Here is a 57,671-nt window from a genome sequence, read left to right on the forward strand (position 1 = left end):
TGCGCATAATGTATATTATGTTAAATGCAATATCACAGACCGCACGTATTAGTGCCTGCTCCAGTCCCTTGTCTTGTCTCTCCCGGAACAACTTATTTTTGGGCAAGTCAGATAAACTCTGGATCAGTAATATTCAGTCTGATGGTTCGTAAACATCACCGTGGCCCCGTCTCTATAGTCATCATCATATGCGGTGATGATTGAACAAAGCCGGGCATTTCCATCGGGCTGGTAGCTACAACTCTGTTTTAACCAGACGGTTGTTCCCCTAACCTTCAACGATGATTCAAAATCGAGAAACTGCGGATTTCCTGCTGGATAAGAGATAATTTTGTCGGTGTGCTTTTGATAATCGCGAATGCGTACCGGAAACTGACCATAACGGTATTCGAACCTTTTACTCACATCGCTGGTTTCCCGGTTAGTCATTGTCTCCAGTAATCCACGTGAATTGTAACTCAGCAAGAATTTGCCACGGTCATTCTCTAGCTCGGTGATCTGACAATCCTGGTTGACCTTGCCAGTGATTTGCTGACCATTGCGTGAGGTCAGGTTGCCATTATTGTTTTCGATATGAAACTCATTTCCACTTATCTTATCGACCATATTTACGCGAGTGAAACAACCATTACGGTCATACCAGACATCGGTCATGGCCTGTAACTCCCCTGCACTGTTTCTGATCCATTGCAGGCTGTGCTTGACCTTCCCGCTGCTCGGATCGTGACTGAATAACAGTGCGGCATTAAGCACTGCGGGATTGAATAACACCGGCGATGCCGCATATGCATTTATCGTCAGACAAAAGAACGTAGGGAATAGAAATTTTAATTTCATTGTTATCTGCTATGGAGGCTTAAGAAAGTGTGTTCACTCGTGCGTTTGTGATGGTTTAAAACCATGATGAATGTAGAAGTTTTCAACTTCATTAACAAGGGGTATGTATAACAAATGTTATACATACCCAGCCCGAGATCATTACCTCACTTGCGACAAAAAACAGATGGTGAGCGGCTGGTATAAAAATGCCATGTGCTGTTATTGAGTCTTAATATGCTGAAATAAAAGGGTTCTTTTGGCTTGAGATAAAAATTAGGTAGCGTTCTTTCCAGCAATGGATGAATCGTTGTGCTGCCTGTGCTTGATGCTACGTTTTCAGACTCAAGGAAATAATCGTCCTCTCTGCGGATGAAGTTGAACCAGACATTCTGATTCACTGCCAATATCTCCCCGTTATTATCGGTGATTTTTCCGCGCAAAATAGCAACGCCACGGGCGCCATTAAAAACGTATCTCACAGAAATATCACCACGAATATCGGGATACTCCATCATTAATTCCCCGGAACAATCGAAATTTGAGCGCTGCCAGTTCTGGAGTATTAACGTAGCGACGATCGTCATTACCATCGCCAAGATGATGCAAAGACTCCATTTTAAATTATGCTCCCACATTTCGGGACTCCGTGAAATAATAATATGTAATACAGTCATTATCCCGCCAATGACTATATTGTTGTCGACAGGTTAATGCAGAGACCCGCGGAAAATGAGGATACATAGTTAGATAAATCCAGGGATGACTCTGACAGTCCAGCGCACTGGTGTGTATAAATTGATGATGCTGGTCAAATTTTAGTACATCCGGATTCGCGTACCAGTGACATCCCTTCCCTATACTCAGCGGTATATAACGGCTAAGCCGGGAATCAAATTGTGTTTGCCAGGTTGCGAATGAGGCTAAAAAGCAAATGAGCACACCTGCCAGAACCCACCAGAGCGTATGTTTGCGTGGCGATTTTGGTGTTGCTTCTGGCGTCGAGACTGGCGAGATTATTGGGCCGCAGAGAAGATCGTCCATCTCCTGCTCAAGCACCTGCAACTGTGGCTCAAGACGGATCCCTACTCTCGGTACGGTGACGATCAGTTCTTCATTCAGACCAAGCTCTTTAAAAGCGCGACGTAGCAATGAGATGTTCTGATAAAATGTATTATTAGTGACCTGAGCACCATTAATAAACCAGACATGTTCAAAGAAATAATCGCGTTCAATAACCTGGCCCTGCCGTTGTATTAATAATGATAAACAACGAGCTGCCGGGGTATTTAGCGTTAAACGTTTCGTCTCATCTGATTTTGCGTGTAATAGATTGCGCTCTGGCCAGAATACGACGGTACCGTTGAGCAAAAAAACTTTTGCCATCATGATCCCTGAATGTTATTTATTTGAAATTAGTTTATCCTGTGTTAATTCACGACACCTGAAAATCCCCAACGATTTCCTTCATCGTTAATCACCGTAAAGTTTATCTTATTATTCTTCATTTCCGCAGTGGCTAAATTAAAAATCGTGCGCCGGGAATGCGGTGAAACCACTATTCCACTTGTGGAATAGTCTCCTAATAATACATTTGCCAGAGTAATGTTCCATGAACTGTCATTTACAGCGTAAATCTCCCCAGCTTCATAATGAAAGCTCAGAAGATTGATGGTTTTTTCAGTCAACACGCCTGTATTTTTCGGTCTCCATAGGACTTTAAGCTGATTTCTAAGCGCTAATCGCACTTTTTCACCAGCCTGAGCGACCTTCATCTCAGGCGGAATTTGATAAACATTAAGCCAGAATAATGATTCGCGATCGCCTGCGAGCCCGCTACCTGTCGTCATGATCCGCAGTTCTCGCTGTTCCCCTGGCTGAATTTTCAATACCGGCGGAAGCACAACAAAAGGCGCGTTCGTTTGGGATGGTCCATTTTCGGGCGATCCGTCATCCACCCAACTTTGCACTACCACCGGATAATCACCATCGTTTACCAGCATCACCGTGCGCTGCGTTTCACCCTGGTTAAAAATCACGCGTGTCGTGCCGATATTAACCGCGGCCTGCGCGCTAAGGACAAACAGCCAGATGCTACTGAATACGCAATAAAACTTGTACATGTGACTGATAGCTCCCCGCCGTTAACGTATCCGCACCAAAACTCGCAAGACGTGCTTCGAAGGTTTCGCTGTAGTAATTCACACCATCCTGACTTCCATTTTGCTGTGTATTACTGCCAATAACCGGCATCCACCCACCTTCGGTGCCACTGCCTGCAGTTGTCACTGCCATAAAATTCACCGGATTACCTGCCCGGTAAACGCGTACACCAACACCTCTGGCACGTCCGGCGGCACCGTATTGCGTATCAAGCAACCAGGTTACCGTTTTGCCTGTGATCAAATTAAAGTTCCAGGCGCTATTGACGCTGCTTTCCGGCGCGAGCAGTCCCATCGCCACATTACTCTTTCCCTTTGCTATGCCCGAAACCACCGTTGATTCACAGGCAAAATCAATCTGGAATGGCGCAGAGGAATATTCCCCTCGTTTGAGCTGGGCCACGGAAATAACCGGCAGATGTACCACCGGAGTAAAGTCCGTCACCTGGCACATTGCCGCACGTTTAATTGTTATGCCGTTATTGTAAAGGCTTATAACCGATGGCCAGTCATAGGCCCAGCCCGCCCAGTTGCTGTTACGGTGAGGCTGCCCTATTTTAATACCCCAGGACGCTGTTCCTGGCCCCCGAAACACCACGTAAGCGTTGGGATTCACATAGCTGTCATAAGTCGCGGATTGCTGCTGATTATAGAAGTAACGAATATCCAGAGTTTTAATTAGCTCCGCGCTTATCGTCGAGAAGTTTTTAGCTTTAATCAGGAAATTACCATTGGTGTCGAGATCCAAATTTTCCAGTGGGCGTTGTTGCCAGCTGTCGGTAAAGATGCTGCCGGTTGCGTCATGGGTCAGGCGCAGAGCCACATTTTTCATCAATGTTAAATAAGCACCCGGTACATCCGTCGCTTCATGCCACCCGCCGTAGTAATCATCGCCGTTAGTTGACCAGGCTTCATACAGCTGTCCGCCGGTATCCGGGGTACAGCGGAAAAAGACCTGTTCCGGATCGTACCCTCCCCCCTTGTGCGCATAGGTCGTAAACGGGATACCACCGCTTGATGTCAGGATCGTACCTGCAGGCTGAAAACCTGAATTGCTGGTGATATCAACAGACTTACTCAGGCCCGGTAGCAGGCCGTTCCAGGCATCGTTTCCGCCGCCAGATCGCCAGTCATTGGCGATACCATCCGTCGGGGCACTCAGGCGGTGAGAGCCCAGAGCACTGTTACTTCCTGATTTGTATGGGTGAATGATGTATTCGCATGCGGCCTGCACTCCAGAGGAAAGCAGAGCTAACAGCAGGATAAATAGTTTCATAACTGTCCTTTTTCCTTGCAGGCCTGAGTTAATGCAATCAGCGGTTCGGTGCGCTGTTGCTCGTTAAGTATCCATGGCAGCGAGCAATCACTGCCTTCGATTGTCAGTAGTCCCTGTTTACCTTCCACACGGGCATACACCTGATTTCCCTGAGCCACCATACCCACGATGCGTCCCCGATCATCGGTCACGGATGCTCCCACCGGGAGTGTCTCTTTGCCGTTCACAGTAATGAGTAGTGGGTAACCAGAAAGCGTCGCAAAACGCAGTTTTACTGCCGCTCCGGCCATTGGAGCGATACGACGCTGGCTCTCCTGTAGCTCAACATGGTTATCCATTTCGCTACTGTCTATGGTCACACTGTTATAGCGGTAAGGTGTTAACGATGGCACCAGTGCATAACCGCCACGATTGACTATCGCTCCCTGTCCTCCACCGACTCTGGCACCTGCCGCTCCCGGCGCTTCCACCAAAGCAAAGGTGTCGCCCACCCACGGCCCTGCGACGACGCCATGGCGATGCACGACTACCGCACCACGTACGCCAGCAGTCCACTGCTGATAGTTCTGTGCCTGTGAAACACTGCCATTCAGCGTGCCGAATGCGGTATTTTTTTGTAGCGATCCGCTCCAGTCGGTCACAGCGCTGGACTCATCTTTAGCCTGCTGCCAGCCCGTGGACAGCGCGTAATTGACCGTCTCCGCGCTATCGAGTGCACCGGACAGTGACACCTGCGCATTGCGCCCGGCCTGCTGACCCTGACTTGCGGACAATGCCACCATGTGCTCGCGCTCTCCAAAGCTGAGTGGCATCGAGAATGTGAACGTTGCGACATTCTCTTTTTGCGCCTGTGTGCTGTCCCCGTTACGCCACCAGGTGTTTTGCCGACTGAAGGAGACGCCAAGCGCCACGCGCCCGAGGGTGGTGTTATACCCGGCCTGCAACTGAGTGCTGTTCCCTCGGTCGTCGTAGTAGTCCATCATCGATCCGGAACACCACAGATTTCCGTAACCACCCAGCGTCTGGTTTATGGTGGCGGTAAACTGGTTACGCTGGCGTAGTGTGTCCGAACGCCATGCTGTATCGCCTTCGGTAACGCTTCGTTCGCCCAGTACATCCCCGTAATCACGATAGCCTTCCGTGGAATAGCGATAACCTGCCAGCGCTACGTGCGTGCCCGTCGGACTAAATGTTTTGCTCCAGTTGGTTTGCAGACGCCAGCCGCTCAGGGACTGAGATGCCATGTGCGCCCGCGATCCAGTAATATCGACGCCAAAAGCGCCCATAGTGGTCGCCAGCACGCCGCCCATCAGCAACGCCTGATAATCATCACCGATACGCAAGGCAGCGTTCGCAGTCAGTAAATTGCTCATTCCACGTTCCAGCGTAAAATCAGCAAACGGAGCGTTGGCTGTGCCGTAATCTCGGGTTTTGCCTGCTACCAGACCGTAGCGCCAGACTCCGGGCCGCAGCGACAAAGGCACACTGGCGTACGGTACGGTGTAGCCACTTTTTTTGCCATCTGCGCCGGTGATTTCAACTTCTAAATCTCCATCCCAGGCCGTATTTGGCAAGTCGTCGAGCACAAATGGTCCCTGCGGCACGCTGGTTTCATAAAGCGTGCGACCATTTTGTTTGACTGCTACACGTGAAGGCGTCGATGCCGTACCGCGGATTTCTGGCGCGTAGCCGCGCCGCGACTGAGGCCACATCCGTTGATCGGTTTCCAGTTTGATTCCGGTAAACGCCATGCTGCCAAGTAAATTGCCTGACGTGTAGCTTTCACCTGCGGTAAGTACGCTTTCCAGTTTTGCGATCGGGTGCTGTAACCAGGTTTGCAGCGCATCCCAGCGTTGAGTTTCTCGATAGTCATCGCGCCGCCAGTTAGCGGAGGACTGCTGACGAAACTGCCAGCTGCCAATATTGAAGCCACTGCTCAGTCCCAGCCAGCCGTAATCACTTTGCTGCCCGCCGCTTTTGTTGTGATAGACGTGCAGGTTATAGTTGCTGAACAACGCACTTTCGCCACTCTGCCACTGTGAAGGAGGTACATAATCCTGCGGTGTCCGTTTAAGGGCTGCCTGTGGAACGCTGAGATTCAAACGCAGCAGGCCCTGGTCGAAATTCCACTGCCCGCCGCTAATACGCGTTTCCGGCTCAAGACAAGCATCTGGCAATGCTTCCATCGACGCCGTAACGCCCTGCTCATCCCAGAATTTAACGGGTAAACAAGGCGCAATACGTCCTTCGGTGTTCGGGCGAAACAGCACATCATCCCGGCCTATGTACTTTCCGTTCAGCCAGATATCCACACTGTAACGCCCGGCGGCAACGGCATCCTGATCGTTGAACTGTGCCAGTCCTTTCTCGTAACCACTTCCGAGCAGTAGTGCCTCGTCGAAAGTGTAAACGTTCGCCAGAACGGGCGTGACGCCGGAAAGTAGCAGCCAACACCAATGTGGATTAATAGCGGACATTATCCGGATTCTCCACCGTCACACGTCCACTTAACGTTGCGCCCTGATCGTTAATCCAGCGCATCTGCGCCTCACTCAAAAGCGACACTTTCGCAGGCCATGATACGGTCGTCCACGGGGCTACCGTTTCGCTCTGAATACGCTGCTTTTTACCCGCCCCGTTGACGTCAAGCGAGGAAAGCGCAAGGTAATAACCACTGTTATTACGCAAAAACAGTTTGCCGTCCTGTAGCCAGACACGGCTAGTCATTGCCATCTCCAGCGGTGAGCCCACCAGCCCTTTTGGTCTCATCAGCACTTTTACGCGGCTGCGTACCAGTACCATCAGTTGATTGTCTGCTTGAGCGCCCTTTTCCGTCGGCGGGATCTGAATGAAGTTAAACCACCACAACGTCTCTCTGTCCTGTACCACCGGTTTTCCAACATATCGCAGTCGCACGGTTTGCCCAGCCTGAGCCGCCAGTCGGAAGACTGGCGGCGTGGTGACAAAAGGAGCATTGGCGGTTTGTGGGACTGATTGAGGGTTACCATCATCCAGCCAGACCTGTACCACGCTGGGGAAATCATCGCGGTTGGTCAGCTGTACGCTGGCTTCCCGGCTGTCAACCGGATAGATAATCCGACTGCCTGTCATGACGACGCTTGCCTGTGTGCTGGCGCACATCAGTATTCCGGCCAAAACTATAGCCAATCCTTTCATCACCCAGAGCTCTCTTACAGGTAAGAGACTGCGTACTGTACGGTACCGATGACCGTACCAGCGTTCGCATTGCCATTTGGGCTGTAATACTGCACGGCATAGTCGTGTTCACCGGTAGTATTACCTGCTGCAACGGTGATCCCGTCAACGGGTGTTGAATTTCGCAGATCAATGACCGCTGTACCCAAACTGTCGGTCATCAATTGCAGCTCAACACCTTGCGCTGTACCGGTATTGGCGAGGTTACCGTGCTGGGTCATATTATTGGCAACGAATACCGTCTTGATATTCAGTGCGTTGGTATCAGCGGTACACCCGGTCACTCCCAGAGTGAATGCTGTCAGACCCGCTACAGAGTCTAGGCTTGTCAGCTCGCTTTTAGCTACAGTAGGCAGTAACACCACCGGGCGTGCGTTCACACCGTTAACGGTGACTTCGCAAGTTTGCTCGGTCACTTCACCTTTAAAAGTGATGGTATTAGCTGAATCAGCATGAGCCGCCGTCTGAGCAAGTAACAATGCAAGGCTACCGGCAACAAATATATGGCTGGCATGGGAGGTATTGATTTTCATATTGTCTATCCTTAAATAAAAATACACTGACATCCTGACCATGCATGCAATATCCCCTGCAATTGAAAGCAGGATATTTATTTGCGGTAGTAAAGAGGTCAGTAAGGTCTTATGGCACCATAGGAGTAGCCCTACGATAATTGGTAGTTTAAGAATTATCTTGGCAAATAAAACCTTTATTTTCTCAAATAACATAAAGAACGATCTTAAATAAGATATGCAATCTTAAAATTCATTGTAACGTATTGATTTGGTTTATTTAATCATGAAACCCTATCTCAAATATAATTTTTCTTAAGGTTGTGATAAGTATATTAAATGCGTAATCGTCATAGATTTATAATGAAATGGATTATCGCGGATAGAGTGTGACTCTAAAAAAATGCCTGGCCCCACTTCACTACGAGCATATGAAGCAAATTGGAGTGGTGTATGATTTTATTGATATATTTAGAATGAGAACAATAAAAGTATTTATATTGGCTGGTAGAAAGCAAACGTCCCGCATTATGCGGGACGAAGGAAATATGCGTTATGAGCGCTTACGCGGCATCATCCGCAATAGCGTGTTATCCTTCCAGAAATAGTGATGCATCAGGGCTGCTGCTGCATGCAGGCCTATAACAAAATAGCCCAACTTTGCCAGCGTCACGTGCCAGGACTTCAGCATATCGACCATATCGAAGTTGGCTTCTGCCGCATGCGGCATGACAATGCCGAACGCTATCCACGGATTCCCCCGGTTGTACAACATCACCAGACCAATAACTGGCAATACGATAAACAGCAAATAGATAATCAAATGTCCAAGATGCGCCATTCCGGTCATCATCGGTTTAGGCTTTGGCACAATTGGCGGTGCCGGGTACTTAAGCCTGACCAACAAACGCGCCACCATCAGCACTAAAATCGTGATACCACAGGAAACATGCACCATGTTGAACCAGGGACGATAGCTGCGAGGCGCAAATCCACGCAGTTCCATCGCACAGTAGGTCGCAATCACCAACAAAAAGACCAGCCAGTGGATACCAATCTGTAGGCCAGAATACTTATTCCCCATAACACTTCCTGAGTAAAAACAATGATGCGTCAACATAACCAGCTTTTGTTAAAAATTCATTAACTTTTGTTCGCTCATTTTCAGTCAGTTACGCTTAACCGCAAAAACAGGCATTGCCCCTGGTGGCTGACTGGTCTATGCCTGGTAGGGAAAATATGTGGTACCGCTTCACCCTGACAGGAGAAAACCATGAGTAAAATTGGCATTAACGGTTTTGGTCGTATCGGTCGTCTGGTATTGCGTCGGCTACTGGAAGTCAAAAGCAGCGTTGACGTCGTTGCCATTAACGATCTGACCTCACCGAAAATTCTCGCCTACCTGCTAAAACACGACTCAAACTACGGTCCGTTCCCCTGGAGCGTCGACTTTACTGAAGATGCGCTTATTGTAGATGGCAAAAAAATCGCCGTTTACGCAGAAAAAGAGGCCAAAAATATTCCGTGGAAAACCACAGGTGCGGAAATTGTCATCGAGTGTACTGGTTTTTATACTTCAACGGAAAAAGCCAACGCCCACCTGGATGCAGGTGCCAGGAAAGTATTGATCTCCGCCCCTGCTGGTGACATGAAGACTATTGTCTTTAACGTCAATGACGACACTTTGGATGCTAACGATCAGATTATCTCGGTCGCATCCTGTACCACTAACTGTCTGGCGCCTATGGCGAAAGCATTGCACGATAACTTCGGTATTCAGCTTGGTACTATGACCACCATCCACGCGTATACGGGAACACAGTCGCTGGTTGACGGTCCGCGAGGCAAAGATTTACGCGCTTCACGGGCGGCGGCAGAGAACATCATTCCGCATACCACCGGTGCGGCGAAAGCGATTGGTCTGGTTATTCCAGCATTGAGCGGAAAATTGAAAGGACACGCCCAGCGCGTTCCGGTGAAGACCGGTTCTGTTACGGAGCTGGTTTCGGTGTTGGGCAAAAAAGTGACCACCGAAGATGTCAATAATGCGCTGAAGAAGGCGACGCTGAATAATGAGTCGTTCGGCTACACCGATGAAGAGATTGTCTCATCAGATGTCATTGGATCACATTTCGGTTCGGTATTTGATGCCACACAAACGGAGATTACTGAAGTTGGCGATCTGCAACTGGTCAAAACCGTCGCCTGGTACGACAACGAATACGGTTTTGTGACCCAACTGGTTCGCACGCTGGAAAAACTCATCAAGCTTTAATACGTTAGCAGATGCCGGGTGGCACCCCTGCTCACCCGGCATCGATATCAGGACTGCAGATAAACAACCTGAGTTTGCAGATATTCGTTCAGGCCGTGTTTGCCGTCTGCCCCGCCAATTCCGGATTTGCGCCAGCCGGCATGGAAGCCTTGCATCGCCTCGAAGTTTTCACGATTAATATACGTCTCACCAAATTTCAGGCCTTTAATTGCCTTCATTGCCGTATTCAGATTTTGCGTAAAAATCGATGAGGTCAGTCCGTAGTCGCTGTCGTTGGCCATCGTAAGCGCCTCTTCCAGCGAATTAAATGACACCACAGGCAATACCGGACCAAATGTCTCTTCGTGCATAATTGCCATCTCCTGGCGCACATCCAGCAGTAAGGTCGGCGGATAATAATATCCCTTTCCTGCCTCTGCTTTGCCACCAAGCACCACGCGAGCACCTTCTTGAACCGCGTGTGCAACTTTTTGTTCCACACGCGCCAGCGCCGCGGCGTTAATCAGCGGTCCCATGGCAATATCATTGCGCTCAGCAGGATTACCGTACTGAACCGCTTTCATCGCCTCACCCAGACGATTGACAAACTGGTCATAAACACCTTTTTGCACGTACACACGTTCAGCGCAGTTGCACACCTGTCCGGTGTTAATTACCCGTGAGTCAACAATGGCTTTCACCGCCAGTTCGAGATCGGCATCATCCATTACGATAGCCGGCGCCTTCCCGCCCAGCTCCAGACAAACTTTGGTAATGTTTTTCGCCGCCGCCGCCATGATTTTCTCACCAGCAACCACACTGCCGGTCATGCTCACCATTGCCACTTTCGGGTTTCCGGCAAGCTCCTGACCTACCGTTTCGCCACGTCCAAGTACCAGGTTAAATACCCCGCGTGGCAGGCCGATGTCATCCACGATTTTAGCGAATGCGATCGCATTATTTGGCGTAAACTCACTCGGTTTAATCACAATGGTATTACCCGTCAGCAATGCGGGTGCCAGCTTGCGAGCAATAAGGAAAAATGGGAAGTTCCACGGTAGGATGCCAGTCGTCACGCCGAGCGCACGCTTAAACAGCAGGATGTTTTCACCCGGGCGGTCACTTTGCAGGATCTCACCTTCATAACGGCGCGCCCACTCCGCCATGTAATCGATATAGTCTGCGGTGAAAGAGACCTCAACATCAGCCAGTTGTTGGATTTTTCCGCCTTCAGCCACAATCAAAGCACTGATTTCGCTGGCACGCTCCCGAATACCGGCAGAAATTTTGCGTAACCAGTTTGCGCGTTCAATGGCAGGTAGCGCTTCCCATTCCGGCTGAGCGCGATGTGCGGCATCAATCGCTTTACGTGCATCTTCGGCACGACCATCGGGAATTCGGGAGATAACCTCTTCGGTTGCCGGATTGATAACATCAATCCAGGCGTCGTCGTGCCAGGTCACAAACTGCCCATCGATATACATAGGATGTTGTACGGGTACTGACATGCGTTTCTCCTGTGATTGATTTGTTTTTAACAAGTAAAACTATTGTTAATTAATATCAATCATGCATGGCACATTGCCGCTGTAATATTGGTTCTGTGAACCGCTTCATAAAAGTGTCAGGGAAAGTGGTCACGAAGAGAAAATACGGGCGGGATTTATGCCCGTTTGCGTAAAAGTTCCCACAAACGGGCAGCGGATATCACAGAGATCGACTCTCCAGTAAGTCAATCATAGCGGCGTCGTTTTGTAGATGTTGCCACGCGTCCTCAATATTCTGCGGAATTTCAACATGCTCAATAAAATCACGACCACGGGGACCATAGCCGGTTTCATCATCGCGCAGACGAGGAAGTTCACCGATAATCAGTGAAAGATAGCGTTCGACCGACCAGAGACCATCAGTGGCCTGAGCAAATCCCACACCACTCTCCTGCTGAGTCAATTCAGGCACAAAACCTGGAAAACTTAACCAGCTTGGCGCATGTGGATCATCTCGCGTTACACGATGAAACGTTGCCATTGTGCGGCGTTGCATGGTTGGGTCCTGTACTACGATGACAGAACGAACGGTTTCTGTGGCCTGACGCAGTAACGCACAGCTAAATCTGGCGTTCTCACCACTGTTTGTGGACTGGTCTTCTACCCAGATTTTTTCCCCCGGAATTTGCCAGAACTGGTGGGCGATATCGGCAAGAATTGCCGCTTCCGCGCGTCCGGTAGTGCGAATGATGTTGTAGCGTGGGTGTTGAATAATAGCGTTATACAAAAAAGTCGTGGAGTGTCCGATACCACCGCTGATCAGCAAGGGAACCTGCTGTTCTTTCGCTATACGACAAGCCGCGTCGATGGTTGGGATCACCGCGTTTCCCGCCAGAATTACGCAATCCGACTGAACAGCGATTGTTTCACCGAAATCATTCTGCGCCAGCCACTGTCCAACGATGTTTATTGCCTTGAGGGTGGTAGCGGAAAGTGTCGGAAACTGTCTCATATTCATGGCTCCTGATCTTTGTTCCTGTAGGCCGGAGAAGACGCGTCAGCGTCGTCATCCGGCACTGCTTTAGCCTGTAATCTGATCCATGGCCTGCAGGATTCGTTTATCTGAAATTGGGTACGGCGTGCCAAGCTGCTGAGCAAAGTAGCTGACGCGCAACTCTTCAATCATCCAGCGGATCTCTTTGACATCATCATCTTCACGGCGCGCAGGTGGCAGTTTATTGAACCACTGCTGCCAGGCCTGCTGCACGCTGTCCACTTTCAGCATCTGCGCACGATCGCGGTGCGGATCGATGGCCAGTTTTTCCAGTCGTTTCTCTATTGCTTGTAAATAGCGCAGCGTATCGCCAAGACGTTTGAAGCCATTACCGGTGACAAATCCGCGATATACCAGTCCGCCCATTTGCGCTTTGATATCCGAAAGCCCCAACGCCATGGTCATATCCACGCGTCCTTTAAGACGTTTGTTGATATTGAAGACTGCCGTCAGGATCTGTTCGACCTGTTTGGCAATCTCCACTACGGTATCGTTCAGTTCAGCCCGCACTTTCTCATGCAGTGCTGTAAAGCCCTCTTCCGTCCACACCGGCCCGCCGTTGGCATCTATCAGTTTATCCACACCGCAGGAGATACAGTCATCTATCAAATCCAGTACTTTGCCGTACGGGTTAAAATACAGGCCCAGTTTGGCTTTGTTTGGTAGCTTCTCGTGCAGGTATTTGATTGGCGATGGAATATTCAGCAGCAACAGACGGCGTAAACCGCACCACATCGCCTGCTGTTGTTCCAGTGGATTATCAAACAGCTTAATAGCAACACTGTCCCGCTCGTCCACCAACGCCGGCCACGCTTTCACTTTGTAATTGCCGCGTTTTTGCTCGTAGCTTTCCGGGAGTTGACCGAAGCTCCAGATATGCAGCCCGCTCTGTTCGATACCATCATCTGCCACTGCGGACAGCGTTTCCTGAACTTTACCTTTCAGCGTATCTTTCAACGCCTGAAGCGAGCGCCCTTCCTGCAGTTTCTTGTTTTTATCATCCACCACGCGGAAGGTGATTTTCAGATGATCGGGTACCTGATCCCAGTGCCAGTCGTCACGGTCGACGGTGACGCCGGTCATCCGGCGCAGTTCACGTTCCAGTGAGTCCAGCAGTGGCAGTTCGAGCGGCGTGACGCGTCCTAAAAAAGCTTCAGCGTAATTTGGTGCAGGAACAAAATTACGGCGCACTGGTTTTGGCAACGATTTAATCAGTGCAATCACTAATTCACGGCGCAGCCCAGGGATTTGCCATTCAAAACCGCTTTCATCCACCTGGTTCAGCAACGGTAGCGGGATATGTACGGTCACACCGTCGGCGTCAGCTCCAGGTTCGAACTGATAGCTTAATCGCAGTTTGAGATTACCCTGATGCCAGAAATTCGGGTAATCCAGCTTGCTGATTTTTTCCGCCCCCTCTTTGATGAGCATGCTCTTTTCAAAGTTGAGCAGATCTGGCGTTTCACGGCTGACCTTTTTCCACCAGCTATCAAAATGACGGGCAGAAACCACATCATGGCTGATACGCTGGTCATAAAATTCAAACAGCGTTTCGTCATCGACCAGGATATCGCGGCGGCGCGATTTGTGTTCTAACTCTTCCACTTCCGCACGTAGTTTCAGGTTGTCCCTAAAAAACGCATGGCGTGTCTGCCAGTCACCTTCCACCAGCGCGTGACGGATAAACAATTCACGCGACAGCGCGGGATCGATCTGGCTGTAGTTCACCTTACGGGCAGCAACAATTGGTAGGCCGTAAACGGTGACTTTTTCTGTCGCCATGACCGCACCCTGCGCGCGCTCCCAGTGTGGTTCACTGTACGAACGTTTGATCAGATGTTGAGCAACGGGTTCCACCCATTCCGGATCGATACGTGCGGCAATGCGTCCCCACAATCTGCTGGTTTCCACCAGTTCCGCCACCATTGTCCACTTCGGCGGCTTTTTAAATAAACCGGATCCAGGGAAGATTGAAAAACGGGCGTTACGCGCGCCGGTAAACTCTTGTTTATCGGCATCTTTCATCCCGATATGCGACAGTAACCCAGTCAACAATGCAACGTGGATCTCACGGTATTCTGCTGGCTCACTATTGACAGGGATCCCCAGTTCTTTCACCACCTGACGCAATTGAGTGTAAATATCCTGCCACTCGCGCACTCGCAGATAGTTAAGGAAATCAACCTTACACTGGCGACGGAACTGATTTGATGACAGCGCTTTTTGCTGCTCACCGATATAATTCCACAGATTCACAAAAGCGAGGAAATCGGACTCTTTATCGTGAAAGCGACGGTGTTTTTCGTCAGATGCCTGCTGTTTGTCCATCGGACGCTCTCGCGGATCCTGAATGGACAGCGCCGAGGTAATGATCATTGCTTCTCGCACGCAACCATGCTTCTGCGCTTCCAGCACCATACGTGCCAGACGCGGATCTACCGGTAGTTGTGATAACTGACGGCCTAAAGGCGTTAACTTGTAAGCAGTTTGCTGTTCATCGGTAGTGATCGCCCCCAGTTCTTCCAGCAGACGCACGCCGTCCTGAATATTGCGTTTATCCGGCGCTTCGACAAACGGGAATGCTGCAATATCACCAAGCCCAAGCGCAGTCATTTGCAGAATAACGGACGCCAGGTTAGTACGCAGAATTTCCGGGTCGGTAAATTCCGGGCGCGACAGGAAATCGTCTTCGGAATAGAGACGAATACAGATCCCTTCTGATACGCGACCACAGCGCCCTTTACGCTGGTTAGCAGAGGCCTGCGACACGGGTTCAATCGGCAAACGCTGGACTTTAGTACGGTAGCTATAGCGACTGATACGTGCGGTACCGGGATCTATAACATATTTAATCCCCGGAACGGTCAGCGAGGTCTCTGCCACGTTGGTTGCCAGCACAATGCGACGTCCACTGTGCGACTGAAAAACACGGTTCTGTTCACTGTTAGACAAACGTGCATAAAGCGGTAGCACCTCAGTATGGCGTAAACCCAGCTTATTCAGCGCATCAGCGGTGTCGCGAATTTCGCGCTCTCCGCTCATGAAGATCAAAATGTCGCCCTGACTTTCGCGTCCCAGTTCATCCACGGCGTCAAAAATCGCCTGCAGTTGATCGCGTTCGGTGTCATCCGCATCTTCCACAATCGGGCGATAGCGTACTTCCACCGGATATGTACGACCCGAAACTTCAATAATGGGCGCATTGTTAAAATGGCGTGAGAAGCGTTCAGGATCGATAGTCGCAGAAGTGATGATAATTTTCAGATCCGGACGACGTGGCAGCAACTCTTTCAGATAACCGAGTAGAAAGTCGATATTCAGGCTGCGTTCATGAGCTTCATCGATAATGATGGTGTCGTACTGCATCAGCATGCGGTCCTGCTGGATTTCCGCCAGCAGAATACCGTCCGTCATCAGCTTGACCATGGTGTTATCACTGACATGATCGCTGAAACGAACTTTATAGCCGATACAACCACCGGGCTCCGTCTGCAGTTCTTCTGCAATACGGTTAGCCACGGTACGCGCCGCCAGACGACGCGGTTGGGTATGACCGATCAACCCTTTAATTCCGCGTCCCAGTTCCATACAGATTTTCGGCAACTGAGTGGTTTTACCGGAACCCGTCTCCCCAGCAACAATCACCACCTGATGGTCGCGAATGGCTTCCAGGATATCCTGTTTTTTCTGGCTGACAGGCAGGTTTTCCGGGTAAGTAATATCCGGCCGTGCCGCTTCACGCAGCACAACCTTACCTGCTGCCAGCTCAATCTCTTTCGCCATCTCCTGGTAAATGGCCTGTTGTGCATCAGGATTTTTAACCTTCTTCACACCATGCAGACGGCGGGAAAAACGCTGTTTGTCACGCAGCATCAGTGGATCCAGCTGTTGCTGCAACATGTTGAAGGTTAATTTCTGTTGTTCTGTCATAGCATTGGAGGGCAGTGCTCTGCCGGGTTAAATCTCTTTTAGATGATAGGTATAGAGTACCACATCGGTGCTTTTCGTGTGTTGTTCAATAATTTCGAACATAGGATTCGATATATTGCGCTATCACTACGGCAGGATTGTGAATAAAGTGTCAATAAGCAACGGGGCACATCCCCTTCAAACACATATAAGGAATCACCCATGAGCAAGGTATTAGTTCTTAAATCCAGTATTCTGGCAGGGTACTCTCAGTCTGGTCAGTTGTCTGATTATTTTGTTGAACAGTGGCGTGAAAAACACCCTGCTGACGAGATCACGGTTCGTGACCTGGCTGCAAATCCTGTTCCGGTACTGGATGGCGAACTGGTGGGTGCTCTGCGCCCGAGCGATGCGCCATTGACTCCACGTCAACAAGAAGCGCTGGCGCTGTCTGATGAGTTGATTGCTGAACTGAAAGCGCATGACGTCATTGTGATCGCCGCCCCAATGTATAACTTCAACATCCCGACGCAGTTGAAAAACTACTTCGACCTGATTGCCCGCGCCGGGGTAACTTTCCGTTATACCGAGAAAGGACCTGAAGGTCTGGTAACAGGTAAACGTGCTATCGTTCTGAGTAGCCGTGGCGGTATCCATAAAGATACACCAACCGATCTGATCACTCCGTACCTGAATGTTTTCCTGGGCTTTATCGGCATCACCGACGTGAACGTTGTCTTCGCTGAAGGTATTGCCTACGGTCCGGAAGTGGCATCGAAAGCACAATCTGATGCAAAAGCGGCGATTGATAGCGTGGTTGCTGCCTGATAATTTCCCCTCTCACCGTCCGGTGGGAGGGTTTTTAACCGGCACTCAGAGCCTGACGGGATAGACTCCTATCTCTTTGTCTGCTTTCCGTGAATACGATTGATGTCACGCCAGATGAGTGAGTAATCCCTGCACTTTGCCAGATTCTCTTCCCAGCAATGGAGTAAAAACTGCTCCGGCTCCGCAACATCCCTGCTTAAATGTTTGAATACCCAACGATTCCAGACATACCACTTGAAAAGCCACATAAGTTAACTCCAGGACGCAACCGGTGATGAAATATATCAGCATCAGTACAGTTCCGTTTGGCAACTATTGCGCTGTGGATGAATAGCTCAGGTGAAAACTAAATCAGTAGCATCAGCCAGAAAGCCCACAGAATGGCAACCATGTAAAACGTCTGGCGACACTGTTTTAGTGCGCCTGACTGACGTTCGGCCAGTGTGAGCGTCTTTAACCTTTCACGCCGCCATATAACGCCAAGAACCTCTCCGGCCAGCTCGTTGTTCTGCGCATTAATGAGCGAAAAATAGCGACCATCAAGCCACACTCTCCAGCAACCAAACCAGACGATAGCGCACAACAGCGCAACGATGGCGCGAGAGATACCTGATGGAGCCGTGAAGATGACCCACACCATCGGCGGGAGGGAAAAAAGCAGGATAAAACGCCAGCTTGCCAGAGTGTGCCCCAGCAAATCACGCTGAATACCGTCGCTTTGTGTTACGTTGTCACTTTCTGTTGCCATTGTTCCAGCATCTCCAGATGTTTATCTGTCAGTACCACCTGTGGACGACGCTGACGAATATGTGCTACCGCCTGCTCTACTGTCGCCTGATGACCATAATGCAAAAGCCACGCCGCGACGGTCATCGCACTGCGCGACAGTCCCAATGCACAGTGAACCAGTACAGTCCCCTGCTCCTGACGCAGTATCTCCAGTCGTTCCACAGCCTGTTGCAGTTCTGCTTTGTTGGGAATAACCAGATCCAACATCGGTACACAAGCATAGGCTCGTGACGCGGTGGCGCGTCCACGCGGAAACTCAAAGGTCATGTCCAGCACTGCGTTTTGCGCGGGGATCCGGCGTGGAAAGCTGCCGAGATAGACCCCCTCAGCAATACAGCTCACCGCTGGCAGGCGGCGGGTAAACCAGCGCATCGACAGCCACATCCCTACGCGCCAAGGAAGTAACAGCCAGTACACGGGGGGCGACAGCCGTCCCAGTTGATCTTTACCTGCGGCTGCTGTGCCAAATCCGCCATAGCCATACCCGACTATCAACAACGATAATGCTGGCCACAGTAAACAGGGCGTTATCAGCGCTCCGGCGATAAAACATATGGCTGCCCCCAACAAATAACGACGCATCAGCTTCAAACGTACCGTATCCGGTTTTTGCCAGTGCCAGCGACGTTGTTCCGGCACCATCCAGTCAATTAGCATTCCTGCCGCCAGTCCGGTAATGATATCGATAAAATGGTGCTGCCAGGTGGTCAGTACGGAAACGGCAATCAGCAAAAACCAGCCGTCGCACAGCCTGCGCCAACCACCAGAAAGGTAGCGACTGAAATGCCGCCACAGCAGCCAGCAGAGGATAATGTGCAACGATGGAGACTGGTTGTAGGGCAAGTCGAACTGCTCGAGCTGAGAAAATAACCACCCTGCTGCACCGCTAACCTCGGGGCGGGTAAAGCTAAACTGGAGCGGAAACAGCAAAAAACCGCCGCAGGCGATAACCGATGCCAGTACCAGACGCAGTACCAGCCTTCGTTGTTCGAAACGTGTAGTACAGACAAACAGCGATAACCCGTAGAACAGATCCAGGCTCCAGTAAGGAAGAATAGTCCACGGAATGAAGGGAATAGCGGACTCCCAGCTAAACACGAGACTTCCGACGTTATGGTACTGAGCATCCTGCCAGGCGGTAAACTGATTGACCTTACCGTAAGTGAGGAAGAAAAATGGAGCCAGTAGCAATAACCAGCCTATCGCCTGGACTATAACCTTACGACGTTCAGGTACCACGGCGCACCGCCATGGAAACGGTGAAAATGCCCCACTCATCAATCAACTGCGCGCACTTATCAAACCCCGCATCACGCACCAGCGCATCCATTTCACCCTGTGTGCGCACGCGCATCACCCACGCTTTGCCATCTTTATGGCTGGTGAGTGACCATGCGATGGTTTTTAGCTGTGGATGCCAGGGCTGTCCGGTGTAAATCAGTACACCACCCGGCGCTATTGCATCCGCCAGTCCGGCCAGAGAATTCTGTACCAGCGAATTTTCGGGGAAAAGCTCGTACAGGCCAGAGACGATCCCCAGTGTAGGACGGGGGTCGAGAGATGCCAGCTGTTGGCGATTGAAGGCATCGCCTTGCTCGAAACGGGCGATGTCAGCCATTCCTCTGCTGGCGATCATTTCCCTTCCTTTATTCACATTCAGATCGCTGTAATCACGCAATAAGATCGCGTTCACCGCCGTTTCACCTTCGAGCGCATCAAGTACATAGCGCCCGTGTCCGGCAGCGATATCGACCACATTAACGGGTGTGCCCTGCTCTGCGAGCCGCGCAACAGCCTGACGAATCAGCATCTGCAAATGGATCTTACGCTGGCGTATCCCTTTCCAGCCGACGCTATTCAGGTAGTTCTTATCAATTAAACGCCCCAGCGCACTGCTGCCCTGAGGCTGGTTACGATAGACATAATCAAGCGTACTGCCCGAGTCAAAACCGGTTTCAAATCCAAGGCGAACACCTGTCGATTGTGTTCCCAGTAGTTTCATCCCGTAGCGCAAACCACGATAGGCAATATCATCGAGAGAATAAGGAGCCGGTCCCCCGTTTAACATCCGCCAGCTATCGGCCCCAGGACTCCAGCGATCCTCATTGCTGTAATCAAAATGCTGGGGTTGTTTCGCGTATAACGTATCAATAAAATTACGCATTTTGTCGAACGCCAGATGTCGGTCTTTCTCCCCCAGCGTATCGTGATAAAACCCCGGCAACACGTGCAGTTCCTTAAGTGGGTTCCGCAGACGCTGGTAAAAATCGATCTGTGGCTGACGATGCACAACAAAATCGTCCCCTGAAACAAGCAACTGCACCGGTAACGTAATGGCGGCGGCATCGCTGACTATTCGCTCTGCCGTCCTGTAGAGATCCAGCAGAATGTTCACCGCGATTGCCCGGGTGATTTGCGTATCCTGATTGAAGCTTGCCACGCGTTCGGGATCGTGCGTCAGATACTTCCCTTTAACGTAGGAGTTAACAAAAAACAGGCCACGCAGGCGATGCATTAACGCCAGCCCTGGGCGGGCAAATGGCACATACAATTTGACTTTAAACGCCGGAGACGCCAATACCAGTCCACGAATGTCTGGCGCATAGTCATGAACCCAGGTTGCGGCTAATACCGCGCCAACGCTTTGTGCTACCACCACCACATCTTCCATTGCGGCCTGACTGTCCGCAGCGGCAAAACGCACGAACTCTTCGACATCCTGCACCGAACGTGCCAGCGACGGGCTATAGCCACGCTGTCCCGGAGAGTGTCCGTGACCTCGTGCGTCCCAGGCATAGAATGCGGTATCCGGCATCGCCAGCTCATCAACGATGTGCTGCAGACGCCCGGAATGTTCGTGTCCACGGTGAAACAGAACAATTACTTTTGAAACAGGGCCTGCCGATAATGCCGGCCAGTGGCGATAAAACAACCCGGTGTTGTCACTGGTCAAAAACCATCGTTCGTCTGGCGCTCGCATGTCAGTCATGAGGAGGCTTTCCTGTCGTTTGTTGCTGTAGCTGCAAAAGCTGCTGTTTGAGATCATCCATCAAGACGCGTTTGTCGCTCTGAAAGCGCAACGTCTCACCAATATTGACGTCAATAAATAGCGGCAGAGGAATGCGATTCCCCTTCGCCATGACGTGCTCCGTACCGCGCAGCCAGACGGGAATAATTGGGACTTCCGGCGCACGCTGACTCAGATGCCACAACCCTGATTTTAGCGGTGAAAGCTTTCCTGGTTCGCCACGCGTACCTTCTGGAAAAAGGATCAGGATCTTACCTTCACGTAATGCCTGTTCGCACTGTGCCAGTGGGTTAGCTTCACCGCCCTTACGTGAAATGGGAATAATGTTGAGAATATTGAGAGCGAACCAGGCCATCGCTTTATTACGCAAAAAATAATCAGCGGCGGCCACCGGATGAACAGATGCCTGGCGGCGGAGCGGAAATAGTGAAAGCAGCGCGAAAACATCCATATGACTGTTGTGATTTGCTACCACGATAGCCGGGCCACGAGTTGGCAAGCGCTCCCGGTGTCTGACGCGCAGCCCAAGCCATAGCCAAATAACCGGCCAGACGATGCACAATGTAAACAGCGTTCGCAGAAATGAGCTCATCATAAGTTAGTAGCAAAAATAGCGAATGAAATGGAAAAACACGGGGGCGGTGAAGATCAGGGAATCGAGCCTGTCGAGGATGCCGCCGTGACCGGGTAACAGCGTGCCGCTGTCTTTCACCCCGATATCCCGCTTAATAGCCGACATCACAACGTCCCCACAAAAACCAGTGACACCGATAATGCACCCCGCCAGCAGCGATAAAGGTACGCTTAGCGGCGTCATTAGTGGTCCCAGTAGTGCTGCTGCGAGCGTAGTGGTTGCTACACCACCGATCAGTCCCGCCAGGGTTTTATTAGGGCTGACTTTAGGCATCACTTTGATGCGGCCAATCGATTTTCCCCACAGGTACTGCGCAATGTCGTTGAATTCCGTTAAGCCCACGAGGAAAAGCACCAGCAGTGCTCCTGTTTGCATACCGTCAGCGGGCAGCACCAGCAGGAACGCAACGTGACTGAATGCAAACACGGTAGTCATCAGGCACCAGTGATGCTGTGAGGCAAAACGCAGAAATCCCTGTGTGTCGCCAGCAATCACCATCCGTACGGGTAAGAATAAAAAAGCATACACCGGGATAAACACCACAAACATGCCGTACCAGTTGATGCCTATCAGCCAGTAGTTAACAGGGATAGCAATAAACATCCACAACAGCGGCATGCGATCGGTATGGCGCGATGGTGCCAGTGTTAAAAATTCCTTTAACGCCATAAAGCTTACCAGCGCAAAAAAAGTCAACGCCAGCCAGTGGGGGCTTAAGATAGCCAGCGAAAACAGAATAATGATCACCCACCAGGTGCGAATACGCAGCGTCAGTTCCCGCCAGTCTTTACCTGGACGTAGCCATACAAGTAATCCGTTGATCAGTGTCGCAATAAGTAGCAGAGAAAAAATAACGGCAAGCGACTTTTCCAGCAGCATCATTCCACCACCTCATCGCGTAATGCACTCTTACAGCGGTTGATCGCCGTCCATAACAGCAACAGCGTTGCAACACCCCAGACGGCGTTATTCCACTGTACAAGTTGAGGCCATAGCGTCAACGCCAGTCCCCATGCGCCGAACACCAGCGCTCTGTCGCTTTTGCCCAGCGGCCCGGCATAGCTGCGCACTCCATTGATAGTTTGTGCCAGCACGCCGCAAAATTCCGTCATCACTGCGCAGAACAGCATCACTATCACCAACAGTACATTGCTGGCCGGGAGCAACATAAAGGGTAGATAAAGCGCAAGGTCTGAAAGAATATCCCCGGTCTCATTGAGAATGGCGCCCAGACGTGACTTTTGATTGCACTCACGTGCCAGCATCCCGTCCAGCGCATTGAGCGCCATCCGCACAAACAGCACGATCGGCAGGAGAACAAATAATTCAGGTTGAGGGAAAAGAAACAGTACCGCTCCTGTCACAAAAGAAAGCACCATCGCTGCAAGTGTGACGTGATTAGCAGTAACGTTTTTTTTGTATAGCCAGAACATTACCGGGCGTAAAAGCGCCTGAAAGGCAGGCTTTATCTGATAAAGCGTCATCATCACTCCTTGATAATTTGTCGGTTTGATTATAGTGGAGCAATGGATCATTGCCCGTCAAATACGCTTGTTGGTTAAAGTAAAACCGGATCCTCTGAACAGACGGGCGATTATTTTTTCAACCATTTACCGTTAATGCCCTGCACGTATTCGCCCGGTTTGGCACGAGCAACCAGTTTCTGTCCAGCCATCTTTGCCACTTCATCAACCGGGATGTTGTTACTTTCAGCAAGTTGCTGATAGCTGGCATTGCGAGCTTTATTCACTTCACTCACCAGCGTCTGGGTTTCAGCATCGGTTTTCAATGCCACGAGATAGCCGTTAAGCGTTTCGCCAACCCGCCCCTGAGTTCGGGCTTCACCCAGCGTTAATGCAAACGCGTTGGCACTCAGCAAACTCAAAATAAGAATGAATGCGTTAAGTGATCTTTTCATCTTCACCTCAGAACAAGTCACTGCGTGATTTCAGCAAACTCTCGACATCTTTATCGACTTTGATATGGATTTCATGCTCGATTTTGACGTTCATATTGATGGTGATGGGTTCTTTGGGGGCCGCCACTTCAATACGCGGAGTACACCCCGCCAGCAGAGATGACGCCAGAAGTCCCAGCATGGCAGCTATTGTTTTCATGGTTGTTCCTCACATTCCTTGCCTTCCGGGCAATGGGTTTCTGGCAGCGTTGCATTTTGCTCGAGCCATGCCTGTAAATTGTCGCCAAAACGCAAACTGCGCCATAACGTAAATACGTTTTCTTCGTGGTTGTAATTCAAATTCACCGTTCCCACTTTGCCATCCACCCGACTATTGCCAGTGACGGTTGCCTGCATCGTTAATACACCCAGGTTATCCAGATTTATTTTCGTCCAGGAATGGGTTATTTCCATATAGCGCAGCCAGTTAATCGCCGCTCCAGCCGCCATGTTGTCTTTAACGACGGCATCCGCAGTATCTTTGTCGATACGCAACGTCATTGGTCCAGGATTGGTAAGCCAGCCGTCTTTGATAATCCATTTTTCATTATTCAGCCACAGAGGCAACGCGCCGCTGACCGGTCCAGACATGGCAAACTGTTTGGGATTAACCGCGCTGATAAGTTCGCTGGAAGAGATATTTTGCACTCGGACTAAGGCCGGATCGTGCTGAGGCATACGCAATTGCTGCATGATGACTTTACCTCCTAACAACTCGGCGCTGACATTGCTGAGCAGTAAAGGATTATCTTCGCTCCAGGGATATCCTCCCTGCAGGTCGGCGGTAATATTTTTCGCTGTCACCTGATTCACGACTTCCGCAATACGTAGTGAAATCGGTCCGCGTGTGCCCAGTTGCCACGCTCCTTCACTAAAACGAAACGGCAGCACAAAATCGACACCATTGATCTGGTTATCGGGCATCCAGGCGCTACCGCCTTTTAATACCCCATGACCGCCCGCCTCAAAGCCCTGTTCCGGGGCGGCGGAGAAAGCAACCTGCGCATACAGTTCCCCTTCGCGCAGGTTAATTTTCCAGTCAGGAGGAACCAGCGGCTGGAAAACAGTGAGTGATTGTTTTGGCCACCAGGCCTGTCCACGCAGGCGGACACCATCCCAGCGCCCGTTTAACTGTACAGGACCAATTGCCCCTGCATGAAGCTGCCCTTTGAACTGGAATACCGTCGGATCGGTCCCATCAACACTGAATTTCAGGGTTGATGGTGGCAGAACGCTTCCGCCCGTAAAGGTGGTTTTTCCAGCATCCAGTGACAACGCGCCGCTGAATGTTGGTTTTGCCGGGTCCCGCACCCACACAATCGGTTGATCCATGATCAGACGTGGCGTTTCCACTTTCATCGTGCCGTATTGCAGTTGGTCGAACCCGGTAGAAAGGTCAAAAAGTTTGAGGGTGTTATCGTGCCATTCACCCTTACCCGCCACGTCCCAGCGGGCGTGCATCGGCGTAAATCCCCCTGTACCCCAGTAACGCCACTGCCAGCGGCCAGCGTCAGGGAGGAAATCATTGGCCAGACCATCAAGATGCAGTTCAAATCCCCCCATCTTGTTTTCATGGGCACGTAAAATGGCCTGCAATCGACCATCAACACCGCGCTGAGTGACCTTCACTCCCGCCAGTGGCCAGCGAATTTCGTCAATATCCAGAGAGTCAATAACGCGTCCGCGGGAACGCAGCAATGCCCCAGGTTCAAAAATCAGTTGCGGATCATTGAGGCTTCCACTGAGCTGTGCGGGTAGCACCGCATAAAAAATAAGATCGCCCTGTTTTGCTTCGCCGGTTAACTGTAATGGCATCTCGCTATTATCCATGGCGAGTTTGCCAGGGCCGATGGTCAGGACAGCGTTACCTTTACCTGCATCACCTTGTGTCAGAACATTTAATCGCCCGCTCACCACCGCGTTTTCCAGGCCAGCCTGCCAGTTTTCAACTTTCACACCCAGCCGACCGCTTAACGGAAATCCCTGATAAGGCCAGTTCCAGCGACCGTCGCTGATAGTCAGTTGCTGGCGGGTGATTTCCCACGGAAGATCGAGCAGAGGATCGGCATTGCCTCGTCCCACTACGATCAGTTGTCCACGATTTTCCTGCCATTCCAGCTCCGCATCCACCAGAGAGGGTTCCTGCGGCAGGCTGAGAGTGGCGACCACATGCCCGCTGATCGGCAGGCCGTCAGGAACCAGTGGCATCGTGAATTCACCCACCAGTTTCACCGGCGGCTGATCTTCAAATGCGGCAACATCAAGTTCATTGACCGTCAGATTTTGACCGTGGAGACGCCCCTGAAATTTGACTTTGTCACCCTGGTAGCGAAGCTGTTGGCTGGTGGGCGTCAACGACAGTGACAGCTTGCCCTGCCACTCCTGCCACGGAGAAAGGATGAGTTTGTCGATGTTAATCCAGGTATTGGGCAACATGGATTGCCACTCCGCCAGCGTTTTAGGTGCGGCGGGAGAAGGTTCCGTTTGCGGCAGTTTGGCCAGACAGGCTGAATCCAGTTCAATAGCCCCGACGTTCAGCAACCAGCGGCTGGGATGTGACAGATCCGCCTGCGTAATTTTCGCCAGCGGGCAGTCATCGACCAGATAACGGAGTTGTGGAATATGTAGCCCATGCCGGGTTAGCCGTGGGCTCTCATCCAGTGCGATGCGCGTACCGACGGGCAACCAAATGCCTGCCAGCGTCGGAACCCACAGGCCAAGCGTCATCAACAACGTCAGCGGCATGAGGATCAATAATAAGAGTAGTGCCAGAGCGGCTTTATATTTACCCTTCATGGGTAGTTAATGTCCTGATTTCGCGAAAATTTAAGCCGGTTTAGGCCAGTATTGTGGCATGTTTAGCTACATATGCCCACCTTAAGAATAGATGCTCCTTAAATATACGTAATATTTATAGAACTGGCATGAGTCAAAGAATTATTGACTAATCATATGCTTAATCATAAAAACCGCATGGCGAGTATGACCAAGTACCATCTGCGCCTGTCCCTTATTCCACTGCTCAATGTATCAATTGCTCATTGGTAAAAGTGTTGTGCTATCTATCTAACAGAAAACCAGGCAGCGGTGGACGAGCAAAGTAAACAGAGCGCAGATTGTCAGGCACTGGGAAGATAAAAATTAGTCAGTTGTTGAAATTGACTAACATGCCCACACTAACAAGAGATGCTCTGGAATTATTCACTATATCTATGACTATCAATTATTTTTTGGATTTTGTAAAATAATTTGAATTGGATTAATGTGATTTTAAAATCACTGGAGAAAGTCTTATGAAACTCGCCATCTATAGTACAAAACAGTACGACAAGAAGTACCTGCAGCAGGTTAACGAGGCTTTTGGTTTTGAACTTGAATTCTTTGACTTTCTGCTTACGGAAAAGACGGCCAAAACAGCCCATGGCTGCGAAGCCGTATGTATCTTCGTTAACGACGATGGCAGCCGCCCGGTTCTGGAAGAGTTGAAAAACCATGGTGTGAAGTACATCGCCCTGCGCTGCGCCGGATTTAACAACGTCGATCTGGATGCGGCCAAAGAGCTGGGTCTGCAGGTTGTTCGTGTGCCGGCGTATTCACCTGAAGCGGTCGCAGAACATGCGATCGGCATGATGATGACATTAAACCGCCGAATTCATCGTGCTTATCAGCGTACCCGTGATGCCAACTTTTCTCTTGAAGGGCTGACCGGCTTCACTATGTACGGCAAAACGGCTGGGGTGATCGGTACCGGTAAAATTGGTATTGCCGCACTGAGGATCCTGAAAGGCTTTGGTATGCGTCTGCTGGCCTTTGATCCATATCCAAGTGCCGCAGCCCTGGAATTAGGCGTTGAATATGTCGATCTCAAAACACTGTTTGCGGAGTCGGATGTCATTTCCCTGCACTGCCCGTTAACGCCGGAAAATTATCATCTGCTCAACCACGAAGCCTTTGAACAAATGAAGAATGGCGTGATGATTGTCAACACCAGTCGTGGTGCGCTGATCGACTCACAGGCGGCTATTGATGCCCTGAAAAACCAGAAAATTGGTTCTTTGGGTATGGATGTGTATGAAAATGAACGCGATCTCTTCTTTGAAGATAAATCTAACGATGTCATTCAGGATGATGTGTTCCGCCGCTTGTCTGCCTGCCACAACGTGCTGTTTACCGGGCATCAGGCGTTCCTGACGGCCGAAGCGTTGATCAGTATCTCTGAAACAACGTTGCAGAACCTGGCACAAATTTCCAAAGGCGAAACCTGCCCGAACGCCCTCTTCTGACCGCTTTGCTCCCCTGCTATCAGGGGAGCATTTTCAGATAACCCCTGATGATATATCCGGCGATATCATTATTATACTGATTGTATTCACATCACGAATGTAGAGAAATTCAATGAAGAAAGTTGTCACGTTGATTGCGCTCAGCATGCTTATGGCTGGCTGTGCGAGCAATGGAAAGGTTTCCGTCAATCGCGAACAGTTACAGCACCACCGTTTCGTTCTGGAAAGTGTGAATGGCAAACCGATAACCGTTGCAAAGAATCAGCCCGAATTAAGTTTTGGCGAAAACATGACGGTGTCAGGCAAAATGTGTAACCAATTTACCGGTCAGGGCAAACTGTCCGACGGCGAACTGAAGGTGAAAAACCTGGCAATGACCCGCATGATGTGCGCCGACCCACAGCTGAACGCGCTCGATGGCATTGTCAGCAAGATGTTTGAGCAAGGCGCACAGGTCGATTTGACGGCTAACCAGCTAACACTGGCGACAGCCGAACAAACTCTGACGTATAAACTGGCTGATTTAATGTAGTCAATACGGAAACTCAGTAGTTTCCACAGCTTCCTGCGGCAAGCGACTGCTCACTACAGCGTTTGCCGTTGGGTAATGCACACATCCCGATGGCTGAACCATCCAGTTGACGGGCAACAGAAAGTGAACCACCAATCATAGCGCAGTTAGCTTCTCCGGAACTGGACATTGCTGCTCTCATACCTGGTGCGACGTGTGCGGCCGTTGCCTGCTGAACGGGTTCACTGCTGCAAGCCGATAATAATAACGCGGCACACCCTACCCAAAACGCTGCGCGCATTTCACTCCCCTCTGAATATTAACCAAACGACACAGCCATAAATAATAGGCAGCAGAAACACTGACGTCGAGAGGCAAGATGCGCATTTATGCGTATCATTTACATTTCCTGCCAATTTTTTGGCTACTCCTTTGATCAAACCATTCATTCTCTTTATTCCAGGGACACAAAAGCGAAAATGTGTCCGGATGGCATTTGCTAAAATAGAAAGATAATTACAGGACTCGCAACTGTTTCGCGAGTCCCCTTTTTGCGCAATGTAAGGGTGTCAGTATGATCACAATTGACGGTAATGGTGCGGTTGCTTCGGTCGCATTTCGTACCAGCGAGGTTATCGCCATCTACCCGATTACGCCCAGTTCGACGATGGCAGAACAGGCTGATGCCTGGGCCGGGAACGGGCTTAAAAATGTCTGGGGGGATACCCCACGCGTAGTGGAAATGCAGTCTGAAGGCGGTGCTATTGCAACTGTTCACGGTGCATTGCAGACCGGTGCGCTCTCTACGTCGTTTACCTCATCGCAAGGTTTGTTGCTGATGATCCCGACGTTGTACAAACTGGCCGGTCAGCTGACGCCATTTGTGCTGCACGTTGCTGCCCGCACCATTGCCACTCATGCACTGTCTATCTTTGGCGACCATTCGGACGTAATGGCCGTTCGGCAGACGGGCTGCGCCATGCTGTGCGCCAGCAGCGTACAGGAAGCTCAGGATTTTGCGCTGATTTCGCAAATTGCTACGCTGAAAAGCCGAGTTCCTTTTATTCATTTCTTTGATGGTTTCCGCACATCGCATGAAATCAATAAGATTGTACCGCTGGCCGATGACACGATCCTCGGACTTATGCCGCAGGCGGAGATTGATGCCCATCGTTCCCGTGCACTTAATCCGGAACATCCGGTTATTCGCGGAACATCGGCTAACCCGGATACCTATTTCCAGTCTCGTGAAGCCACTAACCCGTGGTACAACGCGGTCTATGATCACGTCGAGCAGGCGATGAACGATTTCGCCGCCGCGACGGGCCGCCAATACCAGCCGTTTGAATACTTTGGTCATCCACAGGCAGAACGCGTCATTATTTTGATGGGCTCTGCGATTGGAACCTGCGAAGAAGTCGTGGAAGAGTTACTTACTCGCGGCGAAAAAGTCGGCGTGCTCAAAGTGCGTCTGTTCCGCCCATTCTCTGCCAGACATTTACTGCAGGCCCTCCCAGAAACGGCACGCAGTGTCGCTGTACTGGATCGCACAAAAGAGCCTGGCGCACAGGCTGAACCGTTGTATCTGGATGTCATGACAGCGCTTGCCGAAGCGTTTAACTGCGGTGAGCGGGAAACGTTGCCGCGCGTTATTGGTGGTCGCTATGGTCTTTCTTCGAAAGAGTTTGGCCCGGATTGTGTAATGGCGGTGTTTAATGAGTTGAACAACGCTAAACCGAAACCACGCTTTACGGTCGGCATCTATGATGATGTAACGAATCTGTCGCTCCCTCTGCCGGAAAACACCCTCCCCGGTACCGCTAAACTCGAAGCCCTGTTTTATGGACTGGGCAGCGACGGCAGTGTGTCTGCCACCAAAAATAACATCAAAATTATCGGCAACTCTACGCCGTGGTATGCACAGGGTTACTTCGTCTACGACTCGAAAAAAGCGGGTGGTCTGACAGTTTCCCATTTACGCGTCAGCGAGCAACCTATTCGTTCAGCCTATCTGGTTTCGCAGGCAGATTTCGTTGGCTGCCATCAACTGCAGTTTATTGATAAGTATCAAATGGCGGAGCGACTGAAGCCTGGCGGTATTTTCCTGCTCAATACGCCATACAGTGTCGATGAAGTCTGGGCGCGCCTGCCGCAGGAAGTTCAGGCAGTACTTAATCAGAAGAAAGCACGTTTTTACGTGATTAATGCGGCTAAAATCGCTCGCGAGTGTGGCCTGGCGGCGCGAATCAACACCGTCATGCAAATGGCATTCTTCCATTTGACGCAAATTTTACCTGGCGACAGCGCACTGGCGGAACTGCAGGGCGCGATCGCGAAAAGCTACAGCAGCAAAGGTCAGGACCTGGTTGAACGTAACTGGCAGGCGCTGGCGCTGGCACGTGAATCCGTCGCCGAAGTGGCGTTGCAGCCGGTAGACCCTCACAGCGCCAATCGCCCTCCGGTTGTTTCTGATGCGGCCCCTGACTTTGTTAAAACCGTGACCGCCGCTATGCTCGCCGGTCTGGGAGATGCCCTGCCCGTATCAGCACTTCCGCCGGACGGCACCTGGCCGATGGGTACCACGCGCTGGGAAAAACGCAATATCGCCGAAGAGATCCCTATCTGGAAAGAAGAGCTGTGCACCCAGTGCAACCACTGTGTTGCCGCCTGTCCGCACTCGGCAATCCGTGCCAAGGTGGTTTCGCCGGAAGCGCTGGAAAATGCCCCTGCCAGTCTGCATTCACTGGATGTAAAATCCCGCGATATGCGCGGTCAGAAGTATGTACTGCAAGTCGCGCCAGAAGACTGTACCGGCTGTAATCTTTGCGTTGAAGTTTGCCCGGCAAAAGATCGTCAGAATCCGGAGATCAAGGCCATCAATATGATGTCCCGCCTTGAGCATGTTGAAGAAGAAAAAGTGAACTATGACTTCTTCCTCAATCTTCCTGAGATTGACCGCAGCAAACTGGAACGTATCGATATTCGTACTTCTCAGTTGATTACCCCACTGTTTGAATATTCCGGAGCCTGTTCTGGCTGTGGTGAAACACCGTATATTAAATTGCTTACGCAGCTGTACGGCGATCGCATGCTGATCGCTAACGCGACCGGTTGTTCATCGATTTACGGCGGTAACCTGCCCTCAACGCCATATACCACCGATGCCAATGGTCGGGGACCGGCGTGGGCTAACTCACTGTTTGAAGATAATGCCGAATTTGGTCTGGGTTTCCGTTTAACGGTGGATCAGCATCGTGTGCGTGTAATGCGTTTACTGGAGCAGTTTGCTGATAAAATCCCGGCGGAGCTGAATGAGGCCCTGCACGCTGAAGCTACACCTGAGGTTCGTCGTGAACAGGTTGCAGCGTTGCGCCAGCATCTACAAGGTGTTGACGGTGCACAGCAATTGTTAACCGACGCCGACGCACTGGTTGAGAAATCCATCTGGCTGATTGGTGGTGATGGCTGGGCCTATGACATTGGCTTTGGCGGCCTGGATCACGTCTTAAGCCTGACCGAAAACGTTAATATCCTGGTGCTGGATACCCAGTGCTACTCCAATACAGGTGGGCAAGCGTCAAAAGCTACGCCTCTTGGTGCCGTCACCAAATTTGGCGAACATGGTAAGCGTAAAGCCCGTAAAGATCTCGGCGTAAGTATGATGATGTACGGTCATGTTTATGTCGCACAGATCTCTTTAGGCGCGCAGTTGAATCAAACGGTGAAAGCTATTCAGGAAGCTGAATCATACCCGGGCCCGTCGCTGATTATTGCGTATAGTCCTTGTGAGGAGCACGGTTACGATCTTGCGCTGAGCCACGATCAAATGCGTCAGCTCACAGCGACCGGATTCTGGCCACTGTACCGCTTTGATCCGCGTCGTGCTGATGAAGGGAAACTGCCGCTGGCTCTTGACTCTCGTCCTCCGTCAGACGCACTGGCTGAGACGCTGATGAATGAGCAGCGTTTCCGCCGTCTTAACGCTCAGCAGCCTGAAGTTGCTGAACAACTGTGGAAGGATGCTACGGCTGATTTACAAAAACGCTATGACTTCCTCGCGCAACTGGCAGGAAAAGCAGAAAAGAGCAGTACCGATTAAAACGTTTAGGTCAGTAGTAGCCTGAAGTCAAAAAAAAGCCCGAACAGTTGTTCGGGCTTGTCAATTTATTCGCTGGCTAATCAATATTTCTACTAATTCCCCAACGAAAAATAAAACGTGACAATAAAGGCATATAACCTGCGCAGAATATCCCAACAAAATTGACTTGTATAATTTTAATTTTATATATTTAACTTCAATACATTCACGATAATTATCATCATTTCTGTAGTATTATTTGCTTAAGGTTTTACTTAAGGCGTAACAATTCATATTTATCTCTTTACGGAACTTCTCCTTTAGCATGCTTTTACTCCCTATATGGGTAGTCACAGGTAAATAAAAAAACTAAAGGATTATTTCAATGAACAGAAAAGTATTGGCTCTCGTAATTCCTGCCCTGTTAGCTGCTGGCGCTGCTCACGCTGCTGAAGTTTATAATAAAGACGGCAATAAATTAGATCTCTACGGTAAAGTAGATGGTCTGCACTATTTCTCTGATGACGCTAACAATGATGGCGATCAGACTTATATGCGTCTGGGTTTCAAAGGTGAAACTCAGATCAACGACCAACTGGTTGGTTTCGGTCAGTGGGAATATCAGGTTAACGCTAACACGACTGAAAGCGACCATGGCAACAGCTTCACTCGTCTGGCATTTGCTGGTCTGAAATTTGGCGACTACGGTTCATTCGACTACGGTCGTAACTACGGCGTACTGTACGACGTAGAAGGCTGGACCGATATGCTGCCAGAATTCGGTGGCGACTCTTACACCAAAGCTGATAACTTCATGACCGGTCGTGCGAATGGCGTTGCAACCTACCGCAACACTGATTTCTTCGGTCTGGTAAACGGCTTGAACTTTGCACTGCAGTACCAGGGCGCTAACGAAAACCAGTCCCCGGAGCAGGAAGGTACGGGTAATGGCGGCGACCGTAACATGAAGAACTCCAACGGTGACGGCTTCGGTATCTCCTCAACCTACGATCTGGGTATGGGCGTAAGCTTCGGTGCGGCATACACCTCTTCTGACCGCACGAATGACCAGGTCAACCACTCTACTGCTGGCGGCGATAAAGCTGACGCATGGACTGCTGGTCTGAAATATGATGCCAACAACATCTACCTGGCAACCATGTACTCTGAAACCCGTAACATGACTCCGTACGGCGACAGTAACGGTGACGCTAGCAACACCATCGCTAATAAAACTCAGAACTTTGAAGTCACTGCACAGTACCAGTTCGACTTTGGTCTGCGTCCGGCAGTTTCTTTCCTGATGTCTAAAGGTCAGGATCTGAACGCAACTGACGGTGACAAAGATCTGGTTAAATACGCTGACATTGGCGCGACTTACTACTTCAATAAAAATATGTCCACCTACGTTGATTATAAAATCAACCTGCTGGACGAAGATGACAGCTTCTATGCAAACAACGGTATCACCACTGATGACGTTGTAGCACTGGGTCTGGTTTATCAGTTCTAAGTTTGTCAGCCCGCTGGAAACAGCGGGCCATTCTTTTTATGGTAATTCTGTTTTATCTGGATCAAAACATTATATCTGTTGCGTTAAAACGTTTCTTTGATAGATGATATATTGCATTAAGTGCTGTCGTAGAGGATGCCCGCAATGAATCATCACCCCGTCAAATCATCTCGTATTGCATCCGTCGGTTATGACGAATCCTCCTTCACGCTTGAAATTAGGTTTCACCAGATGGGTACGCTGCAATATCAGCATGTCCCAGTCCGTGTTTTTCGCGATTTCCTGAAAGTAGTGTCTAAAGGCCGGTTTTACGATGGAGTAATAAAAGGCAAATTTCCTGAAATCAAAATAAAGTGATGCCAAAATGTGACCTCTGTCATTGTACATAAAGTGCCATTACGCGGTAAGCTTTAGATGGATACTTAAACAGGAGGTTTTATGAACAGAACGATTCTTGTACCCATCGATATTTCAGACTCAGAATTAACTCAACGCGTTATTGCCCATGTTGAAGCTGAGGCAAAAATTGACGATGCGCAGGTTCATTTTTTGACCGTCATTCCGTCATTGCCCTATTATGCTTCTCTGGGACTGGCCTACTCGGCAGAGTTACCGGCCATGGACGATCTGAAAGCCGAAGCAAAATCTCAACTGGAAGAGATTATCAAGAAGTTCAATATCCCGACTGACAGAGTACAGGTGCATGTTGCTGAAGGTGCACCAAAAGACAAAATTCTGGAGATAGCAAAAAAATTACCGGCAGATATGGTGATTATTGCCTCTCACCGCCCGGACATCACCACTTACCTGCTGGGTTCTAACGCCGCTGCCGTAGTACGTCATGCGGAGTGTTCGGTTCTGGTTGTTCGCTAAGCTGTTTGGCCCGCACATCGCTGCGGGCTTTTCATTTCTCACCCTTTTACCCCACGATTCCTGACCTAAATGTGCTGACATTTTTCCCGCTTATCCGTACCATACACGCCACAGTTTTTATATCAGACTTCTTTTTGCCGGACTATCCGGCGTGATGCATACGCTTCTGATGCCACACTATGAATTGAGCCTCTACTAAATGTCGCAAAATCAAGATTTTAGCAAGAAAGAACAATACAACCTGAACAAATTACAAAAGCGTCTGCGCCGTAACGTGGGCGAAGCTATTGCCGACTTCAATATGATAGAAGATGGCGATCGTATTATGGTTTGCCTTTCCGGTGGGAAAGACAGCTACACCATGCTGGAAATTCTGCGTAACTTACAGCAGAGCGCACCAATCAGTTTTTCTCTGGTTGCTGTTAACCTTGACCAGAAACAGCCTGGATTCCCGGAGCATGTTTTGCCGGAGTATCTGGAACAGCTTGGCGTTGAATATAAAATCGTCGAAGAGAATACCTACGGTATCGTCAAAGATAAAATTCCTGAAGGTAAAACCACCTGTTCTCTTTGCTCCCGCCTGCGTCGCGGTATCCTGTACCGCACTGCAACAGAATTAGGCGCCACGAAAATTGCGTTGGGGCACCATCGCGACGATATTCTGCAAACGTTGTTTTTAAACATGTTTTATGGCGGGAAAATGAAAGGCATGCCGCCGAAACTGATGAGCGATGATGGTAAGCACATCGTGATCCGCCCGTTAGCCTACTGCCGAGAAAAAGACATCGAGCGTTTCGCCGAAGCCAAGGGCTACCCGATTATTCCGTGTAACCTTTGCGGTTCACAGCCTAACCTGCAGCGCCAGGTGATCGCCGATATGCTGCGCGACTGGGACAAACGTTACCCTGGGCGTATTGAAACCATGTTTAGCGCGATGCAAAACGTTGTGCCTTCACACCTTAGCGATATCAATCTTTTCGATTTCAAAGGCATTAAACATGGTTCAGAAGTCGTGGACGGTGGCGACCTGGCTTTTGATCGTGAAGATATCCCGCTGCAACCCGCCGGCTGGCAGCCAGAAGAAGATGACAATCAACTGGATGAGTTACGACTGAACGTTGTGGAAGTGAAGTAATTTACGACTCGTTTTATCAGGCCTACAAATCGCGTGAGCGTCTGTAGGCCTTCAGGCTGTGCGCCATCAGGCGCTCCGGCACGACATTTATTTCAGTAGACGAACCCGGCAAGTTTTGCCTTTGATTTTACCGCCTTGCAATTGCTTCCATGCTTTATGCGCTACGGCCTGGCGAACGGCGACATAAACATGCGCCGGATGAACGGCAATCTTGCCTATATCAGCGCCATCCAGACCGATATCTCCGGTCAGTGCCCCTAAAACATCTCCTGGACGCATTTTTGCCTTTTTACCACCGTCAATACACAGCGTTGCCATTTCGGCTTCAAGCGGCACGATTGCGCTATTGCCTGGTGCAGGCAGCCAGTTCAGCTTCAGCTGTAACATTTCGGAAAGAATATTGGCACGTTGAGCCTCTTCCGGCGCACAGAAACTGATAGCCAGCCCGCTGTTACCGGCACGCGCCGTACGTCCGATACGGTGTACATGGACTTCCGGATCCCATGCCAGTTCGAAGTTAACTACCAGCTCAAGTGATTTAATATCGAGGCCTCGCGCAGCAACATCGGTTGCAACCAGTACGCGAGCGCTTCCGTTCGCAAAACGAACCAGAGTTTGATCACGATCGCGCTGTTCAAGATCGCCATGTAACGACAGCGCACTTTGTCCTGCCGCGTTCAGCGCATCGCAAACTGACTGACAATCTTTTTTGGTATTGCAAAAAACAACGCATGATGCCGGCTGATGCTGACTAAGCAATTTTTGCAGTAACGCAATTTTGCCGTGCGCAGAAGTTTCAAAAAATTGCTGTTCGATGGCGGGTAACGCATCAACTGTATCAATCTCGATCGTTAACGGATTTTGCTGCACCCTACCACTGATAGCGGCAATCGCTTCCGGCCAGGTTGCTGAAAACAACAGCGTCTGACGTGAAGGTGGTGCAAAGCGGATCACATCATCGATCGCATCGCTAAAGCCCATATCCAGCATACGATCGGCTTCATCCATGACCAGCGTATTCAGGGCATCCAGAGAGACAGTTCCCTTTTGCAGGTGGTCAAGTAAACGGCCTGGCGTAGCGACAATGATGTGCGGCGCATGTTGAAGTGAATCGCGCTGCGCACCAAAGGGTTGTCCACCGCACAAGGTTAAGATCTTGGTATTGGGCAGAAAACGCGCTAAACGACGAAGCTCACCAGCCACCTGGTCAGCGAGTTCCCGCGTCGGGCACAAGACCAGTGATTGCGTCTGGAAAAGAGAGGCATCAATATGCTGTAAAAGCCCAAGACCAAACGCGGCCGTTTTGCCACTGCCGGTTTTTGCCTGCACGCGAACATCTTTTCCGGCCAGGATCGCCGGCAGCGCAGCGGCCTGAACAGGCGTCATTTCAAGATAACCCAGCTCATTGAGATTCTCGAGTTGGGCGGCAGGCAAAACATTCAGGGTAGAAAAAGCGGTCACAATTTTATCTCGCGGTAAAAACTCACATTCAGCAGGCGCGTATCCTCGCAGATCTCCGCCTGTGATGCGACAATTTAATCGGTTCTTGATCCGGTGGTGGGTCCGGCATCGGTTGCGGACGGGGTATCGGATCGGGTACAGGGACCGGGTCGGTAGGTAACGACTCGGCGTTTGGGACTTGTAGCTGCAGTAATGCAATCAGGCAGGTCATATTATCCTCCAGTCAATCAGGCTGACTCTTTTAGGGTAGACGCTGATTTCCTGCAGGCAAAAAAAAGCCGACTAATCTAAGTCGGCGTCGTACGAATCAATTGTGCTATGCAGTAATTCAAAAAAGGAAGTAAGACAATATGGAGCGCAACGCCCATCGCTTGACGTTGCATTCACCTGCGAGAGAGATATTGCCCCGAATAGGTAGATGGTTTATTGACTTCGCTCAAAAGAATGGGCGTTTTCATCTGCGAAAGGCTCTAAAAAACGTTGTTGTTACAACCATTTACTACGATGCAACCATAAAGTAACACCACCAATCAGGACAACTAACAGAATACAAAACAACGAGAAGCCAAATTGCCAGCCTCCACCAGGAATGCCTCCGAGGTTAACGCCGAATAATCCGGTTAAAAATGTGCTGGGCAGAAAGACCATTGCCATCAATGACATGGTATAGGTTCTGCGAGCCAACGATTCCTGCATAACCTGCGCAATTTCATCCGCCATAATGCCGGTTCGGGCGATACAAGCGTCTATCTCATCCAGACCTCTTCCCAGTCTGTCGGAAATATCCTGCATCCGGCGGCGCTGGTCGTCGGTCATCCACGGTAAACGGTCACTCGCTAAACGAGAGTAAACATCGCGTTGAGGAGCCATGTAGCGACGCATGACAATCAGTTGCTTACGCAGTAATGCCAGAAAGCCTCGTGGCGGGATTTGCTGATCAAGCAAATTGTCTTCCAGGTCGATGATTTTATCATGCAGTTGCTCGATAAATTCGCTGGCATGATCGGTCAAGGCATCGCACACATCGACCAACCAGCCTCCGCAATCATTCGGTCCCGTCCCTTCCTCCAGCTCGCTGACCACATCATCCAGCGCCAAAACTTTACGCTGGCGTGTAGAAACAATCAGACGCTCATCCATATACACACGCATCGCGACAAGCTGGTCTGGACGTTCATCGGTGCTGCCATTAATACAGCGCAACGTGATCAACGTGCCTTCGCCCATTCGGCTTACGCGCGGGCGCATGCTTTCTCCTGCCAGCGCATCACGCACATTGTTAGGAAGTAACGGCGTTGTCGCCAGCCATTGCGCGCTATCCGGATGGGTATAATTAAGATGCAACCAACAGGGATGCTGACTGTCGATAACATCGTTATCATCAAGCGGTTTCACCCCACCTTGGCCATCCAGCAGCCAGGCAAATACGGCATCCGGCACATTAACTTCAGATCCCCTAATGGCTTCCACAGCACCTCCACATACACTCAGCTTTTTCGTTAGTCTAGCCTTCAGAATATGTTAAGCAATATCTCATTGTCCCATTGTGCTGAAATGATTCAGAAAAATGTTCAGATAAAGTAAAAAGCGCCGACGATGTCAGCGCTTTTACAGCAGGATTAGAATGAATGACCATATCTATCCCGTCGACTTATTCCTGTTACAACAGAACTGCCTCTGGATTGTGTGAGTGGATCAGCCACTGAGATAGTACTCAAGCGAAATTTATGTGTTCGGGACTGGAGGTCATTCACCTGACTTTTCAGAATACCTGAAGAGTCAGATAATTCATCGACCATGATGGCATTGCTTTGGGTCACATTTTCCAGTTCAGCCAGGGCTTGGGTAATCTTCGTGATCCCTTTTTCCTGCTCCTGCGTTGTCGTCAGTATTTCACCCATCAACTGGTTTAATTGGCCGGCACCATCGACAATGTCCTGCATATTTTTTTCTGCTTCGCGCACAACAGCTGCACCCTGCTGAACATTGTAATGTGTCTCATCAATTAGCCGTTTAATATTTTTTGCCGCCTCTGCGCTACGATGTGCAAGTATTCTCACTTCACCTGCAACCACGGAAAATCCTTTACCATGCTCACCTGCCCTTGCTGCCTCCACTGCGGCATTCAGTGCCAGGATGTTCGTCTGAAATGCAATGCCATCTATCAGCGTAATAATTTCCGTCATCTGTTCCGCACATTCAGTAATAGAGCGCATATTTGACGCTACCTGCACCATTAATTCGCCGCCCTGACGCGCGGATTGCGTCGCGATATTAGCCTGAGCGCTGGCCATCTGCGTGTTATCCGCATTATTTCGTGTGCTGACTGCGATTTCATCCATGTTTGCGGTTGTTTGCATTAATGCCCCTGATTGCTGTTCCGTTTTAACTGACAGCTCAGCACTGCGCTCGGCGAGTTGTTCTGAGAGCGTCAGCGCAGTTCTTGAGGACGTTCTTATCTCACTGACTAAGGATGAAATATTGTTCGACAAGCTATTAATACCGGGAATGAGCCGACCTGCACAGTTATTTCCGAATTCTGGAATGCTGATTGCCAGATTCCCTGATGTAACCTCTTCGATACTCCTTTTTACGGTATTGATCGGCACCACCAGGTATTTTGTCATGTACCACCACAGACATAATATAGAAATAGCATTTACAATATTAGCGTAAATAATTACATCCAGTCCGGCAGATAATATGAATTCAACGACATTGACGATAACAAGAGTGAACACCAGAAATAAAATAATAAACGTCCTGACACTGATGTTATTTAACATATGATCCTGCTTATCAAGGAATAATGCGGGTATTATTTTTATAGCATCTGCGATGTAGATTGCCATTACTCCATAACGAAACCTGAACATTCAATTAGAGCATGCCGCCTTTTCACTTAAGTCACAGTATTACGCCATCAGTTTATGCTAGCTTGGTATTTTATCCTGATAACGATGAAAATCTGGCGGGCTGTCGATGTTTTGTAATGCCAGCCGGGTTAAGCCCTCCCTTCTAAACCTATAAATTTAATTAATGCTTATATAAGTAAACTATGGGTATTGGCTTGCTATGCATGCTTCAACTAATACTGCGGGTAAAAAAATAAGAGCGCTCCTGGTTTTACCAGGTTAACTGGACAAAACCTGCTAAATTTATCATCACGGCTTTTTTTCGATGGGTAGTATGATGTTGCACGTTTCGTGGGACCCTGTATTGATTGGGATTTCCTTTGTTGTCGCTTTTATCGCCTCTTTTATTGCTCTCGATAGTGCGGGCAAAGTTGCTATATCCAGTCGACGAGAATCTACCTTCTGGCGACTATCTGGTGGAGCAACGTTGGGCATGGGGATCTGGTCAATGCACTTTATCGGCATGCTGGCCATGAAAATGAACATGCCCATAAACTATCACGTTCCCCTCACCGCCTTTTCTTTCTTTATCGCGCTTGCCAGCGCAACCCTCGCTATTAATATTGCGATCTCTGGCAAGACGTTATCGATAAAACGGCTTGCCATCGCGACAAGCGTATTGAGCACCGGCGTGGTGACTATGCATTACGTCGGCATGGCCGCCATTATCGAGCATGCCGCCATTACATGGGATTACTCACTTATACTGCTCTCGGTGATCATTGCTGTTGGCGCATCGGGAGTCGGTTTATGGCTTGCTTTTCATTTACGACAAAATACCCGACGTGTATTGATTAACCGACTTATTGCCGCGCTGATTATGGCGCTGGCAATCGCCTCCATGCATTATACCGGGATGGGGGCGGCGACCTTCACGCACGCAGGGCACGGTCAGAACGACGGGATCGGTACGCTTGAATTGTCCATCTGGGTGTCAGCCATTACTCTGGTAATTCTGGGTATTATGCTGGTTATCTCGATGGTGGACTCTCAACTGCGTACATCCCGGTTGGCTGACAATCTGCATCAGCTAAACTGCCAGCTTGAGCATCAGGTACACTTCGATTCTTTGACCGGCCTGGCTAATCGTGCGCAATTCGACGCCTGTTTGCAGGCCTGCCTGCGGCATTCCAAACTCCATCAACAACGCTTTGCGCTGGTCTTTATCGACCTCGATCGGTTCAAAGTCGTCAATGATACCTGGGGGCATCACATTGGCGATCAGCTACTGATTGCCAGTACTCAACGGATCTATACATGCCTTGATGACACCATGACACTCGCAAGACTGGGGGGCGATGAGTTTATTCTTCTGGTGCCCGACAGTAACAAAGATGCTATCTCCGCCCTGCTTACCCGAATTGCCAGTGTCATTAAAGAACCTTTTACACTGTTCGGACGCACTATCAGGGTCTCGTTAAGTGCAGGAAGCAGTATTTATCCTGAGCACGGTTCAACGCTGCATGAGCTCAAAGTGAAGGCAGACATGGCGATGTACCATGTCAAACAGGCTGGCAGAAACGGCTGGGCGCTTTATTCACCGGAAATGGAGACTATTGCCGCTACGCCTCCCACCTTTTTACAGGAACTGTCGCAAGCGCTTGAGCGGAATCAATTTGAGTTGTGGTATCAGCCGAAATATACCGCAGGCAATCATTCGCTGGCCGGTTTTGAAGCGTTACTGCGTTGGCATCACCCTGAGCGCGGTGTGCTGTTGCCTGCTGAGTTTCTGCCTGCACTTGAGGAAACAGGTCTGATACTTCCTGTTGGTACCTGGGTTCTCCAGCAGGCCTGCTTCCAGTTGCATCAGTGGAAATCTCAGGGTCATGGAGAGTGGACTCTCGCGGTGAATCTCTCACCCGCGCAGTTTGAACAACATGATATCGTCGATATTGTCTGCAACGCTCTGGCACAATATCAACTTTCACCTGCGCAATTAACACTGGAACTCACTGAGAGTACCGCGCTTAAAAATCTCAAACGCAGTGTGGAAGTATTGAATGCCTTTTCTGCTCTTGGGATCATCGTTTCTATTGATGATTTCGGCACTGGTTATTCAAATATATTGATGTTGAAATCTCTCCCGGCCCGGGAATTAAAAATCGACAGAATATTTGTTAAAGATATTAGCGAAAACAACAAGAACACAAAAATCGTGTCTACTATTATTGACATAGCCCAATCCATGAATATGTGCGTTGTTGCTGAGGGAATAGAGACTCCGGAACAGGAAGCGTTGCTAACCCAAATGGGGTGCGGAGTATTACAAGGTTTCCTGTTTGCTAAGCCGCTGCCAGCGCACAGAATCCATGAGTTGCTGCAAACAGAAAGTACCGTTAAAACTAAACCAGTCTTACAGCCATTATCTCACCGTCAATCAATAACATTGTGAGCGTGAACAATAAGAATTAGAGCCTGGCCCAGTAGGCGTACATTATTGCAGCCAATTTAGAACTCTGTCGGGGCCAAAATGGCAAATAAAATAACCTAATGGGACAGGCTCTTATTCGCCCTTAAACCGGCAACACAGCATATAAAGATAACGGGATTATCGATGAGCACAACTGAACTGCATTCACTGGATTTATTAACCATTCCGGTCTGGATCGTTTTGCCCCACACCGAAGAGCTGGTATTCGCCAATGCCGTTGCGCGGGAAATAATGCCTGAGCCGAGCTTTTCCCGACTCAGGAGGGGAATATTCTCGACCCATGCCCAGGCGGATTTGCCGATGTATCTCAGTGATTTGAGAAATCATCACGACATTGTAGAAATTATCACCGTTTATAGGGATGGCGCGGAAATAGCACTGTCCTGCCGCCTGTCTATAAGAACTCTCGCCAACGTTGGTGATGTTATCCTTTTTGAAGGTATTGAGACCCCCAGCGCACAGGGGCTGAAAGCCAGTCGTTCCGCTACCTATCAGCGTAAGAAACAAGGGTTTTACGCGCGTTTTTTTCTGACAAACTCAGCGCCGATGTTGCTCATCGACCCCTCACGCGATGGGCTTATTGTCGATGCGAATTTGAGCGCGCTAACTTTCTATGGCTACAGCCATGACGTGATGTGCCAGAAACACACCTGGGAAATAAATATGCTGGGCCGTCATATACTACCGGTAATGCACAAAATAGCGCATTTGCCTGGTGGCCATAAGCCCTTACATTTTGTTCATAAACTTGCTGATGGCAGCACCCGTCACGTACAAACCTACGCCGGTCCCATTGAGATTTACGGCAACAAACTCATGTTGTGCATCATTCATGATATTACTGAACAAAAGCGCCTGGAACAGGAGCTGGAACGGGCAGCCCTTCATGACGCATTGACCGGGTTACTTAACCGCAGACATTTTTATCAAATTACCGAGCCCGAACAGACACACGCTATATCATTAACTCAGGATTACAGCCTGCTGCTGATCGACACCGATCGGTTTAAGAGCATTAACGATCTCTTCGGTCATTTAAAAGGAGATGAAGTGCTTTGCGCTCTGGCTCGCACGCTGGAATCTTGCGCGAGAAAAGACGATTTGATTTTTCGCTGGGGTGGTGAAGAGTTTGTCTTGCTGCTGCCTCGTACGTCTCTGGATGTCGCCATTAATCTTGCTGAGGTGATACGCGCGACGGTAGCCAGGGTCACTCTTCCTGGTCTGCCCCGCTTTACCGTGAGCATCGGCGTGGCACGTCACGAAGCTAACGAAAGCATTGATGAGTTATTCAAGCGCGTGGACGACGCGCTATATAAAGCCAAGAATGAAGGCAGGAACAGAGTGCTGGCAGCCTGAGGTTGAATCAGTTAGCGGCTACGTTTCGCGTGACGTTCCCAGTTATCCTGTTTTGCCTGCGCCGTTTTACGTAACGCAACATAGCACGCTCCACTGCCACCATGATGCGGCAGTGCGGTGCAATAGGCCTGCACATCGTTAAACTCCGTCAGCCAGCGCGCCACGTAACTGCGTACAATATTGGCATGGGAATTATCGTCACGTCCCTTGCCATGAATAACCAGTACGTTACGCAAACCATCCTGTTGTGCCTGAAGAATAAAGCTGAATAGCATCTGACGGCATTTTTCGACGGGCTGACGCAGAAGGTTGAGGCTCGCCTGCTGAGGATATTTTCCGGTACGCAACTTGTCGATAACGCCATGCTGCAAACCTTCGCGACGAAACTCCAGTGGTACGCTTAGAGGTACGATATCGAGGAAGCCTGTCGAGAGGTAATTATCTAATTGCAGTGTATCGATACGTGCCGGAGTACGCAGGTTTCGTACAGGTTGCCAGTGAACATCAGCGCAGCCTTTCAGAGGTTCAACATCCCCCATTGCCTCAAGAAACAGCGATGCATCATCAAGGTTCATGTTTCATCCTCCAGCGTTTTTGCGACGGCCATTATCATAACCGCGCAGTATTACACGGACAACGGTTTACGGTAATTTCCAATAATTCGCATAGATAACGAGGAGTTCAATAGTGGATCTAAGGGGGTATAGCTGTGTATATCAATGGCGTGATATTGTGTGATCCCGCTGAATTGCCGCGCCTGTAATGAGAGAAACGGATGCTGAATTTACTTGAAGACACTATCGCAACGCCACTGGGGCCACTGTGGGTTATTTGTGACGAGCAGTTTCGCCTGCGCGCCGTGGAATGGGACCAGCACCGTGATCGCATGGAACAACTACTGGATATTCATTATCGTACTGAGGGTTATCGGCGTAGTGCCGTCAAAAATCCCGGCGGGTTGAGCGACAAGCTGTCAGACTATTTTGCAGGAAACCTTAGCATCATTGACTCGCTTGAAACCGCGACCGCGGGAACACCTTTCCAGCGAGAAGTATGGCAAGCACTACGCACAATCCCGTGCGGACAGGTGATGCATTATGGACAACTGGCAGAGAAGTTGGGGCGTCCTGGCGCAGCCAGAGCCGTTGGTGCCGCGAATGGTTCTAATCCGGTGAGTATCGTTGTCCCCTGCCATCGCGTTATTGGACGTAACGGCACAATGACAGGATATGCTGGTGGTGTGCAGCGAAAAGAGTGGTTGTTGCGCCACGAAGGCTATTTGCTTCTCTAGGATCCAGGCAATAAATGCCTTATTCATCACACTTCCACATATAACACCCTCAAATAAAATGCGGTTAATCAGATAGATACAAACATTCAACCAGCTTATGCCTGAATTATTCTCTATTGGGAGTAGCTCAGGCTTACGTGCTCACCAAAAAGATGTTAAAATTGACAAATATCAATTACGGCTTGAGCAGACCTATGATCCCGGAAAAGCGAATTATACGGCGCATTCAGTCTGGCGGTTGTGCTATCCATTGCCAGGATTGCAGCATCAGCCAGCTTTGCATCCCGTTCACACTTAACGAGCATGAGCTTGACCAGCTCGACAACATCATCGAGCGCAAAAAGCCTATCCAAAAAGGACAGACGCTTTTTAAAGCAGGTGATGAGCTTAAATCACTCTATGCGATCCGCTCCGGTACGATAAAAAGTTACACCATTACCGAACAGGGCGATGAGCAAATTACCGGCTTTCATCTGGCTGGCGACCTGGTTGGTTTCGATGCCATTGGCAGCGGCCATCACCCAAGTTTCGCCCAGGCGCTTGAAACCTCAATGGTATGCGAAATTCCGTTCGAAACTCTGGACGATCTGTCCGGTAAGATGCCTAACCTGCGTCAGCAGATGATGCGTCTGATGAGCGGCGAGATCAAAGGCGATCAGGACATGATCCTGTTGTTGTCAAAGAAAAATGCGGAAGAGCGCTTGGCGGCCTTTATCTACAATCTGTCCCGTCGTTTCGCACAACGTGGCTTCTCACCTCGCGAATTCCGTCTGACAATGACTCGTGGCGATATTGGTAATTACCTTGGATTGACGGTCGAAACTATCAGCCGTCTGTTGGGTCGTTTCCAGAAAAGTGGCATGTTGGCGGTAAAAGGCAAATATATCACTATCGAGAACAGCGATGCGCTGGCGGTCCTTGCCGGTCACACACGAAACGTTGCTTAATCTTTCAGGTTAACCTTCTGTCAAATCGTTAAATTTCCCGATTTATTGATTTGGCAGGAGGTTCTCTCCTTTTTCACATAATCCCTTCCCTTTTAAAAAAAGCCTTCAACAGTACAGACGTTTATTACAGTCTGCTGTTTCATTTTTTATTTTCTTTTTAAGCCCGATTCAGTGTAAAAATAATTTGACATCAATTGAAATGTAAAGAAATGAAAATTTAATCTTATTCATAATAAAGTATGAGTGAAGTCGGTCCAGGAAAATCCATAGTTATGATCATAACAAAAATGTAATGTGAGATAAAAACCCCAACAAAATTAAACATTGCAAGACATCGTCTTCTTCCCACCCCGTGTGCCTTGAATATGCCTGCAGATTCAATGGTTCAGGGCTGCCTGCAACTCGCTGAAACTGAATTCATAAGTGAGGTGAATGTATTATTACGACCGGTATAAAGCTCAGGAGAATACCTCTAATTACGTAGTTATATTTTTAGTCATTAAATAAATGGACTTAAAAGACGTAATAACAATTAAGCATCAAATACGACTCATTCTCATGTCAATTTGTAAACAGAAGAATTGAGTGATGATAGCTAAATTAAGGTAAAGATAGGGGTAATTATTATGGCCTCACAATATGACTTTACTGTCACACTGCACGATCTCGCTTTTATTCTCAAGCAGATCAAAATATCAGAAGCCGCAACTAACCCTGACGGCACCATCAATGGTGATGAACTTCGTGAGTTAGTCTCCAGCCCATTGTTACCGTATGGGCTACGCACTGTTGATGGTTCATGGAATAACCTACTGCCGGGTCAGGAGCTATACGGTTCAGCCGATCAGACTATGCCGCGGTTAACAGCACTGAACTGGCAGGACGCAGATCAAATGACCAGTTACACCCAAATCGGTGGGACGGTTATTGATGCTGACCCTCGGGTTATCAGTAATTTAATATCTGACCAAACGGCATCTAACCCGGCTGCGTTGGAAGTTTACAACTCATTAAAAAATGCTCCCGGAGGAGGAACCACTTCGGAAAATGGCAGTTTGTCCATTCCAAACCAGTCTCCAGATATTGGTCTCTCCCCTGCTTTTAATGGCTGGATGACCTTTTTTGGTCAGTTTTTTGACCATGGGCTGGACTTAATACCAAAAGGAGGAAATGGCATTGTCTTCATTCCGTTGCAACCCGACGATCCTTTATACGTAAAAGGATCGCCGACAAATTTCATGGTATTAACTCGGGCACAAGTTGATGAAAACCATGAAACTGTAAACCTCACCACTCCATTCATTGATCAAAACCAAACCTATACCTCCCACCCTTCGCATCAGATTTTTATCCGTGAGTACGTATTAATCGACGGTAAACCGGAACCTACTGGTAATTTATTAGGCGGAGTTAATGGCGGACTGGCAACCTGGGCTGATGTTAAAAACCAGGCCGAAAGTTTGCTGGGAATTAAACTCACCGATCAAGATGTTTTTAATGTTCCACTTCTGGCGACTGACCGCTACGGTAATTTGATTTTAAGTGAAAATGGTAAAGTACAGATTGTTACCACTGGCGGGTTAGTCGAAGCTAACGGTGGTCTATTACCGGATGGAACGCTCCGAACCGGGCATGCTTTTCTCGATGATATTGCACATACTGCAGCGCCAAAATCAGGTCTTGTGGCTGATAGTGATAATGCCATTGGGGGTGAACAACCTGCCGGCACCTATGATAACGAACTGCTCAACCGCCACTTTATCACCGGCGACGGACGTGGTAACGAGAACATTGGTTTAACCGCTGTACACGCAGTATTTCACAGCGAACATAACCGCCTGGTCGAACAATATAAAACTACCCTGCTGGAAACGGGTGATATTGCTCTTATTAATCAGTGGCTGATGCCGTCACACCAAATTACTGAGCTACCGGCAGATACCAGTACCCTGGTATGGAATGGTGAGTATCTATTCCAGGCGGGGCGCTTCTCCACGGAAATGCAGTATCAGCACCTCGTTTTTGAGGAGTTTGCGCGTACCGTACAACCCGCTGTCGATCCGTTTGTCTTCTCTAATACGGCGGATATTAATCCACTGATTTTTGCTGAGTTTGCGCATGTGGTTTACCGTTTTGGACATTCGATGCTCACAGAAACCGTGGCCCGTACCGACATCGATATGCAAAGCGGGGATATCGGCCTGATTGCCGCGTTCCTAAACCCGGTTGCATTTAATGAAATTAACGGTGTCACCGTTACTGACGATCAGGCGATCGGCGCAATTGTGCGTGGCATGACGCGGCAGGTTGGCAACGAAATTGATGAGTTTATTACTGATGCCCTGCGTAATAACCTGATTGGGCTGCCACTTGATTTAGGTGCGCTTAACATTGCCCGTGGCCGGGATACGGCAATGCCGACATTAAACCAGGCTCGCGAGCAGTTCTTTGAATTAAGCGGAGACTCTCAGCTACGGCCATATACCAGCTGGGCTGATTTTACGACGTACCTGAAAAACCCCGCTTCAATCATCAACTTTATGGCGGCCTACGGCCAGCATGAGTTGATTCTTAACGCCACCACCCTTGAAGGTAAACGCGCGGCGGTAAACTTTTTGTTGTTTGGTGATGCCAACAACTCCCCGCCAGCTGACGCAATGGACTTCTTCAACAGTACCGGTGCATGGGCCACCAAAGAATCTGGCCTGAATATGGTCGACTTCTGGATCGGTGGTCTGGCGGAACGTAAAAACGAATTTGGCGGGATGCTCGGTTCGACCTTCAACTTTGTTTTTGAAACACAAATGGAAATGTTGCAGGACGGCGACCGTTTCTACTATTTGAGCCGCGTTCAGGGGCTTAACTTGCTCAATGAACTGGAGGCGAACTCTTTTTCCGCCCTGGTGATGCGTAACAGCGACCTCGGTGAAAACGGTTCCTCTCACCTCCCCGCCAACCTCTTCCAGACGCCAGATCATATATTCGAGGTGAACCGTGTACTGCAAACGGAAATAGATCCTAAATGGGGTAACCCACTGAAAGATTTGCTTTCACCTTTGTTGGTACGTCGTGATCCCGGTGCCGATGTGAACGGTGATGGTTTTGCGGATGGTGGTTACCTTAAATATACCGGCGACGGACACGTCGTGCTCGGTGGTACCGCCGGAAACGATACGTTAATCGGTGGTAAAGGTATCGACAGCCTGTGGGGTGACGGCGGTGATGACCGTCTTGACGGTGGCGATGAAGCGGATGTGGTCCACGGCGGTGACGGTAATGACATCATTACAGACACCGGTACGCCCGTTGGCGATGCCGACTTCCTGCATGGGGATGCCGGGCACGATGTTATTTTCTCCGGCAACGGTAACGATCTGGTCTTTGGCGGCACTGGCAGTGACTTCGTGGTGGTAGGCGAAGATGCACAGGAAGTCTTCTCTGGGCAGGATAACGACTTTGCGCTGGGAGGATCGGGTGGCGACTTCCTGCTGGGTAATGAAGGCGACGACTGGCTGGAAGGTGGTGACGGATTTGACACGCTCGCTGGTGATAACTCTGAGTTGTTCTTCAACAGCACTATTATTGGTCATGATGTCCTGAACGGTCAGGGTAACGACACTGACTACGATGGTGAAGCCGGTGACGACATAATGGTTCAGGGCGCGGGCATTCAACGAAATAATGGTATGGCGGGTTTTGACTGGGCTATCCATAAAGGCGATCCGAACGGCGCTAACTCTGACCTCGGGATCCCTATTTTCGTGAACCAGCAAGAATTTATTCTGCGTGACCGTTTTGACCTGGTTGAAGGGCTATCAGGATGGAAACATAACGATGTGTTAACCGGCACTGAACAGCCCATCGGTACGGCCCCGGTTCAGGGTGTTCCTCTTTCCAACAACCTGACTCAGGAAGGTGCGGACAGAATTGACGGTCTACAGGCTATCCTGGGCGTAGAGCGTTCCGCTAACCCTGATACGGTTCTGCTGAATCCTGATGATGGTAGCGACATTTTACTCGGTGGCGGCGGCAGCGACCGTATAACCGGTAAGGCTGGTAATGACATTATCGATGGCGATGCCTGGCTGAATGTGCGCATTGCCGTAACCGGTATGGCAGGTCTCACCAGTGCCGAGAGTATGGCCGAATTGAAATCTTACATGCTGGATGGAACGTTGAAACCGAATCAACTGTCAATTGTGCGTGAAATCTTGCATGACGGTGATGGCACAGAAACGGATGTTGCGGTGTACCGTGACATTAGCAGCAACTATGCCTTTACCCGTATGGCAGATGGAAGCCTCCGGGTCGACCACGCAACACCAGATGCCGCCTTAAATCTTAATGATGGTATTGACCGTTTACTGAACATCGAAAAACTGGAGTTTGGTAACGGCGAACAGTTATGGGTAACGGCGCAAAAAGCGACTGGCGACCTTGCAATCAATAATGCTGCACCTTCTGTGGGCGACTTACTGCGCGTTAATCTGGCGAACTTGTTAGATGGTAACGGCCTCGCTGCGGATGTGGCAATCACGATGACATGGCAGGCATTTGTTAACGGCCAGTGGCGGGATCAGGCAACCGGGGTGGAGTTCAGAGTGCCGGGATCTATTCAGGGTGCTCCGCTGCGCGTCGTCGCCAGTTTCAACGATCGGATGGGCGATGCTGAAACCTTAGTATCAGCGCAAACCCAGGCGATCATGCCACGCAATCAGGCGACAACCGGCGTGCCAGTGATTAATGACCTGACGCCGACTGAAAGCCTGACGCTTACCGCCGTGGTATCAGGCATCGCTGATGCCGACGGCCTGAGCGGAGGCAATTTCACCTACCAATGGAGAATGAGTTCCCCGACCGGATTCGTCAATATTATCGGCGCGACATCGGCCACCTACACACCCGGTCAGGCGATGGTTGGACGGACGTTACAAGTGGTTGTCACCGTCATTGATGACGAAGGTAACCCCCCTGTTGTTCTGACATCAACAACTACTCAGCCTGTTGGCGACCTCATTGTGGGGACTAACGCCGGTAACACACTGACAGGTACTGCATGGAGTGACATTCTGCGCGGTGAAGGCGGTAATGACACCCTGCTTGGACGTGCGGGTGATGACCTGTTAGTTGGCGGGGCTGGTAACGACACGCTCTCTGGTGAAGCAGGACAAGACACGCTGCAAGGTGATGCAGGAAACGACATGCTTGATGGTGGTTTGGGTGCAGACAGCATGACGGGCGGAGCCGGAGATGACACCTATATCGTCGATGATTTTGGTGACGTAGTTATCGAAGGTGTTAATGGCGGGACGGATGTTGTCCGAACCAGTCTGAGCAGTTATGACCTGAGCGATAACGTTGAAGAATTGGTATTTACCGGAACCGGCAGTTTTATCGGTACCGGGAACGGGATTGCCAACATCATCACAGGTGGGGCCGGTAATGACCAACTGTTTGGTATGGGGGGCAACGACCAGTTGTTTGGTGGCGTCGGAAATGACTTCCTTGATGGTGGAGATGGCGCCGATAACCTGCAGGGTGGAAACGGTAACGACGTCATGATTGGCGGTGCTGGTGCCGATACGCTCTCCGGTGGGAACGGCGACGATATCCTCAATGGCCAGGAAGGAAATGACAATCTGGATGGCGGTGCCGGAAATGACATTTTTGCCTTCGGATCAAACTTTGGGCAAGACCGCATTACCGGCTTTGACAGTAACCCAAATGGCGGCCAGGACTATCTTGATCTGGTATTCCTTGGTATCAACGCGGGTAATTTTGCCAGCAGCGTTGCCATCACCGGAAGCAATGGCAACACCATCGTGACCATCGGCGCTGACACCATTACGTTAGTGGGCGTGAATTCAACCACCGTTAATATCGGTGATTTTTACCTGGAACTCCCAACCACACTTGCCAGTAATAACGGCAATAGTTCATTGATCGTATAAGGAGAAGACCATGTCGCGCCAGCATACGCCAACAGAACTGAATGATGCATTAAAAGGAACGAAACCCACTTTTCTTGTACTGTTATTTTTTAGTTGTGTGATTAATATGCTTATGCTGGCGCCGGCAATTTATATGCTACAGGTTTACGACCGTGTTCTGGTGAGTAAAAACACCACCACATTGTTAATGTTAACCTTATTGATTGTCGGCTTATACATCATCATTGCCATGATCGAATCTGCCCGTTCAAAGGTTATGGTTAGATTGGGTAACCGGCTTGATGTGAAATTGAGCCAACTGATTTTTAATTCGGCCTTTAAACGAAAAGTTGCCACCGGTGACAACAACCCCGCGCAGTCTTTAGCGGAGCTTGACCAGATCCGGCAATTTCTCTCCGGCAATAGCTTGTTTGCGTTACTGGATATTCCCTGGACGCCGATTTATCTATTTATCGCTTTTATTGTCCATCCCCTGTTGGGATATCTTTCGCTCGGTGGAATAACTCTGTTATTTATTCTGACGCTGGTATCAGAAATTGCCACCAAACGCCCTATCCAGCAAGCCCATGCGTTAACTATCACTAATGCCAGTAAACTGAATAAACAGTTGCAAAACTCCGATGCTATCGAAGCTATGGGAATGCTCTCCACCCTGAAATCCAACTGGCAGGAGCAGCATAATAAAGTACTGGTACTGCAAACACAGATAGCAGATAAAACGGCGGGATTAAGCAGTCTGAGTCGTTTTGTTCGGGTACTGCTGCAATCTATTGCGCTGGGTGCCGGTGCCTTACTGGTCATCGGCGGCCATATTACTCCGGGCCTGATGATTGCCGCGTCCATTATTCTTGGGCGAGTCCTGAACCCGGTCGAACAGGTTATCGGAAGCTGGAAACAGTTCGTGCAATTTCGCAGTGCGTGGCACCAGTTATCAAACCTGCTTAAAGAATACCCGGCGCCCAAAGACGTACTGCCCCTGCCGCGACCCAAAGGGAATATCAGCGTTGAGAGCGTATTCGCAGCGGCACCAGGCCAGCATGCTCCGCTATTGCGTAATATCTCATTTCAGCTCGAACAAGGGGAAGTGCTGGGGATTATTGGCCCCTCGGCATCAGGAAAAACATCGCTGGCTAAAGTTCTGGTTGGCGTCTGGAAACCGTTATCGGGAAAAGTCAGGCTGGATGGCGCAGATATCTGCCAGTGGGACAAAGAATTGCTCGGCCCCTCGATTGGCTATCTTCCACAGGATGTTGAACTGTTTGATGGCTCTATTGCGCAAAATATCGCCCGCTTCACGAAAAATGATAGCGAACTGATTGTCGCTGCGGCGCAACTGGCAGGTGTACACGAGATGATCCTGCGTCTGCCCCAGGGGTACGACACGTTACTGGGTGCTGGCGGGCACCAGCTCTCTGGCGGTCAACGCCAGCGCATTGGGCTGGCGCGCGCAGTCTACAATAACCCTGCATTTATTGTACTTGATGAGCCGAATGCCAATCTTGACGACGCCGGTGAATTCGCCCTCATCAAAGCTATTAATACCTTGCGTACACAAGGGCAAACCACCGTCATTATTTCACACAGACCCACACTACTCGGCGTGGTCAATAAGGTATTGCTTCTTAATGACGGAGCCATCCAGGAATTTGGTACCCGCGACCAGGTTTTTGCCAATCTACGGCAGGCCAATATATTAAAACCGGTTGCAACGTCTTCTTCATCCAACAATGAACAAAAACGCGAGGCATGAAGATGAAAAATAAAGACAAAATTGCTGACCATACTGACGCTGCTGGTGTTGATACTAATATCTGGACGCCGATTATTCGCGGGATAATTGTCATTGCCCTCGGTGTAGGTGGTTTCTTACTGTGGGCGATTCAAGCTCCTCTTGATGCTGGTGTGGTCGCGGACGGCACGGTGACGGTCTCGAGCAACAGGAAGACAATTCAACATCTGAGCGGCGGACGGGTAACCGATATTTTTATTAAGGAAGGTGACGTCGTTAAAAAGAACCAGGTGTTAGTGCGTCTGGATAAAATGCAGCTTGATATGCGCTTCAGCGCATTAAATGCCCAATATATTTCAGCAAAAAGTATTGAAGACCGGTTACTGGCGGAAAGAGATGGTCTGGAGGCGATCGCTTTTAATGAGGCACTGACACAACAATTTTCCGGCAATAAACGTCTGGCTGATGTCAGAAACCTGCAAGCCAAACTCTTTGATACGCGACGTAAAACAATCCAGGATGAATTATCGATGATTCAGGAAACTCTCGATGGCCTGGTGGGACAAACGGATAATTTAAATAAAATAAAAGGCTATCGCGATCGCCAGTTCAATCTGATTAGCCGGGAATTAGGCGCTATTCGTGCGCTGAGTGAAAAAAATTATTATCCCAAAGCGCAATTGCTGGTGCTTGAGCGCGAGGCCGCTGAAATATCCAGTAGTGTCTCAGAAGACATTCTGAACATTGCCAGGCTCAAATCACAACAAAATGAATTGAAAATTAAAGCCTATCAGGTGCGTCATCAATATCTGCGGGAAGTAGAGTCTGAACTTACCGAGAATCAGAAAGAAGTGGCCATGCTGGAAGATGAACTGGTTTCAACCCGACATGAGCTGGATAACACGGAAATTCGCTCCCCGATTAACGGTATCGTGCTGGACGTTAAAGTCAGTACCGTCGGAGGAGTTATTCAACCTGGCGAACATCTGATGGATATTGTCGCCGCCGGACAACCGATGCAAATCGATGCCAAAATACCGGTGCATGCCATTGATAAGCTGGCGCCGGGATTAACAGTGGATGTTCTGTTCCCTGCCCTTAACCATGCACTTTTGCCGTCAGTGCCTGCCCGTGTTCTGACCATCTCGGCTGATCGACTAATCGATGAAGCCACTCAGCAGCCCTATTATCTTGCAGAAGTGCAGGTTTCTTCTGAAGGTGCGCGATTGTTGGGCGATTACAAAATTAAAGCGGGGATGCCCGCCAGCGTGACGATAAAAACCGGAGAGCGGACATTTTTAAGCTATCTGTTCAAACCGCTGATCGCCCGCCTGGAACTGGCATTTAAAGAGTATTGATTAAGCGTAAGGAGGCATGGTGTTCATTAGCAAGCACCATGCCTGTTTATGCCATTGCTGGTTGCCCGGCTTTCTTGTAACCTTTCGCTTCGCAAGCCTGCTGCGCTAATCACTCAATCTGGAACTACTGAACTGGACTTCATATGAATGCTCATCTATCTAAAGACCCTTTACATGGCGTAACGCTTGAAATGCAGGTTAATGCGCTGGTTGAGCGCTTTGGTTGGGCTGAGTTGAGCCAACTTATTAATATCAACTGTTTTAAAAACGAGCCGAGCGTTAAATCCAGTTTAAAATTCCTGCGTCGTACGCCGTGGGCCCGCGCTGAAGTTGAAGCGCTGTATCTTGATTCCTTACACGATGTAGCCCCAAAAAACACCACAGCGCCTGCTATTGATCCCTGGGCTAACAGCCGTATTAATAAGAAATAAGAGCCATATCAGATGTCAGCACCCGGTTTTTTTTCAGGTAATCATCAAAAAAAGCTGGCGACACTCATCGCCCGTTCTCGCAATATGCTACCGGTATCCAACGCAAAATGGTTTGCTGCGCTCGTTGGCAGTATGCTTTTACTCGGCAGTTGTTCTTCAGAACCTCCCGGGAAGAAAACCACTCTGCAACCTCCGGTGACAACACCGCAACGCAGCCAGGAACCCGTGCGCGGCATCTGGCTGGCGACCGTTTCCCGTCTGGACTGGCCGCCGATATCCTCGGTAAACATTAGTTCACCAGCTGTGCGCATTAGTCAGCAGCAGAAAGCCCTGACGGATAAGCTGGATAATCTGAAACGCCTCGGGATCAATACCGTCTTTTTCCAGGTAAAACCGGACGCCACCGCGCTCTGGAAATCTAAAATCTTACCCTGGTCAGACACTCTGACAGGGAATATTGGTGAGGATCCTGGTTACGATCCGCTGCAGTTTATGCTCGACGAAGCACATAAACGCGGCATGAAAGTGCATGCCTGGTTTAACCCCTATCGCGTATCCGTCAACACCAAACCCGCAACGGTAGCAGAATTAAACCGGACGTTGACCCAACATCCATCCAGCGTCTATATCCTGCACCGGGACTGGATCCGCACGTCTGGCGAACGTTTTGTACTGGACCCAGGCATTCCGGAAGTACGAGACTGGATCACCGGTATCGTGGCGGAAGTCGTTGAGAACTACCCCGTCGATGGCGTGCAGTTCGATGACTATTTCTACACCGAGTCACCTGGCTCTGCGCTTAACGACACTCAGACTTTCAGAAAGTATGGCCAGGGATTTGACTCTAAAGCCGACTGGCGGCGGTATAACACGCAACGGTTAATCGAGCAGGTTTCGCAGACTATCAAAAAAATGAAACCTGAAGTGGAATTTGGCGTCAGTCCGGCAGGTGTATGGCGCAACCGTTCGCACGATCCGGCAGGTTCCGACACTCGGGGTGCAGCAGCATATGATGAGTCTTATGCCGATACGCGCCGTTGGGTGCAACAAGGATTGCTGGATTACATCGCACCACAGCTTTACTGGCCTTTCGCCCGCGATGCAGCGCGTTATGATGTGCTGGCAAAATGGTGGGCTGATGTCGTGAAATCAACCAATACGCGTCTGTATATTGGGGTAGCACTGTATAAAGTCGGAGAACGGTCATCGAAAGAGCCAGACTGGGCTGTGAAAGGTGGAGTACCGGAGTTGAAGAAACAGCTCGATTTAAACGAGTCTGACCCGCACATTAACGGCACGATCCTGTTCAGAGAAGATTACCTTAACCAGCCGCAAACCCAGGATGCGGTCACCTATATTCGCGACCGCTGGGGGCGTTAGGTGTTGTCCGTCGCTGGCGCTACACCGTTAAGCGGCGGATATTTTCATTAATTTGTTTCTGAATAGTCTTCAGGGTGGCAGGTGTGATCTGCTCGGGGAATTTGTC

45 protein-coding genes and 1 pseudogene (1 of these 46 running past the window's edge) are annotated in these 57,671 nt (G+C 49.8%); 18 read left to right on the forward strand and 28 right to left on the reverse strand.

All coding sequences use genetic code 11. The annotated features are described in order from the left end of the window. Positions 1 to 123 precede the first annotated feature (123 nt). The 9 genes from AACS05_RS11220 to cybB form a co-directional block, all read right to left on the reverse strand. Positions 124 to 837, reverse strand: a complete 714-nt coding sequence (locus tag AACS05_RS11220) for a YnfC family lipoprotein (RefSeq protein WP_045442797.1) — start codon at positions 835 to 837, stop codon at positions 124 to 126. Positions 838 to 983: 146 nt separating this feature from the next. Then, on the reverse strand, positions 984 to 1,454 hold the full coding sequence (locus AACS05_RS11225; protein WP_045442800.1) for a hypothetical protein: 471 nt from the start codon (positions 1,452 to 1,454) through the stop codon (positions 984 to 986). Further along, positions 1,441 to 2,205: a winged helix-turn-helix domain-containing protein gene (locus AACS05_RS11230; protein ID WP_223306991.1), complete on the reverse strand. Its 765-nt coding sequence runs from the start codon at positions 2,203 to 2,205 to the stop codon at positions 1,441 to 1,443. The genes AACS05_RS11225 and AACS05_RS11230 overlap by 14 nt, the downstream gene beginning before the upstream one ends. A 41-nt stretch (positions 2,206 to 2,246) precedes the next feature. Beyond that, entirely contained in the window at positions 2,247 to 2,939 is a 693-nt protein-coding gene (locus tag AACS05_RS11235) for a fimbrial biogenesis chaperone (RefSeq protein WP_045442804.1), read from the reverse strand. Then, positions 2,911 to 4,254, reverse strand: coding sequence for a fimbrial protein (locus tag AACS05_RS11240; RefSeq protein ID WP_045442806.1), 1,344 nt, complete (start codon positions 4,252 to 4,254; stop codon positions 2,911 to 2,913). Before AACS05_RS11240 ends, AACS05_RS11235 begins: the two co-directional genes overlap by 29 nt. Beyond that, positions 4,251 to 6,731, reverse strand: a complete 2,481-nt coding sequence (locus tag AACS05_RS11245; RefSeq protein WP_045442809.1) for a fimbria/pilus outer membrane usher protein — start codon at positions 6,729 to 6,731, stop codon at positions 4,251 to 4,253. Before AACS05_RS11245 ends, AACS05_RS11240 begins: the two co-directional genes overlap by 4 nt. After that, entirely contained in the window at positions 6,718 to 7,395 is a 678-nt protein-coding gene (locus tag AACS05_RS11250) for a fimbrial biogenesis chaperone (protein WP_223306992.1), read from the reverse strand. Before AACS05_RS11250 ends, AACS05_RS11245 begins: the two co-directional genes overlap by 14 nt. A gap of 50 nt (positions 7,396 to 7,445) precedes the next feature. Next, positions 7,446 to 8,003 (reverse strand): fimbrial protein, encoded by a 558-nt coding sequence (locus AACS05_RS11255; RefSeq protein ID WP_045442814.1) that lies wholly within the window; start codon positions 8,001 to 8,003, stop codon positions 7,446 to 7,448. Between the two features lie 532 nt (positions 8,004 to 8,535). Continuing rightward, on the reverse strand, positions 8,536 to 9,066 hold the full coding sequence (gene cybB, locus AACS05_RS11260; protein WP_045442817.1) for a cytochrome b561: 531 nt from the start codon (positions 9,064 to 9,066) through the stop codon (positions 8,536 to 8,538). A 189-nt stretch (positions 9,067 to 9,255) separates the two neighbouring features. Between cybB and gap the strand changes: the two genes are divergently transcribed. Further along, entirely contained in the window at positions 9,256 to 10,257 is a 1,002-nt protein-coding gene (gene gap, locus AACS05_RS11265) for a type I glyceraldehyde-3-phosphate dehydrogenase (RefSeq protein ID WP_045442819.1), read from the forward strand. A gap of 47 nt (positions 10,258 to 10,304) precedes the next feature. On the opposite strand, the gene aldA is transcribed toward gap, so the two are convergent. The 3 genes from aldA to hrpA all read right to left on the reverse strand — a co-directional run bounded on the left by aldA (position 10,305) and on the right by hrpA (position 16,707). Further along, positions 10,305 to 11,744: an aldehyde dehydrogenase gene (aldA, locus tag AACS05_RS11270; protein ID WP_045442821.1), complete on the reverse strand. Its 1,440-nt coding sequence runs from the start codon at positions 11,742 to 11,744 to the stop codon at positions 10,305 to 10,307. Positions 11,745 to 11,943: 199 nt separating this feature from the next. Next, on the reverse strand, positions 11,944 to 12,741 hold the full coding sequence (locus AACS05_RS11275; RefSeq protein WP_190284558.1) for a YdcF family protein: 798 nt from the start codon (positions 12,739 to 12,741) through the stop codon (positions 11,944 to 11,946). Positions 12,742 to 12,804: 63 nt separating this feature from the next. Next, entirely contained in the window at positions 12,805 to 16,707 is a 3,903-nt protein-coding gene (gene hrpA, locus AACS05_RS11280; protein WP_045442825.1) for an ATP-dependent RNA helicase HrpA, read from the reverse strand. Positions 16,708 to 16,908: 201 nt separating this feature from the next. Between hrpA and azoR the strand changes: the two genes are divergently transcribed. After that, positions 16,909 to 17,514 carry an FMN-dependent NADH-azoreductase gene (gene azoR, locus AACS05_RS11285; RefSeq protein ID WP_045442827.1) on the forward strand — a complete coding sequence of 202 codons (606 nt, stop codon included), beginning with the start codon at positions 16,909 to 16,911 and terminating at the stop codon, positions 17,512 to 17,514. Between the two features lie 346 nt (positions 17,515 to 17,860). Here the strand turns inward: azoR and AACS05_RS11295 are convergent, their stop codons facing one another. The 9 genes from AACS05_RS11295 to AACS05_RS11335 form a co-directional block, all read right to left on the reverse strand. Beyond that, positions 17,861 to 18,262: a hypothetical protein gene (locus tag AACS05_RS11295; protein ID WP_045442831.1), complete on the reverse strand. Its 402-nt coding sequence runs from the start codon at positions 18,260 to 18,262 to the stop codon at positions 17,861 to 17,863. Further along, positions 18,238 to 19,542 (reverse strand): phosphatase PAP2/dual specificity phosphatase family protein, encoded by a 1,305-nt coding sequence (locus tag AACS05_RS11300; protein ID WP_045442833.1) that lies wholly within the window; start codon positions 19,540 to 19,542, stop codon positions 18,238 to 18,240. The genes AACS05_RS11295 and AACS05_RS11300 overlap by 25 nt, the downstream gene beginning before the upstream one ends. Continuing rightward, positions 19,532 to 21,292 carry a bifunctional alpha/beta hydrolase/class I SAM-dependent methyltransferase gene (locus AACS05_RS11305; protein WP_045442835.1) on the reverse strand — a complete coding sequence of 587 codons (1,761 nt, stop codon included), beginning with the start codon at positions 21,290 to 21,292 and terminating at the stop codon, positions 19,532 to 19,534. The genes AACS05_RS11300 and AACS05_RS11305 overlap by 11 nt, the downstream gene beginning before the upstream one ends. Beyond that, positions 21,285 to 21,926: a lysophospholipid acyltransferase family protein gene (locus AACS05_RS11310; RefSeq protein ID WP_045442837.1), complete on the reverse strand. Its 642-nt coding sequence runs from the start codon at positions 21,924 to 21,926 to the stop codon at positions 21,285 to 21,287. Before AACS05_RS11310 ends, AACS05_RS11305 begins: the two co-directional genes overlap by 8 nt. 3 nt (positions 21,927 to 21,929) lie before the next feature. Further along, a complete protein-coding gene (locus tag AACS05_RS11315; protein ID WP_045442839.1) occupies positions 21,930 to 22,847 on the reverse strand; it encodes a phosphatidate cytidylyltransferase in 918 nt (305 codons plus the stop codon). After that, on the reverse strand, positions 22,844 to 23,449 hold the full coding sequence (locus AACS05_RS11320; protein WP_045442841.1) for a CDP-alcohol phosphatidyltransferase family protein: 606 nt from the start codon (positions 23,447 to 23,449) through the stop codon (positions 22,844 to 22,846). The genes AACS05_RS11315 and AACS05_RS11320 overlap by 4 nt, the downstream gene beginning before the upstream one ends. A 110-nt stretch (positions 23,450 to 23,559) precedes the next feature. Further along, on the reverse strand, positions 23,560 to 23,883 hold the full coding sequence (locus AACS05_RS11325) for a YdbL family protein (protein WP_045442844.1): 324 nt from the start codon (positions 23,881 to 23,883) through the stop codon (positions 23,560 to 23,562). Between the two features lie 7 nt (positions 23,884 to 23,890). Further along, positions 23,891 to 24,082, reverse strand: coding sequence for a YnbE family lipoprotein (locus AACS05_RS11330; protein WP_045442846.1), 192 nt, complete (start codon positions 24,080 to 24,082; stop codon positions 23,891 to 23,893). Further along, the gene (locus AACS05_RS11335; protein WP_045442847.1) at positions 24,079 to 26,718 is read right to left on the reverse strand and encodes a YdbH family protein; all 2,640 of its coding nucleotides are present in this window, start codon (positions 26,716 to 26,718) and stop codon (positions 24,079 to 24,081) included. The genes AACS05_RS11330 and AACS05_RS11335 overlap by 4 nt, the downstream gene beginning before the upstream one ends. Before the next feature lie 497 nt (positions 26,719 to 27,215). On the opposite strand from AACS05_RS11335, the gene AACS05_RS11340 reads away from it, so the two are divergent. After that, a complete protein-coding gene (locus tag AACS05_RS11340) occupies positions 27,216 to 28,205 on the forward strand; it encodes a 2-hydroxyacid dehydrogenase (RefSeq protein ID WP_045442849.1) in 990 nt (329 codons plus the stop codon). Between the two features lie 112 nt (positions 28,206 to 28,317). Continuing rightward, entirely contained in the window at positions 28,318 to 28,737 is a 420-nt protein-coding gene (gene hslJ, locus AACS05_RS11345) for a heat shock protein HslJ (RefSeq protein WP_045442852.1), read from the forward strand. A gap of 13 nt (positions 28,738 to 28,750) precedes the next feature. Here the strand turns inward: hslJ and AACS05_RS11350 are convergent, their stop codons facing one another. Continuing rightward, positions 28,751 to 29,017 carry a putative hemolysin gene (locus AACS05_RS11350; protein WP_045442854.1) on the reverse strand — a complete coding sequence of 89 codons (267 nt, stop codon included), beginning with the start codon at positions 29,015 to 29,017 and terminating at the stop codon, positions 28,751 to 28,753. A 273-nt stretch (positions 29,018 to 29,290) separates the two neighbouring features. On the opposite strand from AACS05_RS11350, the gene nifJ reads away from it, so the two are divergent. The 5 genes from nifJ to ttcA all read left to right on the forward strand — a co-directional run bounded on the left by nifJ (position 29,291) and on the right by ttcA (position 36,315). Then, positions 29,291 to 32,815: a pyruvate:ferredoxin (flavodoxin) oxidoreductase gene (gene nifJ / locus AACS05_RS11355; RefSeq protein ID WP_045442856.1), complete on the forward strand. Its 3,525-nt coding sequence runs from the start codon at positions 29,291 to 29,293 to the stop codon at positions 32,813 to 32,815. A gap of 364 nt (positions 32,816 to 33,179) precedes the next feature. After that, positions 33,180 to 34,307 carry a porin OmpC gene (ompC, locus tag AACS05_RS11360; protein WP_045442858.1) on the forward strand — a complete coding sequence of 376 codons (1,128 nt, stop codon included), beginning with the start codon at positions 33,180 to 33,182 and terminating at the stop codon, positions 34,305 to 34,307. A 144-nt stretch (positions 34,308 to 34,451) separates the two neighbouring features. Further along, positions 34,452 to 34,664 carry a KTSC domain-containing protein gene (locus AACS05_RS11365; protein WP_071828928.1) on the forward strand — a complete coding sequence of 71 codons (213 nt, stop codon included), beginning with the start codon at positions 34,452 to 34,454 and terminating at the stop codon, positions 34,662 to 34,664. Between the two features lie 81 nt (positions 34,665 to 34,745). Further along, positions 34,746 to 35,180, forward strand: a complete 435-nt coding sequence (gene uspF / locus AACS05_RS11370) for a universal stress protein UspF (RefSeq protein WP_045442862.1) — start codon at positions 34,746 to 34,748, stop codon at positions 35,178 to 35,180. Between the two features lie 199 nt (positions 35,181 to 35,379). Beyond that, on the forward strand, positions 35,380 to 36,315 hold the full coding sequence (gene ttcA, locus AACS05_RS11375) for a tRNA 2-thiocytidine(32) synthetase TtcA (RefSeq protein WP_045442865.1): 936 nt from the start codon (positions 35,380 to 35,382) through the stop codon (positions 36,313 to 36,315). A gap of 87 nt (positions 36,316 to 36,402) precedes the next feature. On the opposite strand, the gene dbpA is transcribed toward ttcA, so the two are convergent. From dbpA to AACS05_RS11395, 4 genes are all read right to left on the reverse strand, one after another. Beyond that, the gene (gene dbpA / locus AACS05_RS11380; protein WP_045442869.1) at positions 36,403 to 37,776 is read right to left on the reverse strand and encodes an ATP-dependent RNA helicase DbpA; all 1,374 of its coding nucleotides are present in this window, start codon (positions 37,774 to 37,776) and stop codon (positions 36,403 to 36,405) included. 28 nt (positions 37,777 to 37,804) lie between these two features. Further along, complete coding sequence (ynaL, locus tag AACS05_RS11385) at positions 37,805 to 37,987, reverse strand: proline-rich small protein YnaL (RefSeq protein ID WP_071828929.1); 183 nt, start codon at positions 37,985 to 37,987, stop codon at positions 37,805 to 37,807. 275 nt (positions 37,988 to 38,262) lie between these two features. Continuing rightward, on the reverse strand, positions 38,263 to 39,246 hold the full coding sequence (zntB, locus tag AACS05_RS11390) for a zinc transporter ZntB (protein WP_045442872.1): 984 nt from the start codon (positions 39,244 to 39,246) through the stop codon (positions 38,263 to 38,265). 149 nt (positions 39,247 to 39,395) lie between these two features. Further along, positions 39,396 to 40,562: a methyl-accepting chemotaxis protein gene (locus AACS05_RS11395; RefSeq protein WP_045449608.1), complete on the reverse strand. Its 1,167-nt coding sequence runs from the start codon at positions 40,560 to 40,562 to the stop codon at positions 39,396 to 39,398. A 406-nt stretch (positions 40,563 to 40,968) separates the two neighbouring features. On the opposite strand from AACS05_RS11395, the gene AACS05_RS11400 reads away from it, so the two are divergent. Continuing rightward, positions 40,969 to 43,083: a putative bifunctional diguanylate cyclase/phosphodiesterase gene (locus AACS05_RS11400; protein WP_045442875.1), complete on the forward strand. Its 2,115-nt coding sequence runs from the start codon at positions 40,969 to 40,971 to the stop codon at positions 43,081 to 43,083. 162 nt (positions 43,084 to 43,245) lie between these two features. Beyond that, positions 43,246 to 44,478 (forward strand): GGDEF domain-containing protein, encoded by a 1,233-nt coding sequence (locus tag AACS05_RS11405; protein ID WP_045442878.1) that lies wholly within the window; start codon positions 43,246 to 43,248, stop codon positions 44,476 to 44,478. Between the two features lie 11 nt (positions 44,479 to 44,489). Here AACS05_RS11405 and smrA read toward each other — a convergent pair whose 3' ends face one another. Beyond that, positions 44,490 to 45,053 (reverse strand): DNA endonuclease SmrA, encoded by a 564-nt coding sequence (smrA, locus tag AACS05_RS11410; protein ID WP_045442881.1) that lies wholly within the window; start codon positions 45,051 to 45,053, stop codon positions 44,490 to 44,492. A 200-nt stretch (positions 45,054 to 45,253) separates the two neighbouring features. On the opposite strand from smrA, the gene ogt reads away from it, so the two are divergent. From ogt to AACS05_RS11445, 7 genes are all read left to right on the forward strand, one after another. Continuing rightward, positions 45,254 to 45,769 (forward strand): methylated-DNA--[protein]-cysteine S-methyltransferase, encoded by a 516-nt coding sequence (gene ogt, locus AACS05_RS11415; protein ID WP_045442884.1) that lies wholly within the window; start codon positions 45,254 to 45,256, stop codon positions 45,767 to 45,769. A gap of 194 nt (positions 45,770 to 45,963) precedes the next feature. Continuing rightward, a complete protein-coding gene (gene fnr / locus AACS05_RS11420) occupies positions 45,964 to 46,716 on the forward strand; it encodes a fumarate/nitrate reduction transcriptional regulator Fnr (protein WP_003020397.1) in 753 nt (250 codons plus the stop codon). Positions 46,717 to 47,342: 626 nt separating this feature from the next. Continuing rightward, positions 47,343 to 52,667, forward strand: coding sequence for a peroxidase family protein (locus AACS05_RS11425; RefSeq protein ID WP_045442888.1), 5,325 nt, complete (start codon positions 47,343 to 47,345; stop codon positions 52,665 to 52,667). A gap of 10 nt (positions 52,668 to 52,677) precedes the next feature. After that, positions 52,678 to 54,417, forward strand: coding sequence for a type I secretion system permease/ATPase (locus AACS05_RS11430; protein ID WP_045442891.1), 1,740 nt, complete (start codon positions 52,678 to 52,680; stop codon positions 54,415 to 54,417). Between the two features lie 2 nt (positions 54,418 to 54,419). Further along, positions 54,420 to 55,754 carry an HlyD family type I secretion periplasmic adaptor subunit gene (locus AACS05_RS11435; protein ID WP_052369278.1) on the forward strand — a complete coding sequence of 445 codons (1,335 nt, stop codon included), beginning with the start codon at positions 54,420 to 54,422 and terminating at the stop codon, positions 55,752 to 55,754. Positions 55,755 to 55,897: 143 nt separating this feature from the next. Continuing rightward, the gene (locus tag AACS05_RS11440) at positions 55,898 to 56,185 is read left to right on the forward strand and encodes a VF530 family protein (protein WP_045442897.1); all 288 of its coding nucleotides are present in this window, start codon (positions 55,898 to 55,900) and stop codon (positions 56,183 to 56,185) included. A 12-nt stretch (positions 56,186 to 56,197) separates the two neighbouring features. After that, positions 56,198 to 57,565, forward strand: a complete 1,368-nt coding sequence (locus tag AACS05_RS11445; RefSeq protein ID WP_045442900.1) for a glycoside hydrolase family 10 protein — start codon at positions 56,198 to 56,200, stop codon at positions 57,563 to 57,565. A 19-nt stretch (positions 57,566 to 57,584) separates the two neighbouring features. Here the strand turns inward: AACS05_RS11445 and AACS05_RS11450 are convergent. Next, positions 57,585 to 57,671, reverse strand: a pseudogene (locus AACS05_RS11450) (type II toxin-antitoxin system HipA family toxin) (its annotated part continues 483 nt past the right edge of the window); the annotation flags it as partial.

Origin of the sequence: Citrobacter sp. S-77 (assembly GCF_963864895.1) — a bacterium.
In the GTDB taxonomy this organism is placed as follows: domain Bacteria; phylum Pseudomonadota; class Gammaproteobacteria; order Enterobacterales; family Enterobacteriaceae; genus Citrobacter; species Citrobacter murliniae.

Excerpts from the sequence above, each read along its gene's own strand:
- AACS05_RS11435 (WP_052369278.1), top strand. The coding sequence starts at position 54,420 with ATGAAAAATAAAGACAAAATTGCTGACCATACTGACGCTGCTGGTGTT.
- ogt (WP_045442884.1), top strand. The coding sequence starts at position 45,254 with ATGCTGAATTTACTTGAAGACACTATCGCAACGCCACTGGGGCCACTG.
- AACS05_RS11245 (WP_045442809.1), bottom strand. The coding sequence starts at position 6,731 with ATGTCCGCTATTAATCCACATTGGTGTTGGCTGCTACTTTCCGGCGTC.
- gap (WP_045442819.1), top strand. The coding sequence starts at position 9,256 with ATGAGTAAAATTGGCATTAACGGTTTTGGTCGTATCGGTCGTCTGGTA.
- azoR (WP_045442827.1), top strand. The coding sequence starts at position 16,909 with ATGAGCAAGGTATTAGTTCTTAAATCCAGTATTCTGGCAGGGTACTCT.
- AACS05_RS11395 (WP_045449608.1), bottom strand. The coding sequence starts at position 40,562 with ATGTTAAATAACATCAGTGTCAGGACGTTTATTATTTTATTTCTGGTG.
- AACS05_RS11305 (WP_045442835.1), bottom strand. The coding sequence starts at position 21,292 with ATGACTGACATGCGAGCGCCAGACGAACGATGGTTTTTGACCAGTGAC.
- AACS05_RS11425 (WP_045442888.1), top strand. The coding sequence starts at position 47,343 with ATGGCCTCACAATATGACTTTACTGTCACACTGCACGATCTCGCTTTT.
- AACS05_RS11405 (WP_045442878.1), top strand. The coding sequence starts at position 43,246 with ATGAGCACAACTGAACTGCATTCACTGGATTTATTAACCATTCCGGTC.
- AACS05_RS11430 (WP_045442891.1), top strand. The coding sequence starts at position 52,678 with ATGTCGCGCCAGCATACGCCAACAGAACTGAATGATGCATTAAAAGGA.
- AACS05_RS11230 (WP_223306991.1), bottom strand. The coding sequence starts at position 2,205 with ATGATGGCAAAAGTTTTTTTGCTCAACGGTACCGTCGTATTCTGGCCA.
- ompC (WP_045442858.1), top strand. The coding sequence starts at position 33,180 with ATGAACAGAAAAGTATTGGCTCTCGTAATTCCTGCCCTGTTAGCTGCT.
- aldA (WP_045442821.1), bottom strand. The coding sequence starts at position 11,744 with ATGTCAGTACCCGTACAACATCCTATGTATATCGATGGGCAGTTTGTG.
- AACS05_RS11315 (WP_045442839.1), bottom strand. The coding sequence starts at position 22,847 with ATGATGCTGCTGGAAAAGTCGCTTGCCGTTATTTTTTCTCTGCTACTT.
- AACS05_RS11330 (WP_045442846.1), bottom strand. The coding sequence starts at position 24,082 with ATGAAAACAATAGCTGCCATGCTGGGACTTCTGGCGTCATCTCTGCTG.
- AACS05_RS11255 (WP_045442814.1), bottom strand. The coding sequence starts at position 8,003 with ATGAAAATCAATACCTCCCATGCCAGCCATATATTTGTTGCCGGTAGC.
- AACS05_RS11225 (WP_045442800.1), bottom strand. The coding sequence starts at position 1,454 with ATGTGGGAGCATAATTTAAAATGGAGTCTTTGCATCATCTTGGCGATG.
- AACS05_RS11365 (WP_071828928.1), top strand. The coding sequence starts at position 34,452 with ATGAATCATCACCCCGTCAAATCATCTCGTATTGCATCCGTCGGTTAT.
- cybB (WP_045442817.1), bottom strand. The coding sequence starts at position 9,066 with ATGGGGAATAAGTATTCTGGCCTACAGATTGGTATCCACTGGCTGGTC.
- AACS05_RS11325 (WP_045442844.1), bottom strand. The coding sequence starts at position 23,883 with ATGAAAAGATCACTTAACGCATTCATTCTTATTTTGAGTTTGCTGAGT.
- AACS05_RS11275 (WP_190284558.1), bottom strand. The coding sequence starts at position 12,741 with ATGAATATGAGACAGTTTCCGACACTTTCCGCTACCACCCTCAAGGCA.
- hrpA (WP_045442825.1), bottom strand. The coding sequence starts at position 16,707 with ATGACAGAACAACAGAAATTAACCTTCAACATGTTGCAGCAACAGCTG.
- uspF (WP_045442862.1), top strand. The coding sequence starts at position 34,746 with ATGAACAGAACGATTCTTGTACCCATCGATATTTCAGACTCAGAATTA.
- AACS05_RS11350 (WP_045442854.1), bottom strand. The coding sequence starts at position 29,017 with ATGCGCGCAGCGTTTTGGGTAGGGTGTGCCGCGTTATTATTATCGGCT.
- AACS05_RS11240 (WP_045442806.1), bottom strand. The coding sequence starts at position 4,254 with ATGAAACTATTTATCCTGCTGTTAGCTCTGCTTTCCTCTGGAGTGCAG.
- AACS05_RS11320 (WP_045442841.1), bottom strand. The coding sequence starts at position 23,449 with ATGACGCTTTATCAGATAAAGCCTGCCTTTCAGGCGCTTTTACGCCCG.
- AACS05_RS11235 (WP_045442804.1), bottom strand. The coding sequence starts at position 2,939 with ATGTACAAGTTTTATTGCGTATTCAGTAGCATCTGGCTGTTTGTCCTT.
- AACS05_RS11310 (WP_045442837.1), bottom strand. The coding sequence starts at position 21,926 with ATGATGAGCTCATTTCTGCGAACGCTGTTTACATTGTGCATCGTCTGG.
- fnr (WP_003020397.1), top strand. The coding sequence starts at position 45,964 with ATGATCCCGGAAAAGCGAATTATACGGCGCATTCAGTCTGGCGGTTGT.
- ynaL (WP_071828929.1), bottom strand. The coding sequence starts at position 37,987 with ATGACCTGCCTGATTGCATTACTGCAGCTACAAGTCCCAAACGCCGAG.
- AACS05_RS11335 (WP_045442847.1), bottom strand. The coding sequence starts at position 26,718 with ATGAAGGGTAAATATAAAGCCGCTCTGGCACTACTCTTATTATTGATC.
- AACS05_RS11400 (WP_045442875.1), top strand. The coding sequence starts at position 40,969 with ATGTTGCACGTTTCGTGGGACCCTGTATTGATTGGGATTTCCTTTGTT.
- AACS05_RS11445 (WP_045442900.1), top strand. The coding sequence starts at position 56,198 with ATGTCAGCACCCGGTTTTTTTTCAGGTAATCATCAAAAAAAGCTGGCG.
- nifJ (WP_045442856.1), top strand. The coding sequence starts at position 29,291 with ATGATCACAATTGACGGTAATGGTGCGGTTGCTTCGGTCGCATTTCGT.
- hslJ (WP_045442852.1), top strand. The coding sequence starts at position 28,318 with ATGAAGAAAGTTGTCACGTTGATTGCGCTCAGCATGCTTATGGCTGGC.
- smrA (WP_045442881.1), bottom strand. The coding sequence starts at position 45,053 with ATGAACCTTGATGATGCATCGCTGTTTCTTGAGGCAATGGGGGATGTT.
- AACS05_RS11250 (WP_223306992.1), bottom strand. The coding sequence starts at position 7,395 with ATGTGCGCCAGCACACAGGCAAGCGTCGTCATGACAGGCAGTCGGATT.
- AACS05_RS11295 (WP_045442831.1), bottom strand. The coding sequence starts at position 18,262 with ATGGCAACAGAAAGTGACAACGTAACACAAAGCGACGGTATTCAGCGT.
- AACS05_RS11440 (WP_045442897.1), top strand. The coding sequence starts at position 55,898 with ATGAATGCTCATCTATCTAAAGACCCTTTACATGGCGTAACGCTTGAA.
- ttcA (WP_045442865.1), top strand. The coding sequence starts at position 35,380 with ATGTCGCAAAATCAAGATTTTAGCAAGAAAGAACAATACAACCTGAAC.
- AACS05_RS11340 (WP_045442849.1), top strand. The coding sequence starts at position 27,216 with ATGAAACTCGCCATCTATAGTACAAAACAGTACGACAAGAAGTACCTG.
- AACS05_RS11220 (WP_045442797.1), bottom strand. The coding sequence starts at position 837 with ATGAAATTAAAATTTCTATTCCCTACGTTCTTTTGTCTGACGATAAAT.